Annotated in this window: 43 protein-coding genes, 4 tRNA genes and 1 rRNA gene (1 of these 48 only partly in view); 14 read left to right on the top strand and 34 right to left on the bottom strand. The window is 46.9% G+C overall.

The window, feature by feature from the left end; all coding sequences use genetic code 11:
* Positions 1–113: ribosomal RNA gene (gene rrf / locus LDN30_RS07005) — 5S ribosomal RNA — on the top strand.
* Between the two features lie 297 nt (positions 114–410).
* On the opposite strand, the gene LDN30_RS07000 is transcribed toward rrf, so the two are convergent.
* From LDN30_RS07000 to LDN30_RS06990, 3 genes are read right to left on the bottom strand one after another with little or no spacing between them, the layout of a single operon-like run.
* Positions 411–1184: an MBL fold metallo-hydrolase gene (locus tag LDN30_RS07000; protein ID WP_223926029.1), complete on the bottom strand. Its 774-nt coding sequence runs from the start codon at positions 1182–1184 to the stop codon at positions 411–413.
* A gap of 44 nt (positions 1185–1228) precedes the next feature.
* Positions 1229–2251 (bottom strand): UDP-N-acetylmuramate dehydrogenase, encoded by a 1023-nt coding sequence (gene murB, locus LDN30_RS06995; RefSeq protein ID WP_223926028.1) that lies wholly within the window; start codon positions 2249–2251, stop codon positions 1229–1231.
* 4 nt (positions 2252–2255) lie between these two features.
* Positions 2256–3113 (bottom strand): DUF4348 domain-containing protein, encoded by an 858-nt coding sequence (locus LDN30_RS06990; RefSeq protein WP_223926027.1) that lies wholly within the window; start codon positions 3111–3113, stop codon positions 2256–2258.
* A gap of 126 nt (positions 3114–3239) precedes the next feature.
* Here LDN30_RS06990 and pheS point away from each other — a divergent pair, with 126 nt between their 5' ends.
* Positions 3240–4280 carry a phenylalanine--tRNA ligase subunit alpha gene (gene pheS, locus LDN30_RS06985; protein ID WP_223926026.1) on the top strand — a complete coding sequence of 347 codons (1041 nt, stop codon included), beginning with the start codon at positions 3240–3242 and terminating at the stop codon, positions 4278–4280.
* A gap of 737 nt (positions 4281–5017) precedes the next feature.
* Here pheS and LDN30_RS06980 read toward each other — a convergent pair.
* From LDN30_RS06980 to LDN30_RS06940, 9 genes are all read right to left on the bottom strand, one after another.
* Entirely contained in the window at positions 5018–5578 is a 561-nt protein-coding gene (locus LDN30_RS06980; RefSeq protein ID WP_223926025.1) for an NADH peroxidase, read from the bottom strand.
* 65 nt (positions 5579–5643) lie between these two features.
* Complete coding sequence (locus LDN30_RS06975) at positions 5644–6111, bottom strand: Fur family transcriptional regulator (protein ID WP_223926024.1); 468 nt, start codon at positions 6109–6111, stop codon at positions 5644–5646.
* Between the two features lie 87 nt (positions 6112–6198).
* The gene (locus LDN30_RS06970; RefSeq protein WP_306421510.1) at positions 6199–7215 is read right to left on the bottom strand and encodes a rhamnogalacturonan acetylesterase; all 1017 of its coding nucleotides are present in this window, start codon (positions 7213–7215) and stop codon (positions 6199–6201) included.
* A 73-nt stretch (positions 7216–7288) separates the two neighbouring features.
* The gene (gene hisS, locus LDN30_RS06965; RefSeq protein ID WP_223929087.1) at positions 7289–8653 is read right to left on the bottom strand and encodes a histidine--tRNA ligase; all 1365 of its coding nucleotides are present in this window, start codon (positions 8651–8653) and stop codon (positions 7289–7291) included.
* Between the two features lie 20 nt (positions 8654–8673).
* The gene (locus tag LDN30_RS06960; RefSeq protein WP_223926022.1) at positions 8674–9951 is read right to left on the bottom strand and encodes an adenylosuccinate synthase; all 1278 of its coding nucleotides are present in this window, start codon (positions 9949–9951) and stop codon (positions 8674–8676) included.
* 11 nt (positions 9952–9962) lie between these two features.
* A complete protein-coding gene (locus tag LDN30_RS06955) occupies positions 9963–10463 on the bottom strand; it encodes a Fur family transcriptional regulator (RefSeq protein ID WP_223929086.1) in 501 nt (166 codons plus the stop codon).
* Between the two features lie 80 nt (positions 10464–10543).
* Complete coding sequence (locus LDN30_RS06950; protein WP_223929085.1) at positions 10544–11158, bottom strand: DNA alkylation repair protein; 615 nt, start codon at positions 11156–11158, stop codon at positions 10544–10546.
* Positions 11159–11190: 32 nt separating this feature from the next.
* On the bottom strand, positions 11191–13146 hold the full coding sequence (locus tag LDN30_RS06945) for a dipeptidyl-peptidase 3 family protein (RefSeq protein WP_223929084.1): 1956 nt from the start codon (positions 13144–13146) through the stop codon (positions 11191–11193).
* A 68-nt stretch (positions 13147–13214) separates the two neighbouring features.
* The gene (locus LDN30_RS06940; protein ID WP_223926018.1) at positions 13215–13688 is read right to left on the bottom strand and encodes a helix-turn-helix domain-containing protein; all 474 of its coding nucleotides are present in this window, start codon (positions 13686–13688) and stop codon (positions 13215–13217) included.
* A 268-nt stretch (positions 13689–13956) separates the two neighbouring features.
* On the opposite strand from LDN30_RS06940, the gene LDN30_RS06935 reads away from it, so the two are divergent.
* Together LDN30_RS06935 and LDN30_RS06930 are read left to right on the top strand one after the other, a co-directional pair.
* Complete coding sequence (locus tag LDN30_RS06935; protein ID WP_223925203.1) at positions 13957–14397, top strand: ISAon1 family transposase N-terminal region protein; 441 nt, start codon at positions 13957–13959, stop codon at positions 14395–14397.
* Positions 14375–15427 (top strand): transposase, encoded by a 1053-nt coding sequence (locus tag LDN30_RS06930; protein WP_223925205.1) that lies wholly within the window; start codon positions 14375–14377, stop codon positions 15425–15427. The genes LDN30_RS06935 and LDN30_RS06930 overlap by 23 nt, the downstream gene beginning before the upstream one ends.
* A 920-nt stretch (positions 15428–16347) precedes the next feature.
* On the opposite strand, the gene kdsB is transcribed toward LDN30_RS06930, so the two are convergent.
* Positions 16348–17097: a 3-deoxy-manno-octulosonate cytidylyltransferase gene (gene kdsB / locus LDN30_RS06925; protein ID WP_223929083.1), complete on the bottom strand. Its 750-nt coding sequence runs from the start codon at positions 17095–17097 to the stop codon at positions 16348–16350.
* 121 nt (positions 17098–17218) lie between these two features.
* Between kdsB and LDN30_RS06920 the strand changes: the two genes are divergently transcribed.
* The 7 genes from LDN30_RS06920 (at position 17219) to LDN30_RS06890 (ending at position 26289) form a co-directional block, all read left to right on the top strand.
* Positions 17219–18331, top strand: coding sequence for an MORN repeat-containing protein (locus tag LDN30_RS06920; protein WP_223926945.1), 1113 nt, complete (start codon positions 17219–17221; stop codon positions 18329–18331).
* 114 nt (positions 18332–18445) lie between these two features.
* Positions 18446–18889 (top strand): NanQ anomerase/TabA/YiaL family protein, encoded by a 444-nt coding sequence (locus LDN30_RS06915; protein WP_223926016.1) that lies wholly within the window; start codon positions 18446–18448, stop codon positions 18887–18889.
* A gap of 49 nt (positions 18890–18938) precedes the next feature.
* A complete protein-coding gene (locus LDN30_RS06910; protein ID WP_223926015.1) occupies positions 18939–21047 on the top strand; it encodes an alpha amylase C-terminal domain-containing protein in 2109 nt (702 codons plus the stop codon).
* 8 nt (positions 21048–21055) lie between these two features.
* Positions 21056–22204 (top strand): DUF6057 family protein, encoded by a 1149-nt coding sequence (locus LDN30_RS06905; RefSeq protein ID WP_223926014.1) that lies wholly within the window; start codon positions 21056–21058, stop codon positions 22202–22204.
* A gap of 202 nt (positions 22205–22406) precedes the next feature.
* Complete coding sequence (locus tag LDN30_RS06900) at positions 22407–24098, top strand: bifunctional metallophosphatase/5'-nucleotidase (protein ID WP_223929082.1); 1692 nt, start codon at positions 22407–22409, stop codon at positions 24096–24098.
* Positions 24099–24138: 40 nt separating this feature from the next.
* Positions 24139–24942: an NAD(+) diphosphatase gene (nudC, locus tag LDN30_RS06895; RefSeq protein WP_223926013.1), complete on the top strand. Its 804-nt coding sequence runs from the start codon at positions 24139–24141 to the stop codon at positions 24940–24942.
* Between the two features lie 45 nt (positions 24943–24987).
* Complete coding sequence (locus tag LDN30_RS06890) at positions 24988–26289, top strand: NCS2 family permease (RefSeq protein ID WP_223926012.1); 1302 nt, start codon at positions 24988–24990, stop codon at positions 26287–26289.
* 139 nt (positions 26290–26428) lie between these two features.
* Here LDN30_RS06890 and hisC read toward each other — a convergent pair whose 3' ends face one another.
* From hisC to LDN30_RS06815, 15 genes are all read right to left on the bottom strand, one after another.
* Complete coding sequence (hisC, locus tag LDN30_RS06885; RefSeq protein ID WP_223929081.1) at positions 26429–27481, bottom strand: histidinol-phosphate transaminase; 1053 nt, start codon at positions 27479–27481, stop codon at positions 26429–26431.
* Positions 27482–27511: 30 nt separating this feature from the next.
* On the bottom strand, positions 27512–28795 hold the full coding sequence (gene hisD / locus LDN30_RS06880; protein WP_223929080.1) for a histidinol dehydrogenase: 1284 nt from the start codon (positions 28793–28795) through the stop codon (positions 27512–27514).
* 2 nt (positions 28796–28797) lie between these two features.
* Complete coding sequence (gene hisG / locus LDN30_RS06875) at positions 28798–29649, bottom strand: ATP phosphoribosyltransferase (protein WP_223926009.1); 852 nt, start codon at positions 29647–29649, stop codon at positions 28798–28800.
* Between the two features lie 71 nt (positions 29650–29720).
* Positions 29721–30059, bottom strand: a complete 339-nt coding sequence (locus LDN30_RS06870) for a DUF488 domain-containing protein (RefSeq protein WP_373316531.1) — start codon at positions 30057–30059, stop codon at positions 29721–29723.
* Between the two features lie 17 nt (positions 30060–30076).
* Entirely contained in the window at positions 30077–30616 is a 540-nt protein-coding gene (locus LDN30_RS06865; protein ID WP_223929079.1) for a 4'-phosphopantetheinyl transferase family protein, read from the bottom strand.
* The gene (gldE, locus tag LDN30_RS06860; protein ID WP_223929078.1) at positions 30616–31947 is read right to left on the bottom strand and encodes a gliding motility-associated protein GldE; all 1332 of its coding nucleotides are present in this window, start codon (positions 31945–31947) and stop codon (positions 30616–30618) included. Before gldE ends, LDN30_RS06865 begins: the two co-directional genes overlap by 1 nt.
* A 2-nt stretch (positions 31948–31949) precedes the next feature.
* The gene (locus LDN30_RS06855; RefSeq protein ID WP_223926005.1) at positions 31950–32369 is read right to left on the bottom strand and encodes a single-stranded DNA-binding protein; all 420 of its coding nucleotides are present in this window, start codon (positions 32367–32369) and stop codon (positions 31950–31952) included.
* Positions 32366–32902 (bottom strand): hypothetical protein, encoded by a 537-nt coding sequence (locus tag LDN30_RS06850; RefSeq protein WP_223926004.1) that lies wholly within the window; start codon positions 32900–32902, stop codon positions 32366–32368. Before LDN30_RS06850 ends, LDN30_RS06855 begins: the two co-directional genes overlap by 4 nt.
* A 27-nt stretch (positions 32903–32929) precedes the next feature.
* Positions 32930–33002, bottom strand: a tRNA-Gly gene (locus LDN30_RS06845).
* A 33-nt stretch (positions 33003–33035) separates the two neighbouring features.
* A tRNA-Leu gene (locus tag LDN30_RS06840) sits at positions 33036–33119 on the bottom strand.
* 29 nt (positions 33120–33148) lie between these two features.
* A tRNA-Leu gene (locus tag LDN30_RS06835) sits at positions 33149–33230 on the bottom strand.
* Between the two features lie 47 nt (positions 33231–33277).
* Positions 33278–33350, bottom strand: a tRNA-Gly gene (locus LDN30_RS06830).
* Positions 33351–33471: 121 nt separating this feature from the next.
* The gene (locus LDN30_RS06825) at positions 33472–34989 is read right to left on the bottom strand and encodes an MBOAT family O-acyltransferase (RefSeq protein ID WP_223929077.1); all 1518 of its coding nucleotides are present in this window, start codon (positions 34987–34989) and stop codon (positions 33472–33474) included.
* A 3-nt stretch (positions 34990–34992) separates the two neighbouring features.
* Complete coding sequence (locus LDN30_RS06820; protein WP_223926002.1) at positions 34993–36387, bottom strand: GDSL-type esterase/lipase family protein; 1395 nt, start codon at positions 36385–36387, stop codon at positions 34993–34995.
* Positions 36384–37010 carry a TetR/AcrR family transcriptional regulator gene (locus tag LDN30_RS06815; RefSeq protein ID WP_223926001.1) on the bottom strand — a complete coding sequence of 209 codons (627 nt, stop codon included), beginning with the start codon at positions 37008–37010 and terminating at the stop codon, positions 36384–36386. Before LDN30_RS06815 ends, LDN30_RS06820 begins: the two co-directional genes overlap by 4 nt.
* Positions 37011–37238: 228 nt before the next feature.
* Here LDN30_RS06815 and LDN30_RS06810 point away from each other — a divergent pair, with 228 nt between their 5' ends.
* From LDN30_RS06810 to LDN30_RS06800, 3 genes are all read left to right on the top strand, one after another.
* Positions 37239–39551, top strand: coding sequence for an NADP-dependent malic enzyme (locus LDN30_RS06810; RefSeq protein ID WP_223926000.1), 2313 nt, complete (start codon positions 37239–37241; stop codon positions 39549–39551).
* A gap of 497 nt (positions 39552–40048) precedes the next feature.
* A complete protein-coding gene (locus LDN30_RS06805) occupies positions 40049–40723 on the top strand; it encodes a response regulator transcription factor (protein WP_223925999.1) in 675 nt (224 codons plus the stop codon).
* 75 nt (positions 40724–40798) lie between these two features.
* Positions 40799–41854: a sensor histidine kinase gene (locus tag LDN30_RS06800; protein WP_223929076.1), complete on the top strand. Its 1056-nt coding sequence runs from the start codon at positions 40799–40801 to the stop codon at positions 41852–41854.
* A 43-nt stretch (positions 41855–41897) separates the two neighbouring features.
* Here LDN30_RS06800 and LDN30_RS06795 read toward each other — a convergent pair whose 3' ends face one another.
* From LDN30_RS06795 to LDN30_RS06770, 6 genes are all read right to left on the bottom strand, one after another.
* Positions 41898–42572, bottom strand: a complete 675-nt coding sequence (locus tag LDN30_RS06795) for a tetratricopeptide repeat protein (protein ID WP_223929075.1) — start codon at positions 42570–42572, stop codon at positions 41898–41900.
* Between the two features lie 123 nt (positions 42573–42695).
* The gene (gene leuB, locus LDN30_RS06790) at positions 42696–43757 is read right to left on the bottom strand and encodes a 3-isopropylmalate dehydrogenase (RefSeq protein ID WP_223925996.1); all 1062 of its coding nucleotides are present in this window, start codon (positions 43755–43757) and stop codon (positions 42696–42698) included.
* 6 nt (positions 43758–43763) lie between these two features.
* Positions 43764–45320 carry a hydroxymethylglutaryl-CoA lyase-like TIM-barrel protein gene (locus LDN30_RS06785; RefSeq protein ID WP_223929074.1) on the bottom strand — a complete coding sequence of 519 codons (1557 nt, stop codon included), beginning with the start codon at positions 45318–45320 and terminating at the stop codon, positions 43764–43766.
* Between the two features lie 46 nt (positions 45321–45366).
* Positions 45367–45969, bottom strand: coding sequence for a 3-isopropylmalate dehydratase small subunit (gene leuD, locus LDN30_RS06780; RefSeq protein WP_223925994.1), 603 nt, complete (start codon positions 45967–45969; stop codon positions 45367–45369).
* Positions 45970–45987: 18 nt separating this feature from the next.
* Positions 45988–47379 (bottom strand): 3-isopropylmalate dehydratase large subunit, encoded by a 1392-nt coding sequence (gene leuC, locus LDN30_RS06775; RefSeq protein ID WP_223925993.1) that lies wholly within the window; start codon positions 47377–47379, stop codon positions 45988–45990.
* Positions 47380–47426: 47 nt separating this feature from the next.
* On the bottom strand, positions 47427–48323 hold the 3' portion of the coding sequence (locus LDN30_RS06770) for a 2-isopropylmalate synthase (RefSeq protein ID WP_223925992.1). Its footprint extends 603 nt past the window's final position; 897 of the gene's 1500 nt are visible here — the last part of the coding sequence; its start codon lies off the right edge, out of view — the gene reads right to left on this strand; it ends in the stop codon at positions 47427–47429.

The following is a 48323-nucleotide window of genomic DNA, read 5'->3' as shown; positions in this document are numbered from 1 at the left end:
TCAGGTGGTTATTGTGGTGGGGTCCCACCTCTTCCCATTCCGAACAGAGAAGTTAAGCCCACTTACGCCGATGGTACTGCAATGCAATGCGGGAGAGTAGGAAGCCGCCTTTTTTCCAGGAAGCCCTGAGAGCAGCAATGCACTCGGGGTTTCTTTTTGTTTTGTGGTTATAGAACGGGATAGGCAATCATAGCTTTTATAGGAAGCTATAGGCGATCATAGGAAGCTATAGAAACTATAGATGCTATAGTAGCTATAGAAGCTATAGTAGCTATAGAAGATATAGAAACTGCATTTTTGGCTACTGCGTCTTGTTCATCTGCTTGTGCCCGAGAATGTATTGTATGTGTTTTCACTATTGACGAGTACAGGAGCACTTTTTGTAGTCTATGGATGAATACTGAATGGAATTATATTTGCGCTTTGATTTTTAAGCCATCGTATGCAAAGTGTATGCCCTTGGGAAGTTTCTTCTCAGCCTCTACGTGGAGACCGATGTCGTGAGTCAAATGGATTAAATAAGTATTCTTAGCTCCTATTCTTCTTGAGAACTCGATGGCATCCTTTACAAGTTGGTGAGAGTGATGTGGTTTTTCCCATCTGAGTGCATTAACGACAAGTGTATCAATACCTTCGAGGTACGGTATCTCATCATCGTTTATAGTCTTCATATCAGTAATATAAGCTAATGAGCCGAATCTATAACCAAGAATTGGTAGCTTGTCGTGCATTACTTCAACGGGAGTTACCTTAAAGTCGCCGATTTTGATATTCTCATGCTTTGTTATTGTATGGAGGGCTAATTTGGGTACTCCTGGATATAGATGGTCCTCAAAGCAATACGGGATTGTCCTGTGGAGTCCCTCCACAGTGTCCTTGTTTGCATATATATCGACATCTCCGAGTCGGCAGAATGGTCTAAGATCATCTATGCCACCTACATGGTCGTAGTGGATGTGCGTTAGAAGTACTCCGTTGATTTTGCGGAATGGTTGTCGCAGGATTTGCTGGCGGAAGTCGGGGCCACAATCTATGAGTATTCGTGTTGATTCCGATTCTATTAGGGCTGATGTGCGCATACGGTTATCCCGCGGGTCGTTGCTCTTGCACACAGGGCAGTTGCATCCGATTACCGGTACTCCCTGTGAGGTGCCGGTACCAAGAAACGTCAGTGTGACTTCCATTTCTCTTATCTCTTTATATTATTCACGAATTATGGCATTAGCCTTTATGGCCTGATGTTGACTTCGGGATGAAGCTCAAGACCGAACTTGTGCTTTACATCTTTTTGGATAGCATGCATGAGAGCGATGATGTCTTTGCCCTCAGCACCTCCAAGATTTACGAGCACGAGAGCTTGCTTGTCGTGCACTCCTACACATCCCACTTTTTTACCTTTCCATCCGCATTGCTCTATCATCCATCCTGCCGGTATCTTGTAGTGTTTTTCGCCATTCTCATCGACCTCAAAATAACGCAAATTCGGGAACTCAGTGCTTAGTCGGTCGAAAGTTCGTTGGTCAACGATAGGGTTGATGAAAAAACTTCCCGCGTTGCCCTGTACCTTAGGATCGGGCAGTTTTGAGTTGCGGATATTGATAACGGTTGCCCTCACGTCCTCAGCTGTAGGGGCATCGATTCCTTGTTCGGCGAGGGCAGCTCGTATGTTGCCATAGTCGAGCTCAGGTTTGAAGGTAGTGAAAAATTTATATGTGACGTGGGTAATAAAGTATTTGTCGCGCCAATCCCGTTTGAATCTGCTTTGGCGGTAGCTGTACTGACAGTCTTCGTTCGAGAAGTGGCAAAGTTTACCTGTTTCTATTTCCACGCATTCTACATCATAGATAAGATCCTTAACCTCAGCTCCATAAGCTCCAATATTCTGTACAGCACTGGCACCTACTTCTCCGGGTATAATACTAAGATTCTCAGCACCATAAAGATTATGACGGATGCTCCAATCGACTATATCATCCCATACTTCTCCTGAGCCGCATCTCACGAGGCCCTCTGCTTTGTCGAGAACCTCTATACCGCGAATGGCCGAATGTATGACGGTGGCAGGATAGTCTTCTTTCAGGAGTAGGTTACTGCCACCGCCAATAATGAGCAATGGCTTGTCGGTATCGTCGAGTGAAGCAACCAGTTGTTGAGCTTCTTCAGTGCTGCTGTACTCGACAAAGCGCTTGCAGCTGACATTGAATCCAAATGTGTTGTGCCCCAATAGGCTGAAATTCTTTTTGTCGTTCATAATTTTAGTAGGCATTAATCTTTACGAGACGCCAGTCACCTTTCTGTTTTTTAAAGATAAGCTGGGTTTCGAGACCGTTGGCCAGACCTTTGAAGTCGAGAATCTTTGTTTTTCCCTCTCCATATTTTTGACCATACAGAATGTTGTAAATGACATCGCCGGGAACAGTTGGCAGATAAGTACTCCAGTCCGAGGCGGGTATTGTCGTTGTAATTATATTGGTTTCCTCCCCGTTAGGGTCGGCACCGTGATATGGCAGAGGATCCTTAATCATTCCACGTCCATCGGCAGTGAAGAACTTCTGAAGGAATGTAAGGAAAGAAGCGTTCTTGGAGTCTTGGAAACTGATGTTCCTGATTTGATTCATTTCCCATTTTCCGTTCTGATGGTCAAACCAATATTGAGTGACGCTACCTTCACGTAATTTTATCTTCTCAACGACGACAGTGTCAAGTTTAGTTGACTTTGCGGCACTCATCTGTTTCTCATTGTCGAAGATAAGCGTGTAATAGCCCTGCTTGCGGAAGAATTTATCCATCTTCCATTGATTCTTCTTCATGAGCACAGTGTGCTCTTGCTTGTCGGTATATGTCACTATCGGCAGTGGCCATTTGATTCTTGCCTTTTGGACTTTTGGACTTGCAATAAAGTTGAAGAAGAAATCGTCGAACAGCTGGTCGGCTGCTTTAGGCATAGGAGTCTCGGCGATAATCTCAGCCATAGTATCGCTGTCGGTAGTGTCGGTAACCTCTGTGTCGAGTACAGTGGAATCGGCATTCACTGCTGGCTTCTCATTTTTACACCCAGTGAACGTCATCATCCAAACAGACATCATGAAAACAATGTAAACAGTTTTTCTCATCTCTCTCTAAATTTTCGTTGCAAAGGTAGTGTAAAGGTGTGGAATAGCAAAGAAAAAAACAAGTTTATTTTGTAATTCCGCTCAATTGCATTACCTTTGCATTTCAGAAGAAAAAAATAAATTAAGATGTTAATAGAGAAGATAGATTCTCTCTTGAAGGAAATACAGCAGGCACATGCTGATAATCAAGAGCAAATAGAGCAATTGCGGCTCAAATACCTCAGCAAGAAAGGTGAGGTAAACGAGTTGATGGGTGAATTCCGTAATGTTGCTAAAGAACAAAAGAAGGCTGTTGGAATAAAGATTAATGAACTTAAGACAACAGCCCAGAATAAGATTAATGAGCTCCGTGAGCAATTGGAAACCCAGGAGGCCCAGAGTGATGAGATTGACTTGACGCGTACTCCATATCCAGTGGAACTGGGAACACGCCATCCGCTGACTATTGTCAAGAACGAAATCATCGATATCTTCAGCCGCATGGGATTCACGCTCTTCCAGGGTCCGGAGGTCGACGATGACAAGCATGTCTTTACGATGCTTAACTTTGCTTCTGACCACCCAGCCCGTGACATGCAGGATACTTTCTTTATTGAGCAGAGCGATCCTGATGACGTGACGAAGAATGTTCTTCTCCGCAGTCACACTTCAGGTGATGAAGCCCACTATATGGAAACGCATGAGCCTCCAATTCGTGTTCTCTGCCCGGGACGAGTGTACCGCAATGAGGCTATCTCAGCGCGTGCTCACTGTTTCTTCCATCAGGTTGAAGGCCTTTATGTCGATAAGGGTGTGAGTTTTACCGATTTGAAGCAGGTGCTGCTGACTTTTGCAAGGGAGATGTTCGGACCCGACACGAAGATACGCCTCCGTCCAAGTTATTTCCCCTTTACTGAGCCAAGCGCAGAGATGGATATCTCGTGCAATATTTGCGGTGGTAAGGGCTGCAACTTCTGTAAGCACACGGGATGGGTTGAAATCTTGGGCTGTGGTATGGTTGATCCTCACGATCTTGCCGCCTGTGGCATTGATCCTGATGTATATACCGGTTACGCTTTCGGAATGGGTGTGGAACGAATAGCAAATCTTAAATACAGAGTCAGCGACTTGAGAATGTTCTCGGAGAACGACACTCGTTTCCTCCGGGAGTTTGAAAGTGCATATTAACATATCATCTAAAAAGATAAAAGGGTAGGGGATAAGCGTTCGTTCGAAAGGGCTTATCTCCTATCGTTGTTTGTATACTGCTCGAGATTATTTGCTTACGAGCTCTTGCAATGGAATCTTCTGATATGTAAAATACGGCTCTTTCATTTAAGCTCTTTAGCCGACACGGCATACCAATCACGCCACTCTCTTCAGATGAGTTCTACCTGTAGCAAAATTCTGATAACCAGTGTGACTCAAGTGCTACCCTAAAGCCAAATGTAGCTTAGGACCGTTAATATCTCCTAAGATTAAAGGTTTCTTGGTGAATTCTATGGGTGCAGAGATTAGTCAATAGCAGAGTACTTTCTCTATCATACTTACAGCCCGGAAAGGACAATACGACAACAAAATGATGTCGAAATATCTTTACACCAGTCCAAAACATATCGTTTCGGCTTCTCAAACGGTCCGTTTCAGCTTGCGAAACGGCTCGTTTTGCGTCCTAAAACAGGCCGTTTTAGAACGCAAAATGGCATGTATTAGTAAACCGTTGATAATCAGTGTTGTACAAAGACGACCCCATAGATGAAATAATATGAATTATTTTAACAATTTGTTGCCGGTATTCTCTTGTTGCTTTTTGACCCTACTAAATAATTTAGACACGAAAAAGGGGATGGTGATTGCCATCCCCTTTTATTTCAATCCTTTGCTGCTGAACCTAATCAACAGTTTTGTGGTTTCAAGAACTTTGCTTACTTTTTGAAGTAGCGGTTGTAAAGACCCATGAATCCTGCTGCATGGCGAGCCTCGTCGCGAGCCATCTCGTGGATGCTGTCATGGAGAGCGTCGAGATTGTGCTGCTTAGCGAGTTTTGCAGCCTCGAACTTCTCAGCTGTAGCTCCCTTTTCGGCTGCCATACGCACTTCAACGTTGGTCTTGGTGTCGTGTAGGATAGACTGGCCGAGGAACTCAGCATAGCGAGCAGCGTGTCCGGCTTCATCCATTGCATAGCGCTCGAAAGCACGTGCAATTTCTGGATAACCTTCGCGGTCGGCCTGCCGAGCCATAGCCAGGTACATACCCACCTCACTGCATTCACCGGCGAAAGTAGAGCGGCAGTGCTTGAGGAGCTCCTGAGGAACGTCCTCGTCAAAAGCGATACCGAGCTTGTGCTCAGCAGCAAACTCCGGTGTTGTATCTTCAGTCAGTTCAGTGAACTTACTTGCTGGTGCTCCACAGAGAGGGCACTTCTCTGGTGCTGTCTCGCCCTCATAGATGTAACCGCAAACGGTGCAAATGAATTTCTTTTTCATAATGTTTTTGTTAATGTGTATTAGTTATGTTTAAATATTATGTGTGTTAGTAAGCTATTGAAGAATCAATGCTTTGTTGCAACCTGCTGAATGCCGGCAGTCTTTGTCTCGGTCTTGAGCATCTTTGCTCTACAATCAGGGCAAATGCCGCGGTAATACAGCTGGCTGTCCTCAACGAGAAAACCATTAATGTCGCCACGATATTGTTTGGGGGCCTGCTCATCCATTAAGTCATAAACTTTGCCGCATTTATTGCAGAAAAAGTGGACATGTGGATGCAAATCTCCATCGTAGCATACACGGTGCTCGTCAATCGTTATCATTTGTGCTGCTCCATTGTCATAGAACATTCGCAATGTGTTGTAGACTGTCGTCTTACTCAACGTGGGAATCTTATTGCACAGACCCGTGTAGACATCATCCACTGTTGGGTGAGTTTTATGAGCCATTAAGTATCTCATAATCTCCAGTCGTTGCAATGATGGGCGGATTCCGCTGTTTATCAATCTCTGATATGCTTCGTCACTTCTCATTTTATTGTTTTACGAATTTATTTCGTCTGCAAAGGTAGTTCATAAAAATGAAACCACCAAATATTCATTGTATTTTTTACAGAAAAACTAAAATTTCCAATTCAATCCGTCAAATAGAACCCACGAAATCTTCTTTTTCCGAGGGACATCGGGTTTTTTGAAGTTGCCGTGGAGAACAAGGATTGTCGACTTTCCGTTTGGTGCAGCGTCAACAGCCTCTTGTGGCGTCAAATAATTGCCGCGTCCTTCATCAGAAACGACATAGTCGAAATGCCTCACATGGCTTTTCAATTCCGGCACGGCCTGACCTAAGGCATCAGCGATGGCACCGGCAACGACATGTGCTCCATAGACGTTGTAGTGGGTATTATCTTGTCGGCCCTTAGGGGCCCATGCGAATTTCCCTGGCTCTACCCACATATGCAACTTGCGGGAGCCCTCAACGCCGAGTCCTTGCTCTATATCGTGAGTTATCTTGTTTGCATCAATAAATATTGCTCCATATTGCTTAGCCACTTTCGCGGCTACTTTAGCGTATTCGCCGTGAGTGTCAACCAGCGTGTCTGAATTCACGTTCTCACCTTTATATATTGTCTCGCGCAATTTCTCATCATCATCCTGCCTTGCAGGCTTGAGATAGAAATTGCGGCGGACGACCGGACTCATCAGTATTGGCGTTGCACCCTTGGCCTTTGTCTCAACGACGTATTGGGCGAGGTGTGCATCAAATGTTGTTTCCACATCGGTGTGGCGGTCGGGGTGAGGTTTCTCATCATTGTGGCCAAACTGGATAATGACATAATCGCCAGGCTTAACCCTGCTAATGACATCTTTCCATAACCCTTCAGAATAGAAACTGCGTGACGACCGTCCATTCTTTGCGTGATTCTCAACACGTATGCCCTCGTCGAAGAATCCTTGTAGAACCATTCCCCATCCGCGCTCTGTAGAACCTTTGGATATGTCTTTCTCGGCAGCTGTCGAATCACCTATTATATAAATAGTCGGTGTGTCGGGCTTGAACGACATTGCCACAACTGCCAAGACAACCATCAGTGTGCAGACGAGCCAATGCTGGAAGGAGTTTTTGTATAAGTAGTTCATTTACTAATGCTATGTTCGAGTCTCAGTTTATTACTTCTGATTCAACTTCCTTAGTGTCAACTAATTGTGGTATCTATGATTTTAATCTGTTGATTAACTCTTCGGCCGAGATCAGACATTGCTCTCCAGTTGTCATATCCTTGAGAGTGAACTTTCCAGCATTGATTTCATTTTCACCCGCGAGGGCGACGAACGGAATGTTCTTGGCGTTGGCATAGTTCATCTGTTTCTTCATCTTGCAACTATCGGGGAACATCTCTGTTCTTATTCCGGCTTTGCGAGCTTGGTTGACAACAGGCAGACAGTATTCTGTCTCCTTCTCACCGAAGTTGATGAATAGCAGTTGTGTACCTGTAATCGTCTCTTTGGGATAGAGGTCGAGGGCATTAAGCACATCATAAATTCTGTCGGCTCCGAAAGATATTCCTACGCCGCTGAGACCTGGCATTCCGAAGATTCCCGTAAGGTTGTCGTAGCGGCCGCCGCCAGTGATACTGCCCATAGGAGTGTCGAGGGCCTTTACCTCGAATATGGCTCCAGTGTAGTAGTTCAGACCACGGGCAAGGGTCAGGTCAAGCTGAATCTCGTTGTTGAGACCCACTTTCTTGAGTTCGTTAAGTATGAATCTTGTTTCCTCAACACCCTTGAGTCCTATGGCCGACTCGTTGAGAACCTTAGAAATGACATCGAGCTTTTCATCGTTGGTGCCTTCGAGTTTGATTATCGGTTGCAGCTTCTCAATAGCTTCCTCCGGAATACCGTCATTGCGCAGTTCCTCATTGACATTGTCGAGCCCAATCTTATCAAGTTTATCGATGGCTACGGTGATATCGACGATTTTGTCTTTCTCGCCCATAACCTCAGCAATACCTGTGAGAATCTTTCGGTTGTTGATTTTTATCTGAACCCTGACACCGAATTTTGTGAATACGGTGTCGACAATCTCCATCAACTCTACCTCGTTCAGAAGAGAATCGGAGCCTACGACATCAGCGTCACACTGATAGAACTCGCGATAGCGTCCTTTCTGCGGTCGGTCGGCTCTCCATACAGGCTGAATTTGATACCGCTTGAACGGCAGCTGGAGCTCGTCACGATGCATCACAACGTAGCGAGCGAACGGAACGGTCAGATCGTAACGTAATCCTTTCTCACAGAGTTTAGTCTGTAGTTTCAGCGTGTTGCGCTCAGCAAGCTCGTCATCAGAAATCTTCTTCAGATAGTCGCCGGAGTTTAGCACTTTGAATAGCAGCTGGTCACCCTCCTCGCCATACTTTCCCATGAGCGTATGTAAGGTTTCCATTGCAGGAGTCTCTATCTGCTGAAAGCCGTAAAGGGCATATACCGACTTTATAGTGTCGAAGATATAGTTGCGCTTGGCCATTTCTACAGGGCCGAAGTCGCGGGTGCCTTTTGGAATATTTGGTTTATTGGCCATTAATAATTTTAATTATATGGTTATTTTCTTACTATAGTCTGATCGCGGTCAGGACCAATGGAGATTATTCCGATGCGTGTTTCGAGGAAGTCCTCAAGGAACTTGATATAATCGGAGAATTCTTTAGGGAACTGGTCCTCAGATGTGAACTTCGTCATATCTGTATGCCATCCTTTGAATTCCTTATAGACAGGTTCCACGTTGTCAATCTCATAAGGAAGTTCCTCAGTCACTGTGCCGTCAGGCAATTTATAGCCAATGCAAGCTTTGATGGTGTCGAAATCGTCAAGCACATCGCTCTTCATCATTATCAGCTCTGTCACACCGTTAACCATAATAGAATAGCGTAGCTGAATGAGGTCTATCCATCCACAACGCCGCTCACGTCCTGTGACAGCGCCATACTCATGTCCGAGGTCGCGAATCCGCTTACCGGTAGCATCGAAGAGCTCTGTGGGGAATGGACCTGCGCCCACACGTGTGCAGTAGGCCTTCATTATTCCATAAACGTTTCCAACCTTGTTTGGTCCTATGCCGAGTCCTGTGCATGCGCCGGCACAGATAGTGTTCGATGATGTGACAAAAGGATATGAACCGAAGTCAACATCGAGCATCGTGCCCTGTGCACCCTCACATAGAATGTTCTTGCCACTGCGGAGGATAGAGTTTATTTCGTGCTCAGAATCGACGAACTTGAACTTCTTCAGATATTCGACGCCTTCCATCCAGTGCTTTTCAGTCTCCTCGAGACCACTGAAGTCGTCCCATCCGAGGGCCTTGAGCATACGCATGTGGCGCTCCTTATGCTTGTTGTATTTCTCCTCAAAATTCTCGAGGATATCTCCCACTCGCAGTCCATTGCGGCTCACTTTGTCGGTATATGTAGGTCCGATGCCTTTTCCTGTCGTGCCTACCTTGTTCTTTCCCTTGGCAGCCTCAATGGCGCGGTCGAGGAGTCTGTGAGTAGGCATGATGAGATGAGCTTTCTTCGAGATGTGGAGACGCTCAGTGAGCGGATGGCCGCTTTTGGCCAAATCTTGTGCCTCCTCCATGAAGAGGTCGGGGGCAAGAACTACTCCATTGCCGATGATATTGATTTTTCCTCCTTGGAATATTCCCGATGGAATGCTACGCAAGACATACTTCTGCCCCTCAAACTCAAGGGTGTGCCCGGCGTTTGGTCCACCCTGGAATCGGGCTACCACATCATAACGCGGTGTAAGCACGTCTACGACCTTTCCTTTTCCCTCATCGCCCCACTGCAAACCGAGCAGGACATCAACTTTACCTGTTTTCATTGTTGGAATAATTATTTTGTTTTTTGTTCTTTCTTATCCTTATCGCTATTAGAATTCTTTGGCCTTGACAGACGCCGCTGGCATTTGGCGCAGACTCCATAAATATATAATGTGAATCCGTCCTTGTGGAAACGATGGAACCGCGTGGCTGAGATGGCACTCACTATTTCGGGCGAGAGGATCTCATCAACGCTTCCGCAAACGGTGCATACCTGATGGATGTGGTTCTCGTTCTTGTAGCAGCCCTCATACTTTGTCTGTCCTATGAAACGGTGTCTTACAACGAGCCTCAACTCAATGAACAATTTCATAGTGTTGTAGAGCGTAGCCCTCGATACGCGAAAGTTGCGCGATTCGAGCAGTTTACCGAGTTCCTCAAGGGTGAAATGTCCGTCGAAGCTATAAACGGCGTCAAGGATGGCGTATCGCTCCGGAGTCTTTCGGTGCTTGTTCCTCACGAGATAGTAATCGAGGATTCCCCGCACTTTCTTTTTTATTGCGTTGTTGGTCACAGTCTCATTGATTAAACTTCACGACAAAAGTACTAACATTTTCGGACAAACTTCAAGATAGGTATTGAAAAAACGTTAAACTACAAAATGCCAAGATGGGCTAAGGCTTTTGTGGCAATAGTTTCATAGTCGTCGCCAAGGTCGCAGAATCGCAGCACACTGTTGTAAGCCGCATGCTTTACTGCACTGTCGGCATCTTGGAGGTCGGAGTCGGCCTGGTCGAGATATTCGTTGATGCCCCGCTCGTCGGGGGTGTCGCCTCGCATGAAGATACGAGAGAGTAGGTGGTAGCCCCCAATCTTATACAGCTGACGGTCGTTAGCAATCCATTCGTACGCCAATGCCGGTGCATAATCGACATACTGCAAGACATTTAGCACCATCTGCTCGACTATTTCCTGAGAGTCGTTCTGCTCCATCCATACGTCGGTGACCTCTCGCAGCATACGCTCAGGAGGCATAATCATAGTTGCGAGAATTTTACACTCTCTTACATCCTCCTTATAGAGTGCTATGGCAAGGTCGTAATCCTTACCATAGTCGCGGGCTTTTACCTTCAATGCCGTCACCGGCACGCCCCAGTTCAACTTATAAGCCAATCCCTTGTTGCGCATCGACTGCGATGCGGGACCGTTCATCATTAGTCGGAACGACTGCTTTATCTCTTTAAGTTTTTCTTTAATATCGTCAGTCATAATGTTATACGATAGGGTCTACTGCGCAAGCACTAAATAAGAGTAGCATACTCGTTCGAGTAGCGCAGCATTTGATGCTCATAATCTTCTGTGTAATCGACGGCAATGTCAGTAATGTTACCTTTCTCATCCTTTATTGGGGTTAGGACAGGATTGATGAATCCCTTGTAAGGCGCAATATTTAGACGATTATATCTCTCGAGCACTTCCTTGTGAATTGTCTTGTCGACTTTCACTGCATATTTCTCTACGAGGTTGCGTGCTGCCATAAAGTCACCCTCACTTTTTATCCGTTGTATTTCGGCTAACTGCTTGGCAAAGACCCTACGCAAAGCCTCATAATCGTTGATCCTGACGAAGCTCTTTCCTTCTTTCTTGACAATCTCGATAATTTCGGGATTAGTATCGCGGGCCCATTGTGCTATGAGTGCCCTATTGCGCATGTGAGCTTCCTCAATATTATGTCCGGGGCGGATACGTACGAGCTGCGTCATCAGTCCGTTCATGATATATTCGTAGTACTGAGCCTTAAAAGCATCGTTGCTATTGAGCAATCCGAGCTCAACGAGTTTAGGATCAGCGATATAGTAGAGCCCGAAGAGGTCGGCACGGGCCTCCTCAATAGTGTTGCCATAATTTTTAAGAGCGTCGGGGTCGGTACCGGGCAGGAGCTGTCCACTTCCGTGACCAAGACATTCATGGAGGTCAGTATGGAGGTCATCGCATACGTCACCATATTTCTCTATAAGTCTGAGAGTTGGCTCATCGATAATAAACTCTTCCTTGAATCCATTGCCCTTAGCCGCCATGGAGTAAGCATGAGTTAGATTGCTTATCGTCACGCTCTTGCTGCCATATTCTGATCTTATCCATTCAGCATTCGGCAGATTGATTCCTATGGCTGACGACGGATATTCGTCGCCGCCGAGCATAGCAGCGCATATCACATTTGCCGATACACCCTTTACTACCGGCTTGCGGAATCTTGGATCGACTGGTGAATGGTCCTCAAACCACTGTGCGTTAGCGGCTATCGTTGCGGCGCGTGCTGTAGCCTTGTTGTCGCGGTATTCGACGATGCCCTCCCATGAGCCTTTGAGTCCAAGTGGATCGCCGTAGACTTCGATGAATCCGTTGATGAAGTCGATGGAATCGCCCTTTTCTTTCACCCATTCGATGGAATACTTGTCGAAATCGGCCAAATCGCCGGTCCTGTAGTATTTTATCAATAGTTCGATAACATGTTTCTGTTCCTTGCTTTCAGCATATTGAAGAGCCTCCGTAAGCCAGTAGATGATCTTGTTTATGGCCTTGCCGTATTTGCCATTCTCTCTCCACACCTCCTCATGTATTCCTTTTTCGTCTTTCACCAGCGTAGAGTTGAGCCCCCATGACGGTTGCGGGCCGTCGCCGTTTTTCTTTGCGGCATAAAAGTCCTCGACCTCCCTCTGGCTCACCCCGCTGTAGTAGTTGCATGCTGAGGTGCGTATGAGGTCTTCTCCATCGGCCTTGTTTACCCGTTTGGGCAGGATTGTCGGGTCGAAGATTACTGGACATATCTCGTTGAGCAGGGCATCGACACTACCATCGTCTATGGGTAGCCGGCTGGCATCAACCGACTTCACTGCCTTGCGGAAGAATTCTTCGCTGAATCCAGGTTCAAACTTTTCGGTACCGTAATGATGGTAGATGCCGTTTGAAAACCAGACCCTCTTCATATAAACTGTAAGAGCCTCAAAGTCAGCGCAGTTGCGGTTACCTTTATACAAACAAAAAACAGCCTCAAGAGTTTTCCTAATCTTGAGGTTGTATTTTCCAAACTCATCGAAAGTTATATCTCTGCCGTAGAGAGTTGCCTTTGCCAGACAGTATATGAGACTCTTCTGCCTTAAGGTGAGTTTGTCGAAATCATCGAGACGATAGCGCAACATTTGCAGGTCGGCAAAGCGCTCGCCGACATAATTAAACGATTCCTCGCTCATGTCCATCAACAATTATATATTTTCCTCTTGTTGTCTTCTCTTTTATTTATAAATTCCTCCTTGTTGTTACATTGTTAATCTTTCTTTGCCGTCTGCTTGCGCGTTTTCTTCGCTTTCGTGTCCTGAACCGGGTGATTGGCCAGCGACCGAAGCTTATACTCGCGTGGCGTGATACCGTTGATGCGGTAGAAAGCGGCATAGAATGACTGCCGGTTAGCGAATCCCACCATATCGCTGATATCCTCCATGTTGAGATCCCGATAGCGCTTGTCGGTAAGGAGGGTCATCGCTTCCTCAATGCGGTATTTGTTGACGAAGGATGTGTAGTTCATGTGGAAACGGACGTTAACTACAGCGGATATATAGCGGGTGTTGGTGCCCAAATCCTCCGCGAGTCTCCTTGCCGAATAATCCTTATCTTTGTATTTCTTTTGGATAAGGATTATGTCGAGGATTTTCTCCTTCAGTTCATCCATCAGCTTCGGACTGACAAGGCTGCGGTAAGCGGCAGCTTTTTCCTTTTTCTCTGTAATATTATACTTCGTCATAAGCCATAGTGTTAAAAACTTTCTGATTCATTTCCTTAATCTATGCAAATATAGAAAAGTTCTTTGAATTATACAAGCAATATGGTATTTTTTTTTTGCTTTTATGCTAAAAAACATATTTTGGGGGGCAATTTTTGGTCTAAAATGTGTTGTATAACACCATTTTAGTGGCGCAGGGGGATTTTTCCGTGGATGTCCCTGCACTCGCCTAACTAAAATATAGTGAAACAGCGTTGCTGATGTCGGGAAACTATGTTACCTTTGCAGCATGGCAAAGAAACTATCGACATTCGACTACTCAACATTAGTCCGTTACATGCTGCCCGATGGCATCCTTGATTACTTCGAGATCACTAAGATCGACGAAGAAGTTACTAACGAGAAGGACGAAACAGGCACCGTCATCCGTATTCTTCACATCTACCTTGACGAGCGCGACCTGCGTGACAAGGTCTGGCATGACCTTCAGCCCAACGGTTTCACGGAGCCTCGCTTGTTCAATGACTTCCCACAACGCGAGCATAAAGTTCTGCTGCATGTCCGTCGCCGTCGTTGGTTGGACGGAGACGGTCACAACGTCGTCCTTGAAACCCTGCCTCTTGTGGCAGAGGGAACCTGCTACTCTGTAGAGTTTGCGGATTTCTTAAAAAAAATGGTTGGATGCCTTCCCAGTGACGGCCCAATGCGTGGGGCGCTTCTTCCGGACTGACGGGAAGTACCTCGGGCGTGCCTACAAGGAGCATCTGAGTGGCTTTACGGACTGGGACCAGAAGGAGCATGCCGGTGAGTGGGTGCTTCAAGAGAAGAACATGGGCGAGCGACTGTGCATAGACGAGACGATGCTTCACCATGACCTGATCACGTTCCTCTCCAACAGGGACGGACACTGCAAGAAGGGAACACTCATAGCTGCAGTCAAGGGCACGACCGTTGCTGACGTGACGAAGCATTTTGACGAGATACAAGAAGAGAGCCGAAATAAAGTCAAGGAGGTGTCGATGGACTTCTCCGACAGCATGATGGGCATTGTCAAGAAGTCCTTCCCACAGGCAGAGATAGTTATAGACCATTTCCATGTCATCCAGCTTTATACGACCAGGGGACTTGATGCGATGCGCATGAAGCTCAAGCGCACCAACACGACCGAGGTCAAGAGAGAGGAGCGGGAGTTCAGAAAGCAGCAAGAGAAGCGGGCCAAGGCAAGGGACAGGTACGCCGAGACCCATGAGGTCAAGAAGAGCAAGAACGGCAAACGCCTCGGCAGGCCGCGCAAGCGGAAGAATGAAAAGTTTGAGCCGAAGAAACTCAGCAATGGAGAGACCAAAGCCGACTTGCTGACGCACGTAAGATACCCGCTGACGAAAAACCACAATGACTGGACTGACTTCCAGAAGGAGGAAATGCGCCTGCTCTTTGAGATTGAGCCAAAGATGAAGGCTGCATACGGTCTGCTCTGCGCCCTGCGCAACATCTTCAGCAAGAAAAAGGACAGGAAGAGTGCAAAGAAAGCGCTCCATAAGTGGTACAAGAATGTCGGAAGAACCCGCATTCGGGAAATCATATCAGTACGTGACACCATCAAGGCCAAAGAGGAGTATGTGCTAAACTTCTTCAACAACAGGTCAACGAATGCGCCAGCCGAGTCGCTCAACTCAAAGATTAAGGGACTGCGTGCTCAGGTGCATGGGGTCAGTGACCTTCCCTTCTTCATGTTCCGCTGTTTCACGATATTTGGTTAGGCGAGTGCAGGGGCATCCACGGAAAAATCCCCCTGCGCCATTTTAGTTCTTATTTTACTGAAGAAAGCATGTACGAAGATTCTTTACCCAGTATATTGAAGTTAATTGATAAATATTTCGGTTGTTTTATCATATTTTTCTACAAAGCATTGTGTGATTGTAAATAATTTACAATGATATGAATCATTCTGATGTCTCGTTTTATCCTTTAGAAACTAATGGATGATTTTGTGACCCTTAAAAGCAAGATAGGAATTAACAATGCTTCGGCTAAGCAAGCCGCGCATCCTTTATTTATGTTGTTTATGGCCGTTCTTTTGAGGAAGTTTAATCAATTGCCACGGAAAACTGCTTGCCCAACGATAAATTAATGATAGGGGAGTTTGTCGGTCATCTCAAAACTTTTCTGAGTGTAAAAATAATTCCATGTGTCATCAACTTTTTGGCATTCTTCCATCATGTTGATATTCAGCAAATTACAAACCCTGTCTTTTTGCGTTGCGAAACGGTTAATTTTAGAGCCTCAAACGGTACGTTTCGCAAGCTCAAACGAACCGTTTTGCAAGTCGAAATGATATGTATAAGAATCGTGTAAAGATATTTTAAATTTTTATCACGGTAAATCCATGTGAGGAGAATCATTGAAGGCGACGAAAGAAACATTCAATCACGCTACGGAAATAAGTGTGATTTATTTGCTGAGTCCGCCTCGACAGGGAAAGAGTTTCTATGATACCGACCACGAATCAGAATTCCCGAGAGTAGCTTGTCAAAGGTTTGGGATTCAGCGGCGAGTCCTTCATTGGTGCCGAAGGATGAGGTGCAGAGGGTGAGGAAATAGAAGAATGCAGTGACCGGCCTTGTCCGACCACTGCAAATGAAAGAGAAAAAATCTATTTCGAATATTTTATTTCTTCAGTCTATTCCTGTGTTAGGAGTATCTCTGCGCGCTGCAGGTCGGCAGGAGTGTCTATTCCTACTGTTTCAAATTCGGTTTCGGCCACACGAATGCGGTAGCCGTTCTCGAGCCATCGGAGTTGTTCCAGGCTTTCGGCTTTCTCTAACGGCGACTGGGGTAGGGCGGTGATGGCTTTGAGAACCTCGGAGCGGTAAGCATACAGTCCTAAATGCTTGAGGAACGGATATTTATCTATCCACTGACTCTTGTCAACGCCACGAACAAAAGGAATGACGGAGCGTGAAAAATACATTGCAAAGCCTCGACGGTCGACAACGATCTTGGGCGAATTGACATTGTTGACAGCCCCCATCGACTCAAAACGCTTGCCGAGAGTGGCTATCTCGGTCGATGGATCGTCGAAACATTTCATCACCGACTCTATCTGCTCGGGGTGGATAAACGGCTCATCGCCTTGAACATTTATAACAACGGGGAACTCACGGCCAATCTTCGAGTAAGCTTCTTCTATGCGGTCGGTGCCACTGTGGTGGTCGCTGCGGGTCATGATAACATTACCTCCGAACGACTTAACCTCATTATATATGCGCTCGTCATCAGTAGCCACATATACATTGACCAATACTTTAGCCACCTGCTCATATACTCTGTTAATCACAGTCTTACCTCCTAATACAGCAAGAGGTTTGCCGGGAAAGCGCGATGAAGCATAACGGGCCGGGATTATTGCTACGAAAGATTCATTATTCATGTTTGAGAATGGATTTGATGAATTATAATATTTCGTGGAGCAAAGTTATATAAAAATTTTAAAAACCTTTGCTATTGTCAGAAATATTTTGTAATTTTGTGCTCAACATCAAAACCTTTAAATCGTGAGAAAGATTGTCATTTTCCTCTTTATAATACTGTCTGTGTCCGCTGTTAGGGCACAGGAGATTGTCGTTGGCACATGTAAAGTGGCCGGAGGAAGCTATACTGGCGAGATGTTCCGCGGTAAGCCCTGGGGCAAAGGTAAGGCCATTTATGCCAATGGTGATGTTTACGAGGGTCAGTTTGAGAAGGGAAGGCGACAGGGTGAGGGCACCTACACCTTCTCTGATGGAGAGAAATACGTCGGACAGTGGTTTCAGGACCAGCAGCATGGCCGTGGCATCTACTACTTCAAGAACGGCAACCGCTATGACGGACTGTGGTATAAGGATTATCAACAGGGCCATGGTATAATGTATTACTCTAATGGTGACACGTATAATGGTGACTGGCAGCAGGACAAGAGGTGTGGCACCGGTAAGTACACTTTCGCCTCGGGAGCATACTACGATGGTCAGTGGGACAATGATAAGAAGAACGGAAAAGGCATCTTCGACTGGGGCGACGGCTCGAAATATAACGGAGACTTCATCGATAACATGCGGTCGGGCAACGGTACATATTTCTTTCCCACCGGCGACAAATACGAGGGACAGTGGAAAGACGATGCCGAGAACGGAAAAGGTATTTACACCTTTGCCAACGGTGACAGCTATGAGGGTGATTATCTCAACGGGCAACGGACTGGCGAGGGAATCTTCAGATATAGTAACGGCGACACCTACACCGGCCATTTCCTCGACGGAAAACGCAGTGGAATGGGGAAGATGATGTGGAAGAATGGTGACGAGTACACCGGACAATGGGAAAATAACGTTCAGAACGGACAAGGAAAGCTGACGAAGCACTCCGGTGATGTTTTTGAAGGACAGTTCCGTAAGGGGCGCATTGAGGGACTCGTTATTATCCACTATGCCGACGGCAGCAAGTTCCGCGGAACATATCACAACGGATTGCGCGACGGTGAGGCTATAGAGGAGACTAAGGACGGAAAACGGACAGAATGTATATATAGAAATAATGTCAGAGACGGAAAATTCACGGAGCGCGATGCCAATGGCGCTATTACTGCCCGCGGCTACTACGACAACGGGGTGCGGCACGACTCTTAGTCTGCTGGTTACCGTAGGGTTGGGGTATACACCAGGAGCCCGATGGAATCGACGTTTTTATGGCATTGACAATTACAGCAATCAACTCAATAATAAATAATACAAATAAGAATTATGATAGTAGACACACTTGAAAACTTGAAGAATTACGTCTCGGTGAATCCTCTTTTCGCCGATGTCATCGACTTCCTGAGCAATAACGACCTCAACAGCCTAGAAGCCGGCAAGCATTACATAAAGGACAAAGACCTCTTCGTCAACATAACAACGGCCACGGGTAAGACTCCGGATGAAGCCACGTATGAGACTCACAACCGCATGCTTGACATTCAGATACCGCTGTCGGCCCCCGAAACCTACGGCTATATGCCACGTGAGGATATGCCGGAGGCCGAATACAACGATGTGAAGGATGTGACTAAATATCCGGGGCTCAAAGGTGGTTCGCTCATTAAGTGCCGTCCGGGAGAGTTTGCCATCTTCTTCCCTCAGGATGGACATCAGCCGTGCATCGGCGAGGGCGAGATTCACAAGGCTATCTTCAAGGTCAGAGTCTGACAATAATAATTAAGAAATAACAATCCATTATCAATCAATGCCGAACACCATGCGAAAGACAACAACAAGAAAATCGGCGTCGAAGGCTCCAAAAGCTCAGCAGCATATAGGCATCGTCAAGAACGATCCCTATCTTCAGCCTTACGAGGACGCTATCCGCGGCCGCCATGATCATGCGCTGTGGAAATTAGGACAGCTCACACAAGGAGGAAAGCAGACTCTCGCTGAGTTTGCAAGTGGATACGAATACTACGGTCTGCACAAGACAGAGAAGGGATGGGCCTTCAGAGAGTGGGCGCCAAACGCCACTGACATTTATCTTGTCGGCGACTTCAACGGTTGGAAGGAGAAAGCCGCTTACCGGTGCAAACGTATCCAGGGAACGGGCAACTGGGAACTGCTGCTTGACGAGGATAAGATGAAGCACGGTGACCTCTATAAGATGCACGTACACTGGAATGGTGGTGAGGGCGAGAGAATACCGGCATGGTGCCAAAGAGTCGTTCAGGACGACGAGACGAAGATTTTCTCTGCGCAGGTGTGGAATCCGGCCAAGCCATATAAGTGGCGTCGCAAGAGATTCAAGGCCAACAAGAGCCCGCTGCTCATCTACGAATGCCACATAGGAATGGCTCAGGATGCCGAAAAAGTCGGTACCTATACTGAGTTTAAGGACAATGTCCTACCGAGGATAGTCAAGGATGGATACAATGCCATACAGATTATGGCTATTCAGGAACACCCTTATTATGGTAGTTTCGGCTATCACGTCAGTTCTTTCTTCGCTGCATCGTCAAGATTCGGTACGCCGGAGGAACTGAAGGCACTCATCGATGAGGCTCATCGCAACGGCATTGCAGTGATAATGGACATCGTCCACTCGCATGCAGTAAAAAACGAGATAGAGGGGCTCGGTAATCTTGCCGGCGATCCGAACCAATATTTCTATCCTGGTGACCGCCATGAGCATCCGGCATGGGACAGCCTCTGCTTCGATTACGGAAAGGATGATGTCATACACTTCCTCTTGAGCAACTGCAAGTTCTGGCTCAACGAGTATCATTTCGATGGATTCCGTTTCGACGGTGTCACCTCAATGCTTTACTACAGTCATGGGCTCGGCGAGGCTTTCACAAACTACGGTGATTACTTTAACGGCCACGAGGACGATAATGCCATTTGCTACCTCACGCTTGCCAATAAGCTCATTCACGAAGTCAATCCCAATGCTATAACCATTGCCGAGGAAGTTTCCGGTATGCCGGGGCTGGCAGCAAAGTTCGAGGACGGAGGTTATGGATTCGACTACCGTATGGCCATGAATATCCCCGATTTCTGGATTAAAACCATCAAGGAGAAGAGGGATGAGGACTGGAAACCGTCGAGCATATTCTGGGAGGTAAAGAACCGTAGGGTTGACGAAAAGACAATATCCTACTGTGAAAGCCACGACCAGGCTCTCGTCGGCGATAAAACCATCATTTTCCGGCTTATCGACGCCGATATGTACTGGCACTTCCGTAAGGGTGATGAGAATGAGAACGTTAGACGCGGTATAGCTCTGCACAAGATGATCCGACTCGTCACGGCATCGACAATCAACGGTGGATACCTCAACTTCATGGGCAACGAGTTCGGACATCCGGAGTGGATTGACTTCCCACGCGAAGGCAATGGCTGGAGCTATAAATACGCACGACGACAGTGGGATCTTGTCGACAACCATGACCTGTGTTATCACTACTTAGGCGATTTCGATAAAGCAATGCTCGAAGTCATTAAGAGTGAGAAGGACTTTAATAGTACTCCTGTCACTGAAATCTGGCATAACGACGGCGATCAGGTCCTCGCCTTCATGCGTGGCGAAATCATCTTTGTATTCAACTTCTCGCCGACACACTCATTCACCGATTACGGCTTCCTCGTTCCAAAGGGTGGCTACGAGGTAGTGCTCGACACCGATGCAAAGAGTTTCGGCGGCAACGGATTCAACGACGATTCCATGGTGCACTTCACCAACTTCGACCCGTTATACGCCAAGGATGGTAAGGAATGGCTGCAACTCTATCTTCCTGCGCGTACGGCTTTGGCTCTGAGGTTAAAGCATGAGGATGAAGAAAAACAGAACAACGAACAAAATAAGACAAAAAGCCATTAATCAGGATAATGGACATCAATAAACCCAAATACGGCACGAGCTCATACAGAGTGGCTTGTGCCGTAATCTTCGTTTCATTCAGCATCATTTATCTTTTCCATTACCAGACAAATGTGCTGGCTGCTGCACAGCATATAGCATCTGGTGGCAAGACACACTACGACCCCGTGATAGGTCCTCTGCTTATCATCGTGGCTACGGGTCTGCTCCAAAGAGGCGTCAGAGCTTTGTCGGGGCTCAGGGGCATCTTTCATGCTCTCACTTATTTCCCATCGTTTCTGATTATTACGATAATCACCGACCTGCCATCGAAAGCCGATAGAGAAATAAATTTCGGAGCATGGATATGGACGTTGCCATTGCTGCTGTTAGTATGGGCAGGGGCAGTTTATCTTGCCAAACAGTACCAGTCAATTGAAACTGACACAAGGGGTGGGGGACTGTTGTCGCAAGAAACGGGAATAAACATGACAATGATGCTTGCTATGATGGTCATGACGTGTCTCATCGGAAATCATAACCGCGAATTTCATCGCTGTATGGAAACTGAGTTCCTTATCAGCGAGAAGGAGTATGACAGAGCTATCGGGGCGGTCGAAGAATATAACTCAGACACCCAAAACCTTACAATCCTACGGGCCTATGCTTTGGCAAAAAAGCATAAGATAGGTGATGAAATGTTTAAGTTTCCCATTAGAACTAACTCTATAATTCCTTCATCTAAAGGATTTTACGCTGTCATTATACCGATGGACAATATCATCGGGGAATATAAAAGGAATATCGACTGGCAACTTACTGAGATGCTTGTTAAGAAAAACATCGGAGAATTCTATGACAATCTCGCGTTCTTCTATGGACTTGACAATAATGCAGTGGCTCCTGACAGCACGAAACAGAAATCTGCAAAGCCGGTAACGGTCAAGAAACAAAACGAATACCAGGACAGTCTTACAAGGATTAAATGGATGGCTTTGCCACTGCATTATAAAGAAGCTCTTGTTTTATATAACGACAAAGTAAGAAAGATTCGCCAAGACTTCCTTGATCCACAATTATTAAACTCTTACAACCAGTTCCTTCGAGCTGATAACGAAACTAAACTAAAGCGTTTCAAAGGTACTTTCTGGGTTTATTTCTACTTTAAGAACGAATAAAGTTTATCACTTTCTAATCACTGTTATGATAAATAGAAGTTTCCAAATATTGATATTGACATCATTTCTGAGTTTCTCGACATACATTAGCAATGCCGAATCCGGTATAAAAAGATATGCTGATAGCGAAGTCAGAAACGTCGAATCCGGTATAAAGATAGTTGCTGACGACGGAGTAAGTTATGCAGAATCAGACAAAAGGATGTCTGATGGCAATCAGATTACATTACACTTGATTGAGACATCAGATGTTCACGGATGTTTCTTTCCGTACGATTTCATCAGTGGCAAACCAAAAGCCGGCAGCTTGGCACGCGTCACAACTTACATCAAACAGTTGCGTAAGGAATCCGACAATAATGTTGTATTGCTCGACAATGGCGACATTCTCCAAGGCCAGCCAGTCTGTTACTATTCCAACTATGTCCGTTCAACGGCCCCCAACATTGCGGCTTCTGTCATCAATTATATGGGTTATGATGCAGAGACCGTCGGCAACCACGACATTGAGACCGGCCACGCTGTTTATGATAAATGGGCCGGCGAAGTAAATTGTCCGATGCTTGGTGCAAATACCATCAACACAACTACGAATCGCCCGTATTTTAAGCCTTATACCATTATTGATCGCTCTGGGGTGCGCATCGCCGTCATCGGCATGCTGACACCTGCCATTCCCAACTGGCTCGAGGAAAGATTGTGGCAGGGGCTCTATTTCGATGATATTGTCAAGTCGGCAGCTTACTGGACAAATTATGTGAAAGAACATGAACACCCCGACATGATTGTAGGACTGTTCCATTCTGGCTGGGAAGGTGGCATCAAAACTGATAAATACGTTGAAGACGAGGCGCAGATGGTGGCCGAAAAAGTTCCTGGATTCGACATTGTATTTTTCGGTCACGACCATAAGCCGCACAACAGTGTGGTGAAGGGTGCCGGCGGAAATGATGTCCTCTGTCTTGACCCTGCCAACAACGCCATACGTGTGGCTCAGGCAGACGTAAAACTGCAAAAGGATGAGAATGGAAAATACGAAATTGTGTCGAAAGCCGGGAAACTGGTTGATGTCATAGACTTTGAAGTTGATCCCGATTATATGTCTCATTTCAGCTCTGACATCGATTCTGTCAAAACTTGGGTCAACAGGAAGATCGGAGTTTTCAGCCACGCTATCTCCACACGCGACAGCTATTTCGGTAATTCAGCGTTCAACGACTTCATAATGAACATGCAGATGAAGATCACTGGTGCCGATATCACCTTCAATGCCCCGCTCTCGCTTGATGCGACCATTGATTCGGGTGCCGTAACTGTTGCCGATATGTTCAAATTATATAAATATGAGAATGGCATTTACGTCATGAGACTTACGGGAGAGGAAATCCAAAAATATCTCGAGATGAGCTACGACCAGTGGTGCAACACAATGAAAAGTCCCGATGATCATCTCCTGCTTTTCGCTACCGACACTCGCAATGACTCGCAGCGTATGGGATTTAAGAATCTATTCTTCAATTTCGATGCTGCTGCCGGTATCGACTATGTCGTCGACGTTACCAAGCCTGATGGGCAAAAGGTGAAAATCTTGCGCATGACGAACGGAAAGCTATTTGACAAACATAAATATTATAAAGTGGCAGTCAACAGTTATCGTGGAAATGGTGGCGGTGAACTGCTCACGAAAGGAGCTGGCATCCCGAAAGACAGTTTACAGAAACGGATAATATGGCGGAGCCAGTACGACCAGCGCCATTATCTCATGAAAGAAATAGAGAGCGAAGGCTATTGTAACCCTCAGCCAAACCACAACTGGAAATTCATTCCGGAGAAATGGACGAATGCTGCGGCTAAGCGCGACCGTCAACTTCTGTTCGGAATTAATGAGAAATAATTATTGCTCTCTCTATTAGTAACTTACACCAAAAAAGAATATGTATTTCTTTATATTTTGCAAGACCGATCTTGTTCTTCAAAAATTTGACGATGGAACCTATAGCATTCCCAATAGCGACCACTGCCCTATCCCGCTTAGCGAATGGCAGCACCTCCACAATATCACTCCAATGGAAGATGGTACCGAGGTTAGGACTGTGCAAATTGACGATCCGGAGCAGATCAAGCTTAGAACTGCCGGATTCACAGATGCCGAATTCGAATTCTGTCCATTAAGGAAATCATTCTATAAGCTGCCGAAGGAACTATACCTTAAAGCCGGTAAGTGTCAGGAGATTCTTTATTGGGACCAAAACACAAAATATTGTGGCGTTTGTGGTTCTCCGATGGTCATGCATACCGACATCTCAAAGCGCTGTCCAAATTGTGGGAAGGAAATATGGCCGGAGTTGGCCACTGCAATCATCGTGCTCATACATAAAGACGATGATGTACTCCTTGTCCACGCCCGCAACTTCAAAGGTGATTTCTATGGACTTGTGGCCGGTTTTGTCGAGACTGGGGAGACCCTTGAAGAGGCTGTTCACCGGGAAGTTATGGAAGAAACAGGAATTACAATCAAGAATCTTAAATATTTTGGCTCTCAGCCGTGGCCTTACCCTTGTGGACTTATGGTGGGATTCAATGCTGAATATGTCGATGGCTCGATACATTTGCAAAAGTCGGAGCTCTCAAAGGGGAGCTGGTTCAGATACGATAACCTGCCGACGATACCCGAGAAGTTATCGATAGCCCGCAAGCTTATCGACAATTGGTTGGCTGGTTATAATCATGAGAAATAATGTTATTCACAAACGAATTAGACAATTAACAAAAATACTTCAACGATGAAATTTATTGAGAAAGCATTTGGTTTCAATCCAAGTACAATGCAGCTTAAGACAGAGCTGATAGCTGGTGCCACTACCTTCCTGACGATGTCTTATGTCTTGGCAGTTAATCCGGCGGTCTTGTCAGCGACAGGCATGGATCGCGGGGCATTGTTCACTTCTACAGCAATTGTTTCGGCCATAGCCACTCTTCTGCTGGCTATCATGGCAAAACTTCCATTTGCTCAGGCTCCTTCAATGGGTCTCAACGCATTCTTTGCATACACTATGTGTCAGGCTATGGGATACACATGGCAGCAGAGTCTGGCTATAATGCTCGTCGAGGGTGTTGTATTCATTATTATTACCTTTTTTAATATCAGAGAAATGATCCTTAACAGTATTCCCGAGACCCTGCGCTACGCCATTTCGGCCGGAATTGGAATGTTCATAGCTTTTATCGGATTGAAGAATGCTGGAATCATCGTTGCAAAACAAGGCACATTCGTTGGTCTGGGACAGTTCACCCCCACGTGTCTTCTTGGTATCTTTGCTATCTTGACGAGTGGTATCCTTATGGCACGTAATGTAAAGGGATCGCTTTTCTGGAGTATAATATTGACGACTATAGTAGGAATCCCATTCGGAGTGACAAGTCTTCCTGATAATTGGATTCCAGTTTCCATGCCACAGGATCTTTCTCCGATTTTCTGCAAGTTCACCTTCGACGGTATCATCAATCTTAAAACGTTTCTCGTAATCTTTTCTCTGCTCATTGTAAACATTTTCGACACCATCGGCACCCTTATGGGATTGGCCGAGAAAACCGGTATCGTTCGTCCCGACGGCTCCATTCCTCATGTCAAGGAAGCGATGATGAGCGATGCCATTGGCACCACTTGCGGTGCTTTCTTCGGTTCGAGTACCATCACCACCTATGTCGAAAGTGCGAGTGGTATTGCTGAAGGCGGTAAGAGCGGAGTGACATCGTTCACCGTCAGTATGTTCTTCCTTATAGCCCTTTTCCTCTCACCTGTATTCCTTCTCATTCCGAGTGCTGCCACCAGTGGAGCCCTTGTCATGGTTGGTGTCCTCATGCTCGACTCAATAAAGGAGATTGACCTAAAGGATCTTAGCGAGTCATTCCCCGCCTTCATAACAATGATAACAATGGTACTCACTTACAGTATTGCCGACGGAATCTGTCTCGGAATATTGTCGTATGTTTTCATTAAACTCTTTACCGGCAAATACAGTCAGCTTAACCCCACCCTTTGCGTCTTATCCGTACTGTTTATTATTAATTTCATGTTCGGTTGAGAAAGTAAAGCTTAGGAGCTAAATATAGAATGCTATAGGAAAGCATAGGTATCGATAGAAAAAGAGCGAGGGGCGAACAGCCCCTCACTCTACCTATCCCCTTGCAAATGGATAATTTTGAATCCTTTGATGTATAGGACTATGCTTTATGGGCTTCGGAGAACTGGCGGATGGCTCCTATGAGTTCGGCATTTTCGCTACGGGTGCCGATGGTTACTCTCAGACAGTTATTGCATAGCCTGACACGAGTGCGGTTGCGAACGATGATGCCTTTCTCGACGAGATAGTCGTAGACCGCTTGAGCGTCGTCCATCTTGGCCAGGAAGAAATTGGCATCGGTGGGATAAACCCGCTCACAGATAGGCAGGTCGCGGAAAGCTTTAATCATATGGGTCCGCTCCATTAGAATCAGCCTCAGCCATTCATGAACATCAGAATAATCGTCGATTATCTCCAGGGCTTTCTTCTGCGTGAGAGCATTGATGTTGTAAGGATATTTGACCTTATTGAACAAGTTGATAATCTCTTTGCCGGCGAAAGCCATTCCCAGTCGGATGGCAGCGCATCCCCACGCTTTGCTGAAAGTATTCAGTACGATGATGTTTGGATACTTTTTAAGTTCGGACCGGAAATTCTTCTCGCGTGAGAAATCGGAATAAGCCTCGTCAATGATAACTATACCATCGGAATTCGTTATGACCTTAACTATCTCCTCCCTGCTGATATTGTTGCCCGAAGGATTGTTCGGCGAGCAAATCCATACTAATTTTGTATGATCATCGCATGCGTCAAGAATCTTTGAAGCCGACATCTGGAAATTGTCGTCAAGCAGTACCGGTCTGTATTCAACATCGTTGAGGTCGGCACAAACCTTATACATTCCGTATGTTGGTTCTATGGCGACTACATTATCGATCCTCGGCTCGCAGAAGACACGATAGCACAGATCGATGGCCTCGTCGCTTCCGTTTCCAAGGAAGATGCACTCGGGATTGACATCCTTTATGTTGGCAATTTTCTCTTTAACATCAATCTGTAATGGATCGGGATAGCGGTTATATGGCTTGTTGTATGGGTTCTCATTAGCATCGAGAAATACATGCGCCGTGTGGCCGGCATATTCGTTCCTCGCCGAACTGTAAGGTGCAAGTTTCCAAATGTTTGGTCTCACCAAATTCTGTAATTCCTTCATTGGCCCAAAAGATATTTATTCAAAATATTGTTATTTCAGACTATCCATGCGTAGCCTCATTGCATTGGCGTGGCCTTCGAGCTGTTCATTCTCAGCCATTGTAACAACGGCTTGTCCGATACTTCTTATTCCATCTTCGGTGAGATACTGGAAGGTTATCTTACGGTTATAGCTGTCGAGGTTCACACCGTTATAGGCCAGTGCATACCGGTGGGTCGGGAGCGTGTGGTTCGTTCCGCTGGCATAGTCACCTGCACTTTCGCAAGCATATTTCCCGAGGAATACGCTGCCCGCATTGACCACTTTTTCCGACAGTTGCTCATAGTCTTTTGTGGCAATGATAAGATGCTCTGGGGCATAGCTATTGCTCAGCTCGATTGCTTCGTCAGTGTCGTGGACGAGAACGAGCTTTGAATTCTCAAGAGTTTTTGCTGCTATCTCCCTACGTGGTAGTTTCTTTAGCTGAAGTTCAATCTCCTTGCTTACGGCATCGAGCATACTTTCCGACGTGGTTATCAAAATAACCTGCGAGTCTACTCCATGCTCAGCCTGGCTGAGCAAGTCGGCGGCAACGAACTCTACATTGCTGTCTTCATCAGCGATTACGCACACCTCGGATGGTCCGGCTGGCATGTCTATAGCAACATCATGCAGTGACACCTGCTGTTTGGCTGCCATAACATACTGGTTTCCGGGGCCAAAAATCTTATAGACTTTCGGTACTGATTCCGTGCCGTAGGCCATAGCGCCGATAGCCTGTACACCTCCAATTTTGAATATCCGTTCCACTCCTGCTATCTTTGCTGCTGCCAGGATTGCGGGGTTTACCCTACCCTCCTTGTCGGGTGGCGTACAGAGAACTATCTCGGGGCAACCGGCAATCTTTGCTGGGGTGGCCAGCATCAGAACTGTGGAAAACAGCGGTGCAGTTCCTCCGGGGATATAGAGTCCGACCTTCTGAATGGGAACGCTTTTCTGCCAACAGGTTACTCCGTTGACAGTGACGATTTTCTTTCCATCGAATTTTTGCGATTCATGGAACTTCGCTATGTTGTTGTGTGCGATGACCAATGAGTCGTAGAGCTCTTTCGAAATCAGGCTCATGGCCTCCTCTTTCTCTTCGGTTGTTACTTCGATTTCGTCTAAAGAGGCATGGTCGAACTTTTCCTCATACTTACGAACGGCTTTATCGCCATTCTCTTTTATATCTGAAAGCACACCATTCACGGTGGCGTTAAGTTGGCTCAAGTCGAGATGGGGCCGCCGGACGATTCCTTCCCAAGAGTCTTTTTGCGGATACTTGATTATCTTCATTTTTATAGTATCATTTTCTCAATAGGAGTGACAAGGATGCCCTGCGCTCCTAATTCCTTCAGTTTGTTGATGATTTCCCAAAAACGTTTCTCGTCCAAAACCGTGTGTATTGAGCACCATTCGGGGTCGGCGAGGGGAATGATAGTAGGACTCTTAATGCCGGGCAGCACTTCGGTAATGGCCTTCACCTTGTCCTTTGGGGCGTTCATCATCACATATTTCTTGTCGCGGGCCGACCTTACAGCTTCGAAACGGAAGAGCATCTCGTTGATTACGCTGTGCTTGTCCTCGTCCATGTTCCAGTTTCCGATGAGGAGAGCCTCACTGTGCATTACGACCTCGACTTCCTTAAGGTTGTTGCTTACAAGTGTGGAACCCGATGAGACGATGTCGAAGATACCGTCGGCGAGTCCTATGCCCGGACTAATCTCCACGGAGCCAGTAATGACGTGTATATCGGCATTGATGCCGTTGTCATTCATGAACTTCCGGAGGATATTAGGATATGACGTAGCTATTTTTTTGCCGTTGAACCACTGTAGTCCGTTGTAGTCAATCGACTTGGGTATAGCAAGACTAAGCCGGCATTTGCTGAATCCAAGACGGGATATGATTTGTGCATTTTCCTGATGCTCCACAAACTCGTTTTCACCTACGATGCCGATGTCTGCCACGCCGCTGGCTACTGTCTGTGGGATGTCGTCATCGCGAAGATAGAGCACCTCTATGGGGAAATTGCTTGACTGCACCAAAAGAGTTCTCTTGCTGGAAGGAACCTTGATGTCGGCTTCCGACAGAAGATTCATTGTGTCATCGAAAAGACGTCCTTTCGATTGTACTGCTATTCTTAACATTTATCGTATTTTTGTTCTTTTGCTATCAGTTTGCAAAATTAATAAATTGATAGCAAAGTTCCAAAAATATTTCAATGTTTTAATAAAGAACACAGTACCACAGCGTTATTGTGTTCAGTGTCCTTGGCTGCAAAAAGCAACGTTACAGCAGGCTTTGACTGCATCTCAGCTGAAAACTGCGAAAAGGCATCGTTGTTTTCCAGCTCATGCTTATACCTCTCGCAGAACTCGTCCCACTTGTTCACATCGTGGGCAAACCACTTGCGGAGTTCGTTGCTCGGGGCAATGTTTTTCTCCCAAAGATCGATTCTTGCTGCGTCCTTCTTTATGCCTCGCGGCCATAATCTGTCGACGAGCACGCGATAGCCATCAGCCTCGGATGGCTCATCATAGATTCTTTTAATAGATATTTTCATTTTATCAGATATTAATCCTCTTCTGCCAAAGTCGTCCACACCATTATATATCCTGGTGTCATACATGTGTTGATTGGTACCGACCGACGCCGGACAATATTCTCTACGCTGTCGCGTGCAGGACTGACTTTCATCTGCTGATATGTCAGGTCGTCGGAAGAAAAAAGTTTATACACAGCTTCCTTTGCGCACCAGCTGATGAGAGCATCGTCGACCGATGTCGTAGTCTCGTCATCTCGAAGAAATCGCTCAACGATCCTCATTATTCGGTTGCTGCGGTATTCGATGTCGATACCTACCTTATGATGCTTTGCGATGATTATGGCTATGTAACCGTCCTGCTTGTTCAGAGTGTGTGAGATGCTGATATTATAGCCGTCGATTTCCGGCTTTCCGTCAGAATTATGGCTTAACGCCACATCATCACCGAGAAGTTGCTGCAGCATGCTCTTTTCGGCCTTGTGCTCGTTCTCTCTCGCTGTCAGCTTTGGGTCTTTTTCAATTTTGTCTATAGCGATGATGATATCTTTATAATCCGTTATCCTCATCATTATTTATCGGCATCTTTTTTGTCGTTATTTGGATGAATCGTCACCTTCACCTTACTTATCCGGCGCTCTTCAATGCCAAGGACCTCAAATTCATAATTTTTATATTCCACCTTCTCGTGCAGACTGAGGAAGTCACCCTTAATCTCGAGTAGCAGTCCGGCCAACGTGTCGGCATCACCCTCAACATCGCTGAATTCATCGTCATCGATATTGAGAATCTTCGTGAAATCGCTTAGGAGAGTCTTACCTTCAAAGAGGTAAGTGTTATAACTTAATTTAGAATATGTCGTTTCTTCCTCATCATACTCGTCATTAATCTCACCTACAATTTCTTCAAGTATATCCTCGAGCGTGACGAGTCCGCTTGTCCCTCCGAATTCGTCCACAACGATAGCGATATGGACCTTGTTCTCCTGGAACTCACGCAGCAAATCGTCAATCTTCTTCGTCTCAGGAACGAAATAAGGCGGACGGATGAGGCTCTGCCATCTGAAGTTGTCGGGTTTTGATAGGTGCGGCAACAAGTCCTTGATGTAGAGTATTCCCCTGATGTTGTCCTCATTGTCTTGATAAACCGGTATTCGGGAGTAATTATTGTCTACGATGCACTTCAGTACCTCTTTGTAGGAGCAATGAATGTCGAGGTCTACGATGTCTTGCCGTGACGTCATTACCTCTTTTGCCGTTTCGTCGCCGAATCTGATTATTCCTTTGAGCATACTCTGCTCGTCACGAATATCGGCGCTGTCGGTAAGCTCAAGAGCCTGCTCAAGATCGTCGACCGAGAGTTGGTGAGATTCCTTCTGAATGACTTTCTCTGCGAAGTTTCCGCTCTTGAGCAGAATATTCTCTATCGGCCAGAATATACGGCGCAGGAAGAGGATGCCCCTTACTGCCTTTCTACAGAACGACAACGGATTCTGCCGACTGTACACCTTCGGCATAATTTCGCCGAAAAGTAGCAGAAGGAATGTCAGCAGAACAGTAATGCAGACGAACTCCAACCATGCAGCATGGAATGTTATGACCCTGGCAAATGCATAGTTGAGCAACATAATTATCGTCACATTGACAAGATTGTTTGTGATGAGAATCGTTGCAAGCGTACGCTCACTGTCCTCTCTGAGCATATTGATTTTCTTGTCAGTATCAGTCTTCTGTTGCTCAACTTCGTTGATGTCGCTTGGCGACAGACTGAAAAACGCTATTTCGGAGCCACTGGCAAATCCCGACAACACCAGGAGAACTGCTGCCAGAATGAAAGCAATTATTGCTCCTGCTGATATTGGCTCGGTAGTGACTAAAGAAGAAATATCGACTAAAGGAATCATTATCAAAATGGGAGTTTTTCCGGATTATCCAATGAAGGTTGCTGTGGTGCAGGAGAAGACTCAGATTCGTCGGCCGTTGTACCCTGCTGCATGCGCTTTGGGGTGAGGAGCTCCATGTTCTCGGCATAGATCTCGGTTATGGTTCGTCTCTGCCCCCGCTTGTCGTCATAACTACGGTTTCTTAACCGTCCTTCGACATATAGCTTGTCGCCCTTATGAACATATTTGTCAACAATCTTGGCCAGACCGTGATAGAATATGACGTTATGCCAGTCGGTTCTGTCAGGAACCTTTGTCCCATTCTGTAGGGTGTATCCGCGTTCTGTGGTAGCGAGACGCACTCTCGCTACACATTGTTCGTTGTCAAAATAATGAACTTCAGGATCCTGACCGACATTTCCTATGAGCATAGCCTTGTTCATTTCCACATACCGAGGTATTTGAAACTGAAACTCTTTCCTTTTGCCGATGGGAACTGGCTTCTGTGGTCGACGCGCGTTTGAAGATAATCGACAATCCTATTGTAGCAGTCGAGACCAGAAACAGCTTTGCAGCGTGCCACGAAATGAGTGTCGCGGTATTCGTGTTTTCCAGTAGTAGGAATCAAGACTACACGCTTGAAGTCGAGCGAGCCCTCATACCATCCCTCACGCTCATTCTTAAGCTGGAGGATGGTCTCGTTTGTCTCACGACGATTGCCGTCGTTCGGACGCAGAGCCTTCTTCTCCTTGAAGTCCTGCATTGTCTGAGCCTCAGTCTTGATGATAATGAAATATACATGTGGACGGACTTTGCAGCGTTTTGGGAATGTCACATCGCTGTCAACATAACTCCGTATTTCATCCTCCATATTCTTGTCGAGTGGAATTTCTGGAATAGAAGCTAAAAAATCAAGTGCTTCGTCTGCATTGTGAACCAATGCCTCAGTGTCGAAAAATCTTATGTATAAATTCATTAATCGATTGTTTAATTTCATTTTCTGAGCGGCAAACGGGACTCGGACCCGCGACCTCGACCTTGGCAAGGTCGCGCTCTACCAACTGAGCTATTGCCGCAAAATTGAAATTATGTTTATGTAATTAAAAATGTGAAGAGGAGGAGACTCGAACTCCCACGATACAATTATCACTACCCCCTCAAAGTAGCGCGTCTACCAATTCCGCCACCTCTCCAACATATTGTTGAATCTTAAATAAGCTTGTGCCCAGAACAGGACTCGAACCTGCACGTTGTGAAACACACGCACCTGAAACGTGCGCGTCTACCAATTCCGCCACCTGGGCATTACACAATTGCTTATGTAAAAGATGTCATATTCAAGATTCCAAAGAGCGGCAAACGGGACTCGGACCCGCGACCTCGACCTTGGCAAGGTCGCGCTCTACCAACTGAGCTATTGCCGCGTTTCTTGTTTTCACAAGTGCATTTCTCTAAATGCGGTTGCAAAGGTACAGCTTTTTTTCGAACCTGCAATAGTTTTCATAAGAAAATTTTTGTATTTAACGTTAGTTAACGATTACTTCTTTAGAACTGTAGATAGATAAATGGCTGTATGTCGCTGGATTTCACTTGCATAGCAAGATATATGACAAAAGTGATGGCTAAAGCGCAAACAACCACCCCACCCTTTTCAAAGAGCTTAATTATCTTTTCCTGCCATGCGTCGGGAATCCAGTGAGTGATGAGCGCAAAGACTATTAAAGCAATCACAAACTTGTATGCGGCGACGATCGCAGGGAACAATGTTATGTCGAATTTCGTAAAAAGTTGCTTTATCAGTAGTGCTGCGGCATTAAAATCCTGCGAGCGGAAGAAAATCCACAGGAATGTCACTATGTGAAACGTGATGATAACGGAGAAAAATCTGCGGAGGCCGGAGGGGTGATAATGCCGGTCGTGATGCATGATGGTCTGGGAGAAGAATTTGTGTATGCACACTCCAAGTCCATGGAGCGTTCCCCACAACACGAAATTCAATGATGCTCCATGCCACAGTCCGCAGAGCGTCATGGCAATCATCTGATTCATGTACATGCGCACTTTTCCTTTTCTGTTTCCCCCTAAAGATATATATATGTAGTCGCGAATCCACGACGACAGCGAAATATGCCATCTCCGCCAGAAATCGCTGAGCGAGTCGGCTTTGTATGGCGCATTGAAGTTGGCAGGGATATTGAATCCCAACAACGCTGATATTCCAATGGCCATGTCGCTATAGCCGGAAAAATCGCAATAGAGCTGAATACTGTAGCCATAGAGAGCCATCAGAATCTCCCCACCCGAGAAGAGCGTAGGATTGTCGAACACTCGGCTGACGAAGTTTACGCTGATATAATCGCTTATGACCATTTTCTTGAATAAGCCGATTACTATCAGATAGGCTCCGAAGGCCAGCATGTGCTTCGAAATACTGAGCGGCTTTCTTATTTGTGGAATGAAATCTGTGGCTCTGACGATAGGGCCGGCCAAGAGTACTGGGAAGAAACTGACGTAGAATGCATAATCGAGCAGACTGTCCACGGGTTTCATCTTGCCGCGGTATACATCGACAGTATATGATATGCTCTTAAAGGTAAAGAATGAGATTCCTGCCGGTAAGAAAATGTCCCAAGGCTGGAAATTCTCACCAATCATCTGTGCAATCATTCCCGTGAAGAAGTTGGTGTACTTAAAGAATGCCAGGAGTCCGAGATCTATGACGATACTCAGAATAAGCCATAGCCTCGCTTGGCGGCTCCGTCCGTTCTGCGGCTCTCCGCCATCGGTTTCTTCCGGTTCGTGGGTCTGCGCTATCCTCTTGCCTATAATCCAGTCGCTGACTGTAACTATTGCCAAAAGGCAGAAATACAGCCCTGAGCTCTTATAATAGAAATAATAAGAGAAGAGCGTGACGAATATCAGCCGTGCCGTCGACTTGTTTTTCAAGGCACAATAAATCAGTGCCAGGAAAAGAAAGAGGAAGAGGAACAGTCCTGTATTAAACAGAAGAGGCTCCTTTGGGTTATATTGAAGTAAGTCGAGTATTTTCTGAAGTATTTCCATGTCTTATTTCTCGTTTTCCAGCTTCTTCCGCCGGATATAGTTTTTTTCTGCTGCTACAAAAGAGTTGAACATCTGTCGGGCTATGATCTTTCCTCCGCCATGGCTTACATGCACATAGTCGGATGAACTCATTCCCTTGTCGTGAAGTTTGGCCATAGAGCCTTCGCCGCCCATGGCATGGAACAGACTGTAGAATCCCACTCTCTCCTCGGCGGCGAGTTCTTTCTGATAGCCTTCCAAGGCTTTGATATTCGGCATCGTAGCCCCACCCTCCTTACTGCCTCTGTCGGGTGTGCTCACAACGAGGATGCTTGCTTGCGGATAGCAGCGACGGAATTTACGTATAACATTCCTCATCTGAGCGAGATAGTCGCGCATATCCTTTGTCGTCGAATTATCTTTGACGGCATTTACGCCAAATTGCAGTATAATAAGGTCGTACGGCCTTATGGCATTGAATTCACGGAGCGTGTTATCGGGGATATTTGCAAGCGTAGTGCCCGTTGAGCCTCGCATACTGAAATTGTCGATAGTGATGCCATCGTTGCCTTCAAGGGCTGCACCGAAGAGTATTGCCGGACCGTTGACGGTGAATTTCGCCATCGCCGCCCGCCCTGGGATCTCGGTCTTTTGTAGACTTCCCGATTCATTGAAAGTCCAAGACAGCCAAGGATTTGCATCCGTTTTACCCTTTACTGTCGTCTGCCTGAGCGGACGGAAATAGAATGTCGAATTGGTCCAATGAGCCGCATGAGGGAATGTCTTGGTAGCTTTGAGGGTCACCGAAGCCGAGCCTCCGGTAGTGTAGTAGCGCTCAGCTATTCCGGCCTCAGCGACATTATAGTTCTGCGCTTTCATGACCATATGCTCATCCATCCCGCTGAATTCGGTTTGTATAGACCGCTTATATTGTTCAAGGTCGTTGCCGGCGTCGATCCATCCCACTCCGCATCCACCGTATGTGGCTTGCATATTCTCACGCAAGTCGGCAACAAGGATGTCGGCCTCAATGAAGCTGTCGCCGTAGTAGGCTACCCTCACGGGACGACCATTCAGCTTGTGCCTTGCCGTTGAGTCGACCATAGCGTAGAAGTGGTCCATGCCACCGGCATTTTCCTCACTATAGTCCAATATCGGCTGAACGCCTTTGGGCCAAACCTCCTTAAAATCAATGAGTTTCCCGTTCTTGCCGTGAGCATAAATCTGCTTGGGGTCTTTCGGCTTTGGTATCACGTCTATCGACTCATTGTCGCCGGGAAGGTTAATCAGCTGACTGAGGATATTGATCTTTCTTGGCTGCAAGCCGAAGATAGAGTACTGTGGAAGAAAATGAAGCGCCATCAGAAAAATGACGACGAGGGCTACTAATATAAAGGTTCTGAATGAATTTCCTCTCATTTCTTTTCTGTCAAGTTTTGCATTAAGCTATCCAATTGCTTGAGTCCGTGCGGAGTACAGACACCTCGCAGGAGAATCATTACGGAACTACGGAACATGTCCTTTACGTCGTTTTTGGTGTAGAGTTTCTCACTCATAATATATTGCATGGCACCATCAATAATGGTGTTAAGTAGCTTATAGTCAACACCTGCGATGAAATATCCTTGACCTACGCCTTTCTCGAAGAAATCTATCCTTTCAAAGAGTCCCTTCTCCTTTTTCTCTCGTAGGAAATTCTTTACGCTCTCGTAGGTGTTGATATCCTCGAAAAACTGCGGGTTAATACTGCTGAATTGCTTTAACCGCTGGCGGTAGCCCTCAAAAATCACCTCTATTGGGTTGGCGCCGTTGGTCAGTAATGTTGAGATTCTATTTCTGTCCCTCTCTATTCCCGTTTTTACGACATCCATCAACAACTCTTCCTTGTTATCATAAATTTCGTATAGAGTGCGCTTGGATATTGAGAGCGATCGCGCTATATCGTCCATTCTCACCATGCGGATTCCCTGTTCTACAAACATACTTGTAGCAGCCTCGAGAATCCTGGCTTTCAGCTTTTGACGATGAGAAATATTTTGCATATTATACACATTTAATTTTGACGTTGCAAAATTACAATTTTCCCTATTAATTGCAAAATAATAATATGTATTTCGTCTAATGTATGATAAAATACGGCTGCAAATGTAGTATCGACAAAATAAAATTGCTTAATTATTAATGTGTGTACGCTTTTTTGCGTAACTTTGCCATTGAATGTATTAAAACAAAGAATAGAATATCCAATAACAAAACAGAATATAGCTATTATGGTAAAAATCACAAAAGAGGCAGCTCTTGCCTACCATCACGATGGTCGTCCGGGCAAGATAGAGGTAAAGCCTACGAAACCGTACCAAACTCAAACAGATCTTAGCTTGGCTTATTCGCCGGGTGTAGCATATCCATGTCTTGAGATTCAGAAGAATCCTAACGACGTATATAAATATACCGACAAGGGGAACCTCGTGGCAGTGATAAGCAATGGCACAGCTGTCCTCGGCCTCGGCGACATCGGTGCCATGAGCGGCAAGCCGGTTATGGAGGGTAAAGGCCTGCTGTTCAAGATCTATGGAGGCATCGATGTCTTTGATATTGAGATAGATGAGAAGGACCCGGAGAAGTTCTGTGAGGCTGTTGAGAAGATTGCACCAACCTTCGGCGGCATAAACCTTGAGGACATCAAGGCTCCTGAGTGCTTCGCCATTGAGGAGCGTCTGAAGAAAACTCTCGACATTCCCGTTATGCACGACGACCAGCACGGCACCGCTATCATTTCTGCTGCCGGACTGATGAATGCCCTTGAGGTGGCCGGCAAGAAAATTGACGAGGTGAAAATCGTTGTCAACGGTGCCGGAGCAGCAGCAATAAGCTGTACGAAGCTGTACTGCTCTTTTGGTGCAAAGAAGGAAAATATCGTCATGCTCGACTCCAAGGGCGTTATCACCAGCGACAGACCAAACCTTACACCGCAGAAGAAGCTTTTCGCCACTGACCGCCGCGACGTGCATACGCTCGAAGAGGCTGTCAAGGGCGCCGACGTCTTCGTGGGACTCTCGAAGGGTAATGTCCTCACCCAGGACATGGTACGGTCGATGGCCGACAAGCCGATTGTTTTCGCCCTGGCCAACCCGGTTCCCGAAATTAGCTACGAGGACGCTATGGCCGCACGCCCTGATGTCCTCATGTCGACAGGCCGTTCCGACAAGCCGAACCAGATAAATAATGTCATCGGTTTCCCTTATATCTTCCGCGGAGCCCTTGATGTCCACGCTAAGGCTATAAACGAAGAGATGAAGATGGCTGCTGCCAAGGCCATTGCACAATTAGCCAAGGAGCCGGTACCTGACATCGTCAACGAAGTTTATCACGTCAACGACCTCACTTTCGGCCCCAAATACTTCATCCCCAAGCCCGTCGACCCACGTCTTATCACCGAGGTCAGCTCGGCTGTGGCCAAGGCTGCTATCGAAAGTGGTGTGGCACGCCACATCATTACCGACTGGGACGAGTATAAAGAGCACCTGCGGCAGCTCCTCGGACAGGAGACAAAACTCACGCGCACCCTTCATGCCACTGCAGCTCAACATCCGCAGCGCGTGGTGTTTGCCGAGGGCGGCCATCAAACTATGATGAAAGCTGCCGTTCAGGCTAAGCAGGAAGGAATTTGCGAGCCTATCCTCCTCGGCAATCCCGACCGTCTGAACCGTATTGCCAACCGCCTGAAACTCGACATCTCGGGAATAACAATCATCGACATGCGCGCCGACCAGGAGCAAGGACGACGGGCTACCTACGCCAAGCACCTCGCTGAGAAGCGGGCTCGAATGGGATATACCTTCGAGGAAGCCTACGACAAGATGTATGAGCGCAACTACTTCGGAATGTCGATGGTGGAAAACGGTGATGCCGATGCGTTCATCACTGGACTGTATACTAAGTACAGCAACACCATCAAAGTGGCTAAGGAGGTTGTCGGCATCCAGCCGGAATTCAACCACTTCGCCACAATGCACATCCTGAACACTAAGAAGGGTGTGTTCTATCTTGCCGATACCCTTATCAACCGCCATCCCGATGAGGATACGCTCTATGACATTGCCAAGCTGACAGCCCATGGAGTACGCTTCTTCAACGAGGAGCCAAACATCGCCATGATCAGCTACTCGAACTTCGGAACCGACCAGGTGGGCTCTCCTGTAAAGGTGCATGCGGCTGTGGAGCGGATGCAAAAGGAAGATCCGAGCCTCGCCATTGACGGCGAGATGCAGGTGAACTTTGCTCTCAACGATGAACTGCGTGACGATAAGTATCCTTTCACCAAGCTTAAAGGCAAGAAGGTCAATACTCTTATCTTCCCTAACCTCACGAGTGCAAACGCAAGCTACAAGCTCCTGCAGGCCCTGAATCCCGATGCTGAGATTATCGGCCCTATACAGATGGGACTTAACAAGCCAATCCACTTCACCGACTTCGAATGCTCTGTTCGCGATGTCGTGAACATTACTGCCGTTGCCGTTATCGATGCTTACGTGGAGAAAATCAAGAACAGCAACAGCTGTCTGCTGCTGAAGAAGAAATAAGCTCCTTTACAGCGTCATTTATTGAGAGCCGGTTAAAGCTCATCATTACATTTTTGGGCAACTGTCAATTACCCCGTTGGCAGTTGCCCAAATTGTTTTAATTTTGCGAAAAATATTAACACGAATGGAATATGTATCGTTTGAGCTTCTGAAACGGTCCGTTTCGCATCCTAAAACGGCCTCTTTTAGACTCTGAAATGGACCGTTTCAGAACGCGAAAAGGGCCGTTTTTCTATCTGTCTGACTATGTGGTAGTTGCGCGATTGAATCGGATAGATGCGCAATGTGAAATATTCTTACATTTTCGTCGGCCTCTCCCAATTGTCAAATTCCGAAATTTCATGGTTTGATGCCGTGGCTTCGGCATGATGAGAAGAATGAACATATAGTCCGATGGAACATATTTGCAATTGTGACCTCGATTGATTATGTATAGGATGGGATTGATACTACGCACATTAATGGCAATAAGCATATGAATTCTGCGTTATTACGACATGAAGATTCTGATTATAGAAGACGAGTACAGACTCTCGAACAGCATTCGGGACTATCTTGAAAGGGATGGTTATTTGTGTGAGCAGGCTTTCACCTTCAACGAAGGCAGGATGAAGGCCGGTTCGTATGATTACGACTGTGTGCTTCTCGACCTTATGCTTCCGGGCGGCGACGGTCTGGACATCCTACGGGCAATAAGAAAGAAAGAGAATCCGGCTGGAGTCATTATCATCTCGGCCAAAGACTCGCTCGACGATCGCCTGAAAGGATTGGAGATTGGTGCCGACGACTATATTGGTAAGCCCTTCGCACTGCCCGAACTGCAAATGCGCATATACGCTCTCATTCGCCGTAAGGAGTTTAAGGCCAACAACATATTAAAAGTTGGCAGTGTGATGGTAAACCTCCTTGAAAAGACCGTTGAGGTGAATGGAGAGAATGTCGAGTTGACGCGTTCGGAATATGAGCTGTTGCTGTTCTTTCTGAGCAACCGCGATCGTGTGCTTTCAAAACTTGCCATCGCCGAGCACCTGAGCGGTGAGATGGCCGACATGATGGACTCTTTCGACTTCATTTACAGCCACATAAAGAATCTGAAAGCGAAACTCGCCAAGGCCGGATTGCGTGATTGCATTCATACCGTTTACGGCACGGGTTACAGATGGAAAGAATGAAGAACAAAGGGGAAACGGTTGATAACAGTGAGTATCAGCAGATTTATTGGAGATGAATTTCAACAACGGAGCAAAATGAAGATGAAAGAACGTTCGCTGACGAGCAAGCTGATGAGGCGGTTCGTGCTGTTTATGGTGGTTCTGACCATAATGGCAATACCGGTTCTTTATTACATTACTACTGCATACTATGCCGAGGACCTTACCGACCTCGTGGAGAACTATGGTATCAAGAACCCCGATATCGACCTCGAGGAAGATACGCTCATGGGACTTTTCATCCAGTTTATGTCGATAATAGTCATTCTCTTTGCTGCCGTTCTCTTGGTTATGAGGTATGTTCCGCAAAGACTTTGGGCGCCATTCAACGACACTCTCGCAAAGATTAAGGGTTTCAGGGTGGAAAAAGGTAATGTCCCTGCGTTAAAGAAATCGGGCACAAGGGAGTTTGATGAGCTCAACGCGACCCTGGAGATAATAATGAGCAACAGCGTGAACAGCTATCGGGTTCAGAAGGAGTTTACCGAGAATGCATCCCACGAGCTACAGACCCCATTAGCTATTGTCCAGGGAAAACTCGACAATCTCTTGCAGGACAGGCTCACGGAGCATCAGGCCAGAGAGTTGCAGGATATTTATATGGAAATCAGGCACATGTCACGACTGAGCCGTAACCTCCTCTTGCTCTCGAAGATAGAGAACAACCAATATCACAATTTCGTGAGTATCAACGTGTGTGAGAAGATTGAGCAGCTGCTCCCGAAACTTGAGGGCATCGCCGATGGGCTGAACATAGATACTGATTTTCAGGATACTTCGCTGACCGTTGAGGCCAATGAAGTTCTCATGGAGAGTATGCTCAATAATCTTGTCGTCAATGCTGTACGGCACAATAAGGCCGGTGGAACAATTATTATCAGTGTCACCAATGGGCACTTGTCCATTGCCAATCCCTCCGATGAACCGCCTCTTGATGCCGACAGGGTCTTTTCGCGCTTCTACCGCATGAAGTCAAGTCAGAAAGGCAATGGCCTCGGTCTGGCTATCGTCAAGAGTATCTGCGACTACCATCACTGGATGGTGAGCTACAAATACCGCGATGGACTCCATATATTTACGGTAGTCTTTTAGACAGTGGGCCTTATAATAGTGTAATATCCTAAGTGCCAGACAGTTATTTGCCAATACGCTTGAAGTAATCGGACAGATTAGCGCGCGGAATACCTAATCTGATAAGTAGTTCCAGGTCCCTGCGGGCCTCTGCCTTCTTGCCGAGGGTGATAAGGATATTGGCCCTGTTAAGGATATAATCCGTGTTTGTGGGGTCGCGCATGATAGCCTCGCTGTAGTCATATTCAGCAAGATAGAGCATCTGGCGCTCTTCTTCCATACCGGCACGTGCCGCATAAGCCGAGGCACTGTCGGGAAAGGCCTGCACAAGAAGGTTTATCTCGTCGAAAGCCTTAGTCTTTTTCTTGTCCTTATCATCGAGCAACGCCAGTCCGAGTTTGGCCTCGTAGTTGTTCGGCACCTGCCGCAGCACATTCATATAGTCCTGACGTGCAAAGCCATAGCGGCCCAACTTCGTGTTGACAAAAGCGCGGAAATAGAGAGCAGACAGATTGTCGGGGTCGTGGAGAAGGATAAGATCATACTCATTTTTGGCATAATCCCACTCGCCGAGCTCCACGTTCCATCTGGCTTTTTTAAGTCTGAGATTGATACTGTCGGGACGTAATTCCAGTTCTTTTTCAGCGGCATTGAGTGAATCGCGCAGTGATACGGCAGACTGAGCATATCCTGATGCTGTTGTCAACAGTACTATCAGAGAGATAATAATTCGCTTCATTAAAAGAGATTATCGTTTGTCGGATTAATAATTATTGGCCTTAGCCCACAAAAAACATAGGGTGAGCACCCGGAACCGTAGCCTCAGCCACGATGTTTCCGGGTGCTGCACTATCTGGCATTATTAGTGTTGCTTGATATAATCGACAATCCACTGTCCTACCTCGTCGGTACCGTAGTGGTTGCCGCCTTCGACCTGAATCTCCGGTGTGCGCACATTGGCATCGAGACTTGCCGAAACGGCCTCGCGAATCTTTGCGCCTTCATCGTTGAGGCCGAAGTGCTCGAGGAGCATTGCAGCCGATAGAATCTGCGCCAGAGGGTTAGCGATATTCTTGCCGGCGGCTTGTGGCCACGAACCGTGCACTGGCTCGAAGAGCGGTGTGTGCTCGCCGAGCGATGCTGACGGCTGAAGGCCCATGGAACCGGTTATGCAGCTTGTCTCGTCGGTGAGGATATCGCCGAAAGTGTTCTCCGTGACAATGACATCGAAGAAACGCGGCTCGGTGAGAACGCGCATCGAGGCATTGTCGATGAACATATAATCGGTGGTGACATCAGGATATTGCGATTCCATCTCCTTGGCAACCTGACGCCATAACCGTGAGCTGGCCAGGACGTTAGCCTTGTCGACAACGGTGAGATGTTTCTTGCGGCGCTCGGCAAAGTCGAATGCAACCTTCAGAATGCGTTCTATCTCATTGCGGTGGTAAATGTCGGTATCCCAGGCCACATCGTTGTCCTGATGCTTCTCGCCGAAGTACATTCCACCTGTCAGTTCACGGATAACGACGAAGTCGGCTCCGCGAAGAAGTTCATCCTTTAGTGGCGATTTATGTATGAGGCAGTCGAACGTGGCTACCGGCCGAACGTTGGCGAAGAGGCCGAGTTTCTTCCGCATGGCAAGGAGCCCCTGCTCTGGGCGCACTTTAGCTGTCGGGTCGTTGTCGAAACGCGGGTCACCGACGGCTGCGAAGAGCACGGCATCGGCATCCATGCAGGTCTTGAAAGTTGAATCGGGGAACGGATCGCCGACAGCGTCGATAGCATGAGCACCGGTAATGGCCTCATGATAGACGAACTCGTGGTTGTACTTCTTGGCTATGGCGTCGAGAACGGCCACACCCTGTTTCATGATCTCAGGTCCTATACCGTCGCCTGAGAGAACGGCTATATTCAATTTCATAATGTGTTAAATTGTTTTGTATGGTTTCTTATATGGCATGGCACGCTCATCTTCGATGATGTTCAGCATCTTTATCGTGGCCTTGATGGCTGCCTCAGTCTGGTCGGCATCGACGGCATGCGTGCGAATGACGTTACCGTTATTATCCCATGTGATGACTGTCTGGACAAGGGCATCGGTGCGGCCGCCAGGAGGAATGGTCACCTGATAGTCTTTAAGAAGAGGAAATGTGCTCTTCAGCGAATCACGGTATATCTTCCTAAGGGCCTTAACGAAGGCGTCGTACTGTCCGTCACCGGTTGAATCGGCTGCATAGGCCTCACCGTTGATCTCCACTTTAATGCTTGCTATAGGTTTGAGACCATAACTCGTTGTCACCATGTAGCTTACGAGCTTAACGCGATTCTCAGGAGCACTGTGCTTTAGAACATCTGAAACGATGAATGGCAGGTCGTCCTGAGTCACTATTTCCTTACGGTCGCCGAGTTCTGTTATCCTTTTCGTAACAGCCCTGGTCTGTTCGGCTGTAAGCTCCAATCCTAATTCCTTGAGGTTCTGGGCGATATTGGCCTTTCCAGAGTTCTTGCCGAGGGCATACTCCCGTTTGCGGCCAAAGCGTTCGGGGACGAGAGCGTTGCTGTAGAGATGGTCCTTGCGGTCGCCGTCGGCATGGACTCCGGCCACCTGCGTGAAGACATTCTCGCCGACGACAGGCTGGTTGGGGGCCACGGCTATACCGCTGTAGCCGGCCACGAGACGTGAAATCTCATTGAGTCTGTCCTCTTCGATATTTGTCTCTATATGCATCTGGTCTTTCAGCATAACCTCAACACTGGCCAACGGGGCATTGCCGCAGCGCTCGCCAAGACCGTTGACGGTGACGTGAAGGCCTTTAGCCCCACCCTTCACCGCTGCTAACGAATCGCCGACAGCCATGTCGTAGTCGTTGTGGGCGTGGAAGTCGAACCACTGGTCTGGGTAGCGGGTGACCATCTGATGGATGTATTCAAGGGTCTCAAGCGGTGTAAGTATTCCGAGAGTGTCAGGAAGAAGGAAGCGCTTGATATTCATGTCCTTCAATGCGTCCATCATCTTCCATACGTAGTCGGGGCTGTCCTTCATGCCGGAACTCCAGTCCTCAAGATAAAGATTGACATCCATTCCGCGCTCACCGGCATAATTGAGAACTTTCTTTATATCCTCAATGTGTTCTTCTGGAGTCTTGTGGAGCTGGTGCTCGCAGTGGCGCAGTGAGCCTTTCGCAAGCAGATTGATGACCTTACAGCCACAATCGGCAATCCAATCAACAGACAGGTGTCCGTCGACGAAGCCTAAGACTTCAACCTTATTGAGCATGCCAATGGTCCGTGCGTAACGGCATATCATGCTCACCGACTCCTTTTCGCCCTCGGAGACGCGTGCTGATGCCACCTCAATGCGGTCGACGTTGACATCGCGCATCAGTGAGGCAGCTATCTGCAACTTCTCGTGAGGGAGGAACGAGACACCATTGGTCTGCTCTCCGTCGCGGAGTGTCGAGTCCATTATCTCAATTTTCTGCATACTGTAATCCTTTGAAAATTAACGAGGAATGAACGTAAAGGCATGATTATTTGCCTTGTTTCCTCTTGTTTTCATATTCCTCTACCTTGTCTTTATTCTCAACAAGGAAGTCGACATCATCGAGGCCGTTCTCAAGACAGTGCTTTTTATAGCCATTAATCTCGAAGTGCTCCTGACTTCCGGTAGCATTGTTGGTCACGGTCTGGTTAGGAAGATCAACGGTGACGGTCATAGCCGGATTCTTGTCTATACTGTCGAAGAGCTCTTTCAGGAACGGTTCGGTCACGACAACAGGCAGCACAAAGTTGTTGAGCTCGTTGTTCTTGTGGATATCGGCAAAGAACGAGCTGATAACCACGCGGAAACCATATCCTGCGATGGCCCAGGCTGCATGTTCGCGGCTTGAGCCGGAGCCGAAGTTCTTGCCGGCAACGAGGATTACGGCATCCTTAAATTCAGGCTTGTTGAGGACGAAATCGGGTTTCGGTGAGCCATCCTTATTATAGCGCCAGTCGCGGAAGAGATTGTCGCCAAATCCTTTCTTATCAGTGGCTTTAAGGAATCGTGCGGGAATTATCTGGTCGGTGTCGACATTCTCCAACGGCAGTGGAGCACATGTCGATGTTATAACATTGAATTTCTGTTTCATGATCTGTTCTTGGTCGAATTAAAGTTTACGTGGATCTGTTATGCGCCCTGTTATTGCAGCGGCAGCGGCTACAAGCGGCGAAGCGAGGATAGTACGTGCACCAGGCCCCTGACGGCCTTCGAAGTTACGGTTGCTCGTAGATACACTGTACTTGCCGGCCGGAATCTTGTCGTCGTTCATGGCGAGACAAGCTGAGCATCCCGGTTGTCGGATAACGAATCCTGCATCGGCAAGAATCTTGTCAAGGCCTTCATCCTCAATTTGTTGCTTCACATGCCAGCTGCCCGGAACAAGCCATGCCACTACGTTGTCGGCTTTATGTTTGCCCTTGACGATATTTGTGAAAGCACGGAAGTCCTCGATACGGCCGTTGGTGCAGGCTCCGAGGAATACGTAGTCGATAGGGTGCCCCTCGAGTTTCTCACCGGGCTCAAATCCCATATAGTTCAGAGCTTTCATGAAACTGGCTTGCTCATCTGCTGGAATCGTATCTATAGTCGGGATGCTCTCACTTATTCCTATGCCCATTCCCGGGTTAGTACCGTACGTGATGCGTGGCTCGATATCGGCACCGTCAAATGTCAGTTCCTTGTCGAATACTGCGTCGTCACCGCTCTTTAGAGTCCGCCAATAGGCCACAGCCTTATCCCAATCCTCTCCCTTCGGAGCATACTCACGACCTCTGAGGAATTCGAAAGTTTTTTCGTCAGGAGCCACAAATCCACCGCGCGCACCCATCTCAATACTCAGATTGCACAGTGTGAGACGGCCGTCCATACTCATATCGCGTACGACATCACCACTATATTCAACGAAATATCCTGTAGCACCGGATGTCGTTATTTTCGACATCAGATAGAGGGCCACATCCTTTGCCGTAACACCGTTTCCGAGTTTCCCATTGATGTTGATGCGCATCGACTTTGGTTTCTGCTGAAGGATACACTGCGATGCGAGAACCATCTCCACTTCCGATGTGCCGATACCAAAGGCCACAGCACCTACGGCACCATGTGTTGACGTGTGAGAGTCGCCGCAGACAATGGTCATTCCCGGCAGGGAAAGGCCTTTTTCAGGACCGATGACATGGATGATACCATTGTCCTTTGTGTTCATCTTGAACTCGGTAAGCCCGAATTCTGCGCAGTTGCGGTCAAGAGTGTCTATTTGCTTACGTCCCACAGGGTCAGCTACGGGCTTGTCCTGATCATGTGTCTGAACGTTATGGTCGGGCATGCAGAACACCTGCTTGGGTCGGAATACTTTCATTCCACGCTGGCGCAGACCGTCGAAAGCCTGTGGCGAGGTAACCTCATGGCAGTAAAGCCGGTCGATGTATAACTGTGTTGGACCGTCGGGTACTATCTGAACCACATGTGAGTCCCAAATCTTGTCAAAAAGAGTATTCATATTCTTTTTCTTATATTGTTTCTTTCCCTATAAAGGAAATTTTATTGTTAGTTCCTGAATTTATTTATACAGTCGATATAGGCCTCCACAGAGGCTGTCACGATGTCGGTGTCGGCACCAAAGCCGTAGTAGACGTGGCCATTATACTCAACTTGCATGTGCACTTTACCGACATCGTCAGACCCCTTATCTATAGCCTGAATTGTGAACTCCTTGAGAGTCATCTGCTTAGTGATAATCTTCTTGAGCGCTTTTATAGCCGCATCGACTGGACCATTGCCCGAAGCAGTGTCCTCAAACTTCTGTCCGGCAATATCGAGGCCTACAGATGCTACGCTGCGAACGCCCTTGCCGGTAGTGACTTGGAGGTAATCGAGACTGACAGCGTGGTCGGAAGCAGTATCGGCTCCTGCGAGCATGAGAATGTCATCATCGGTAACCTCCTTCTTTTTGTCGGCAAAGACAAGGAATTTCTGGTAAATTTTGTCGAGCTTATCCTCATCCTTAATCTCAACGCCGTTGATCTCGAGCCGGTATTTCAATGCTGCACGGCCGGAACGAGCTGTGAGAACAATAGAATTGTCGTCGATTCCTACATCCTTAGGATCCATAATCTCATACGTTTGGACATTCTTCAGAACACCATCCTGATGTATGCCTGACGAATGTGCAAATGCATTTCGACCCACAATGGCCTTGTTTGGCTGTACCGGCATATTCATCAGCGACGACACCATACGCGATGTCTGATAAATCTTTGTAGTGTTGATGTTTGTGTCAATGCCGAGATATTTATGACATTTGAGGATCATGGCAATCTCTTCAAGGGCAGTGTTGCCGGCACGCTCGCCAATACCGTTGATGGTTACCTCAACTTGGCGTGCACCATTGATTATTCCTTCGAATGTGTTTGCTGTTGCCATACCTAAGTCGTTATGGCAGTG

It is taken from the genome of Prevotella lacticifex, from assembly GCF_019973375.1.
In the GTDB taxonomy this organism is placed as follows: domain Bacteria; phylum Bacteroidota; class Bacteroidia; order Bacteroidales; family Bacteroidaceae; genus Prevotella; species Prevotella lacticifex.
The sequence above is the reverse complement of the archived record's forward strand: the minus strand, read 5'-3'. Positions and strand labels throughout refer to the sequence as shown.

Excerpts from the sequence above, each read along its gene's own strand:
- LDN30_RS07000 (WP_223926029.1), bottom strand. The coding sequence starts at position 1,184 with ATGGAAGTCACACTGACGTTTCTTGGTACCGGCACCTCACAGGGAGTA.
- murB (WP_223926028.1), bottom strand. The coding sequence starts at position 2,251 with ATGAACGACAAAAAGAATTTCAGCCTATTGGGGCACAACACATTTGGA.
- LDN30_RS06990 (WP_223926027.1), bottom strand. The coding sequence starts at position 3,113 with ATGAGAAAAACTGTTTACATTGTTTTCATGATGTCTGTTTGGATGATG.
- pheS (WP_223926026.1), top strand. The coding sequence starts at position 3,240 with ATGTTAATAGAGAAGATAGATTCTCTCTTGAAGGAAATACAGCAGGCA.
- LDN30_RS06980 (WP_223926025.1), bottom strand. The coding sequence starts at position 5,578 with ATGAAAAAGAAATTCATTTGCACCGTTTGCGGTTACATCTATGAGGGC.
- LDN30_RS06975 (WP_223926024.1), bottom strand. The coding sequence starts at position 6,111 with ATGAGAAGTGACGAAGCATATCAGAGATTGATAAACAGCGGAATCCGC.
- LDN30_RS06970 (WP_306421510.1), bottom strand. The coding sequence starts at position 7,215 with ATGAACTACTTATACAAAAACTCCTTCCAGCATTGGCTCGTCTGCACA.
- hisS (WP_223929087.1), bottom strand. The coding sequence starts at position 8,653 with ATGGCCAATAAACCAAATATTCCAAAAGGCACCCGCGACTTCGGCCCT.
- LDN30_RS06960 (WP_223926022.1), bottom strand. The coding sequence starts at position 9,951 with ATGAAAACAGGTAAAGTTGATGTCCTGCTCGGTTTGCAGTGGGGCGAT.
- LDN30_RS06950 (WP_223929085.1), bottom strand. The coding sequence starts at position 11,158 with ATGACTGACGATATTAAAGAAAAACTTAAAGAGATAAAGCAGTCGTTC.
- LDN30_RS06945 (WP_223929084.1), bottom strand. The coding sequence starts at position 13,146 with ATGGACATGAGCGAGGAATCGTTTAATTATGTCGGCGAGCGCTTTGCC.
- LDN30_RS06940 (WP_223926018.1), bottom strand. The coding sequence starts at position 13,688 with ATGACGAAGTATAATATTACAGAGAAAAAGGAAAAAGCTGCCGCTTAC.
- LDN30_RS06935 (WP_223925203.1), top strand. The coding sequence starts at position 13,957 with ATGGCAAAGAAACTATCGACATTCGACTACTCAACATTAGTCCGTTAC.
- kdsB (WP_223929083.1), bottom strand. The coding sequence starts at position 17,097 with ATGAATAATGAATCTTTCGTAGCAATAATCCCGGCCCGTTATGCTTCA.
- LDN30_RS06915 (WP_223926016.1), top strand. The coding sequence starts at position 18,446 with ATGATAGTAGACACACTTGAAAACTTGAAGAATTACGTCTCGGTGAAT.
- LDN30_RS06910 (WP_223926015.1), top strand. The coding sequence starts at position 18,939 with ATGCGAAAGACAACAACAAGAAAATCGGCGTCGAAGGCTCCAAAAGCT.
- LDN30_RS06905 (WP_223926014.1), top strand. The coding sequence starts at position 21,056 with ATGGACATCAATAAACCCAAATACGGCACGAGCTCATACAGAGTGGCT.
- LDN30_RS06900 (WP_223929082.1), top strand. The coding sequence starts at position 22,407 with ATGTCTGATGGCAATCAGATTACATTACACTTGATTGAGACATCAGAT.
- nudC (WP_223926013.1), top strand. The coding sequence starts at position 24,139 with ATGTATTTCTTTATATTTTGCAAGACCGATCTTGTTCTTCAAAAATTT.
- LDN30_RS06890 (WP_223926012.1), top strand. The coding sequence starts at position 24,988 with ATGAAATTTATTGAGAAAGCATTTGGTTTCAATCCAAGTACAATGCAG.
- hisC (WP_223929081.1), bottom strand. The coding sequence starts at position 27,481 with ATGAAGGAATTACAGAATTTGGTGAGACCAAACATTTGGAAACTTGCA.
- hisD (WP_223929080.1), bottom strand. The coding sequence starts at position 28,795 with ATGAAGATAATCAAGTATCCGCAAAAAGACTCTTGGGAAGGAATCGTC.
- hisG (WP_223926009.1), bottom strand. The coding sequence starts at position 29,649 with ATGTTAAGAATAGCAGTACAATCGAAAGGACGTCTTTTCGATGACACA.
- LDN30_RS06865 (WP_223929079.1), bottom strand. The coding sequence starts at position 30,616 with ATGATGAGGATAACGGATTATAAAGATATCATCATCGCTATAGACAAA.
- gldE (WP_223929078.1), bottom strand. The coding sequence starts at position 31,947 with ATGATTCCTTTAGTCGATATTTCTTCTTTAGTCACTACCGAGCCAATA.
- LDN30_RS06855 (WP_223926005.1), bottom strand. The coding sequence starts at position 32,369 with ATGAACAAGGCTATGCTCATAGGAAATGTCGGTCAGGATCCTGAAGTT.
- LDN30_RS06850 (WP_223926004.1), bottom strand. The coding sequence starts at position 32,902 with ATGAATTTATACATAAGATTTTTCGACACTGAGGCATTGGTTCACAAT.
- LDN30_RS06825 (WP_223929077.1), bottom strand. The coding sequence starts at position 34,989 with ATGGAAATACTTCAGAAAATACTCGACTTACTTCAATATAACCCAAAG.
- LDN30_RS06820 (WP_223926002.1), bottom strand. The coding sequence starts at position 36,387 with ATGAGAGGAAATTCATTCAGAACCTTTATATTAGTAGCCCTCGTCGTC.
- LDN30_RS06815 (WP_223926001.1), bottom strand. The coding sequence starts at position 37,010 with ATGCAAAATATTTCTCATCGTCAAAAGCTGAAAGCCAGGATTCTCGAG.
- LDN30_RS06810 (WP_223926000.1), top strand. The coding sequence starts at position 37,239 with ATGGTAAAAATCACAAAAGAGGCAGCTCTTGCCTACCATCACGATGGT.
- LDN30_RS06805 (WP_223925999.1), top strand. The coding sequence starts at position 40,049 with ATGAAGATTCTGATTATAGAAGACGAGTACAGACTCTCGAACAGCATT.
- LDN30_RS06800 (WP_223929076.1), top strand. The coding sequence starts at position 40,799 with ATGAAGATGAAAGAACGTTCGCTGACGAGCAAGCTGATGAGGCGGTTC.
- LDN30_RS06795 (WP_223929075.1), bottom strand. The coding sequence starts at position 42,572 with ATGAAGCGAATTATTATCTCTCTGATAGTACTGTTGACAACAGCATCA.
- leuB (WP_223925996.1), bottom strand. The coding sequence starts at position 43,757 with ATGAAATTGAATATAGCCGTTCTCTCAGGCGACGGTATAGGACCTGAG.
- LDN30_RS06785 (WP_223929074.1), bottom strand. The coding sequence starts at position 45,320 with ATGCAGAAAATTGAGATAATGGACTCGACACTCCGCGACGGAGAGCAG.
- leuD (WP_223925994.1), bottom strand. The coding sequence starts at position 45,969 with ATGAAACAGAAATTCAATGTTATAACATCGACATGTGCTCCACTGCCG.
- leuC (WP_223925993.1), bottom strand. The coding sequence starts at position 47,379 with ATGAATACTCTTTTTGACAAGATTTGGGACTCACATGTGGTTCAGATA.